Source organism: Enterococcus saccharolyticus subsp. saccharolyticus (assembly GCF_029023825.1).
Taxonomy (GTDB): Bacteria; Bacillota; Bacilli; order Lactobacillales; family Enterococcaceae; genus Enterococcus_F; species Enterococcus_F saccharolyticus.
Window position 1 is genome coordinate 367,501 of sequence record NZ_CP118957.1, and the last position, 56,564, is coordinate 424,064.

General features: G+C 37.0%; 67 protein-coding genes, 1 pseudogene, 2 riboswitches and 2 other annotated features (2 of these 72 only partly in view). Of the genes and pseudogenes, 48 read left to right on the plus strand and 20 right to left on the minus strand.

Annotation, left to right across the window (positions count from 1 at the left end; translation table 11 throughout):
* The 7 genes from ruvA to PYW32_RS02005 all read left to right on the plus strand — a co-directional run.
* Positions 1-329 carry the 3' portion of a Holliday junction branch migration protein RuvA gene (gene ruvA / locus PYW32_RS01975; RefSeq protein WP_016176009.1) on the plus strand. The gene continues 277 nt to the left of window position 1, outside the view, so the window shows 329 of its 606 coding nt (coding positions 278-606); the start codon falls outside the window, past its left edge; the stop codon is at positions 327-329.
* Positions 330-339: 10 nt separating this feature from the next.
* On the plus strand, positions 340-1,338 hold the full coding sequence (gene ruvB / locus PYW32_RS01980; protein WP_016176008.1) for a Holliday junction branch migration DNA helicase RuvB: 999 nt from the start codon (positions 340-342) through the stop codon (positions 1,336-1,338).
* Between the two features lie 14 nt (positions 1,339-1,352).
* Entirely contained in the window at positions 1,353-1,922 is a 570-nt protein-coding gene (locus tag PYW32_RS01985; protein WP_016176007.1) for a TetR/AcrR family transcriptional regulator, read from the plus strand.
* Positions 1,923-1,926: 4 nt separating this feature from the next.
* A complete protein-coding gene (locus tag PYW32_RS01990) occupies positions 1,927-2,394 on the plus strand; it encodes a low molecular weight protein-tyrosine-phosphatase (protein ID WP_016176006.1) in 468 nt (155 codons plus the stop codon).
* A gap of 376 nt (positions 2,395-2,770) precedes the next feature.
* Positions 2,771-4,111, plus strand: a complete 1,341-nt coding sequence (nox, locus tag PYW32_RS01995; RefSeq protein ID WP_016176005.1) for a H2O-forming NADH oxidase — start codon at positions 2,771-2,773, stop codon at positions 4,109-4,111.
* 152 nt (positions 4,112-4,263) lie between these two features.
* The gene (locus PYW32_RS02000) at positions 4,264-5,049 is read left to right on the plus strand and encodes a carbon-nitrogen family hydrolase (protein WP_016176004.1); all 786 of its coding nucleotides are present in this window, start codon (positions 4,264-4,266) and stop codon (positions 5,047-5,049) included.
* An 11-nt stretch (positions 5,050-5,060) separates the two neighbouring features.
* Entirely contained in the window at positions 5,061-6,227 is a 1,167-nt protein-coding gene (locus tag PYW32_RS02005) for a pyridoxal phosphate-dependent aminotransferase (RefSeq protein ID WP_016176003.1), read from the plus strand.
* A 56-nt stretch (positions 6,228-6,283) separates the two neighbouring features.
* Here the strand turns inward: PYW32_RS02005 and PYW32_RS02010 are convergent, their stop codons facing one another.
* On the minus strand, positions 6,284-7,069 hold the full coding sequence (locus PYW32_RS02010; RefSeq protein WP_016176002.1) for a nucleotidyltransferase domain-containing protein: 786 nt from the start codon (positions 7,067-7,069) through the stop codon (positions 6,284-6,286).
* Between the two features lie 97 nt (positions 7,070-7,166).
* Positions 7,167-7,293, plus strand: a sequence feature (ribosomal protein L20 leader region).
* 40 nt (positions 7,294-7,333) lie between these two features.
* Here PYW32_RS02010 and infC point away from each other — a divergent pair.
* The 3 genes from infC to rplT are packed head-to-tail and all read left to right on the plus strand — an operon-like array spanning position 7,334 to position 8,493.
* Entirely contained in the window at positions 7,334-7,855 is a 522-nt protein-coding gene (infC, locus tag PYW32_RS02015; RefSeq protein ID WP_016176001.1) for a translation initiation factor IF-3, read from the plus strand.
* 37 nt (positions 7,856-7,892) lie between these two features.
* Positions 7,893-8,093: a 50S ribosomal protein L35 gene (gene rpmI / locus PYW32_RS02020; RefSeq protein ID WP_016176000.1), complete on the plus strand. Its 201-nt coding sequence runs from the start codon at positions 7,893-7,895 to the stop codon at positions 8,091-8,093.
* Positions 8,094-8,133: 40 nt separating this feature from the next.
* Positions 8,134-8,493, plus strand: coding sequence for a 50S ribosomal protein L20 (gene rplT, locus PYW32_RS02025; RefSeq protein ID WP_016175999.1), 360 nt, complete (start codon positions 8,134-8,136; stop codon positions 8,491-8,493).
* Between the two features lie 114 nt (positions 8,494-8,607).
* Here rplT and PYW32_RS02030 read toward each other — a convergent pair whose 3' ends face one another.
* On the minus strand, positions 8,608-8,775 hold the full coding sequence (locus PYW32_RS02030) for a hypothetical protein (RefSeq protein ID WP_016175998.1): 168 nt from the start codon (positions 8,773-8,775) through the stop codon (positions 8,608-8,610).
* A gap of 162 nt (positions 8,776-8,937) precedes the next feature.
* On the opposite strand from PYW32_RS02030, the gene PYW32_RS02035 reads away from it, so the two are divergent.
* Together PYW32_RS02035 and PYW32_RS02040 are read left to right on the plus strand one after the other, a co-directional pair.
* Entirely contained in the window at positions 8,938-9,552 is a 615-nt protein-coding gene (locus PYW32_RS02035; protein WP_016175997.1) for a DJ-1/PfpI family protein, read from the plus strand.
* A gap of 43 nt (positions 9,553-9,595) precedes the next feature.
* Positions 9,596-9,886 (plus strand): hypothetical protein, encoded by a 291-nt coding sequence (locus PYW32_RS02040; protein WP_016175996.1) that lies wholly within the window; start codon positions 9,596-9,598, stop codon positions 9,884-9,886.
* Here the strand turns inward: PYW32_RS02040 and PYW32_RS02045 are convergent.
* The 5 genes from PYW32_RS02045 to PYW32_RS02065 form a co-directional block, all read right to left on the minus strand.
* Positions 9,843-10,415 carry a threonine/serine exporter family protein gene (locus tag PYW32_RS02045; RefSeq protein ID WP_016175995.1) on the minus strand — a complete coding sequence of 191 codons (573 nt, stop codon included), beginning with the start codon at positions 10,413-10,415 and terminating at the stop codon, positions 9,843-9,845. The two genes, PYW32_RS02040 and PYW32_RS02045, sit on opposite strands and share 44 nt — an antisense overlap.
* Before the next feature lie 189 nt (positions 10,416-10,604).
* Positions 10,605-11,078, minus strand: coding sequence for an IS200/IS605 family transposase (tnpA, locus tag PYW32_RS02050; protein ID WP_016174131.1), 474 nt, complete (start codon positions 11,076-11,078; stop codon positions 10,605-10,607).
* A 227-nt stretch (positions 11,079-11,305) separates the two neighbouring features.
* Positions 11,306-12,361: an FUSC family protein gene (locus PYW32_RS02055; RefSeq protein ID WP_016175994.1), complete on the minus strand. Its 1,056-nt coding sequence runs from the start codon at positions 12,359-12,361 to the stop codon at positions 11,306-11,308.
* 125 nt (positions 12,362-12,486) lie between these two features.
* Entirely contained in the window at positions 12,487-12,651 is a 165-nt protein-coding gene (locus PYW32_RS02060) for a hypothetical protein (protein WP_016175993.1), read from the minus strand.
* 108 nt (positions 12,652-12,759) lie between these two features.
* On the minus strand, positions 12,760-13,203 hold the full coding sequence (locus tag PYW32_RS02065; RefSeq protein ID WP_016175992.1) for an acyl-CoA thioesterase: 444 nt from the start codon (positions 13,201-13,203) through the stop codon (positions 12,760-12,762).
* Positions 13,204-13,340: 137 nt separating this feature from the next.
* Between PYW32_RS02065 and PYW32_RS02070 the strand changes: the two genes are divergently transcribed.
* The 14 genes from PYW32_RS02070 to PYW32_RS02135 all read left to right on the plus strand — a co-directional run bounded on the left by PYW32_RS02070 (position 13,341) and on the right by PYW32_RS02135 (position 26,315).
* On the plus strand, positions 13,341-13,592 hold the full coding sequence (locus PYW32_RS02070) for a hypothetical protein (protein WP_016175991.1): 252 nt from the start codon (positions 13,341-13,343) through the stop codon (positions 13,590-13,592).
* An 82-nt stretch (positions 13,593-13,674) separates the two neighbouring features.
* Positions 13,675-13,879 (plus strand) — a binding site (T-box leader).
* An 81-nt stretch (positions 13,880-13,960) separates the two neighbouring features.
* The gene (gene hisS, locus PYW32_RS02075; RefSeq protein ID WP_016175990.1) at positions 13,961-15,253 is read left to right on the plus strand and encodes a histidine--tRNA ligase; all 1,293 of its coding nucleotides are present in this window, start codon (positions 13,961-13,963) and stop codon (positions 15,251-15,253) included.
* A gap of 4 nt (positions 15,254-15,257) precedes the next feature.
* Positions 15,258-17,030: an aspartate--tRNA ligase gene (gene aspS / locus PYW32_RS02080; protein ID WP_016175989.1), complete on the plus strand. Its 1,773-nt coding sequence runs from the start codon at positions 15,258-15,260 to the stop codon at positions 17,028-17,030.
* Between the two features lie 121 nt (positions 17,031-17,151).
* Positions 17,152-18,027 carry a YitT family protein gene (locus tag PYW32_RS02085; protein ID WP_016175988.1) on the plus strand — a complete coding sequence of 292 codons (876 nt, stop codon included), beginning with the start codon at positions 17,152-17,154 and terminating at the stop codon, positions 18,025-18,027.
* Positions 18,028-18,225: 198 nt separating this feature from the next.
* Positions 18,226-20,067, plus strand: a complete 1,842-nt coding sequence (locus tag PYW32_RS02090) for an acyltransferase family protein (RefSeq protein WP_016175987.1) — start codon at positions 18,226-18,228, stop codon at positions 20,065-20,067.
* A 67-nt stretch (positions 20,068-20,134) separates the two neighbouring features.
* A complete protein-coding gene (gene comGA, locus PYW32_RS02095) occupies positions 20,135-21,073 on the plus strand; it encodes a competence type IV pilus ATPase ComGA (protein WP_016175986.1) in 939 nt (312 codons plus the stop codon).
* A complete protein-coding gene (comGB, locus tag PYW32_RS02100) occupies positions 21,051-22,055 on the plus strand; it encodes a competence type IV pilus assembly protein ComGB (protein WP_016175985.1) in 1,005 nt (334 codons plus the stop codon). The genes comGA and comGB overlap by 23 nt, the downstream gene beginning before the upstream one ends.
* Positions 22,052-22,318 (plus strand): competence type IV pilus major pilin ComGC, encoded by a 267-nt coding sequence (gene comGC, locus PYW32_RS02105; protein WP_016175984.1) that lies wholly within the window; start codon positions 22,052-22,054, stop codon positions 22,316-22,318. Before comGB ends, comGC begins: the two co-directional genes overlap by 4 nt.
* Positions 22,319-22,322: 4 nt before the next feature.
* Positions 22,323-22,763, plus strand: a complete 441-nt coding sequence (gene comGD, locus PYW32_RS02110; protein ID WP_071859183.1) for a competence type IV pilus minor pilin ComGD — start codon at positions 22,323-22,325, stop codon at positions 22,761-22,763.
* A gap of 16 nt (positions 22,764-22,779) precedes the next feature.
* The gene (locus PYW32_RS02115; RefSeq protein WP_248636498.1) at positions 22,780-23,055 is read left to right on the plus strand and encodes a hypothetical protein; all 276 of its coding nucleotides are present in this window, start codon (positions 22,780-22,782) and stop codon (positions 23,053-23,055) included.
* Positions 23,045-23,476 carry a competence type IV pilus minor pilin ComGF gene (gene comGF, locus PYW32_RS02120; RefSeq protein WP_016175981.1) on the plus strand — a complete coding sequence of 144 codons (432 nt, stop codon included), beginning with the start codon at positions 23,045-23,047 and terminating at the stop codon, positions 23,474-23,476. Before PYW32_RS02115 ends, comGF begins: the two co-directional genes overlap by 11 nt.
* Positions 23,454-23,864 carry a competence type IV pilus minor pilin ComGG gene (comGG, locus tag PYW32_RS02125; protein ID WP_016175980.1) on the plus strand — a complete coding sequence of 137 codons (411 nt, stop codon included), beginning with the start codon at positions 23,454-23,456 and terminating at the stop codon, positions 23,862-23,864. The genes comGF and comGG overlap by 23 nt, the downstream gene beginning before the upstream one ends.
* Before the next feature lie 191 nt (positions 23,865-24,055).
* Complete coding sequence (locus tag PYW32_RS02130) at positions 24,056-25,066, plus strand: class I SAM-dependent methyltransferase (RefSeq protein WP_016175979.1); 1,011 nt, start codon at positions 24,056-24,058, stop codon at positions 25,064-25,066.
* 64 nt (positions 25,067-25,130) lie between these two features.
* Complete coding sequence (locus PYW32_RS02135) at positions 25,131-26,315, plus strand: acetate/propionate family kinase (protein ID WP_016175978.1); 1,185 nt, start codon at positions 25,131-25,133, stop codon at positions 26,313-26,315.
* Positions 26,316-26,382: 67 nt separating this feature from the next.
* Here PYW32_RS02135 and PYW32_RS02140 read toward each other — a convergent pair whose 3' ends face one another.
* Positions 26,383-26,910, minus strand: coding sequence for a PfkB family carbohydrate kinase (locus PYW32_RS02140; protein ID WP_016175977.1), 528 nt, complete (start codon positions 26,908-26,910; stop codon positions 26,383-26,385).
* Positions 26,870-27,343, minus strand: coding sequence for a PfkB family carbohydrate kinase (locus PYW32_RS02145; RefSeq protein WP_016175976.1), 474 nt, complete (start codon positions 27,341-27,343; stop codon positions 26,870-26,872). The genes PYW32_RS02140 and PYW32_RS02145 overlap by 41 nt, the downstream gene beginning before the upstream one ends.
* Positions 27,344-27,405: 62 nt before the next feature.
* Between PYW32_RS02145 and PYW32_RS02150 the strand changes: the two genes are divergently transcribed.
* The 4 genes from PYW32_RS02150 to PYW32_RS02165 all read left to right on the plus strand — a co-directional run bounded on the left by PYW32_RS02150 (position 27,406) and on the right by PYW32_RS02165 (position 29,093).
* The gene (locus tag PYW32_RS02150; RefSeq protein WP_275066192.1) at positions 27,406-27,534 is read left to right on the plus strand and encodes a hypothetical protein; all 129 of its coding nucleotides are present in this window, start codon (positions 27,406-27,408) and stop codon (positions 27,532-27,534) included.
* Positions 27,535-28,287: a class II aldolase/adducin family protein gene (locus PYW32_RS02155; RefSeq protein ID WP_016175975.1), complete on the plus strand. Its 753-nt coding sequence runs from the start codon at positions 27,535-27,537 to the stop codon at positions 28,285-28,287.
* Between the two features lie 114 nt (positions 28,288-28,401).
* Positions 28,402-28,917, plus strand: a complete 516-nt coding sequence (locus tag PYW32_RS02160; RefSeq protein WP_016175974.1) for an alcohol dehydrogenase catalytic domain-containing protein — start codon at positions 28,402-28,404, stop codon at positions 28,915-28,917.
* Complete coding sequence (locus PYW32_RS02165) at positions 28,917-29,093, plus strand: hypothetical protein (protein WP_016175973.1); 177 nt, start codon at positions 28,917-28,919, stop codon at positions 29,091-29,093. The genes PYW32_RS02160 and PYW32_RS02165 overlap by 1 nt, the downstream gene beginning before the upstream one ends.
* On the opposite strand, the gene PYW32_RS02170 is transcribed toward PYW32_RS02165, so the two are convergent.
* Entirely contained in the window at positions 29,031-29,498 is a 468-nt protein-coding gene (locus PYW32_RS02170) for a hypothetical protein (RefSeq protein ID WP_016175972.1), read from the minus strand. The genes PYW32_RS02165 and PYW32_RS02170 overlap by 63 nt on opposite strands.
* 63 nt (positions 29,499-29,561) lie before the next feature.
* Positions 29,562-30,395, minus strand: a complete 834-nt coding sequence (locus PYW32_RS02175; RefSeq protein WP_211210809.1) for an NAD(P)H-hydrate dehydratase — start codon at positions 30,393-30,395, stop codon at positions 29,562-29,564.
* A 122-nt stretch (positions 30,396-30,517) separates the two neighbouring features.
* Between PYW32_RS02175 and pepV the strand changes: the two genes are divergently transcribed.
* The gene (pepV, locus tag PYW32_RS02180; RefSeq protein ID WP_016175970.1) at positions 30,518-31,930 is read left to right on the plus strand and encodes a dipeptidase PepV; all 1,413 of its coding nucleotides are present in this window, start codon (positions 30,518-30,520) and stop codon (positions 31,928-31,930) included.
* Positions 31,931-31,968: 38 nt separating this feature from the next.
* Here the strand turns inward: pepV and PYW32_RS02185 are convergent, their stop codons facing one another.
* Complete coding sequence (locus tag PYW32_RS02185) at positions 31,969-32,349, minus strand: PH domain-containing protein (RefSeq protein ID WP_016175969.1); 381 nt, start codon at positions 32,347-32,349, stop codon at positions 31,969-31,971.
* Between the two features lie 22 nt (positions 32,350-32,371).
* Positions 32,372-32,710, minus strand: coding sequence for a hypothetical protein (locus tag PYW32_RS02190; RefSeq protein ID WP_016175968.1), 339 nt, complete (start codon positions 32,708-32,710; stop codon positions 32,372-32,374).
* Between the two features lie 129 nt (positions 32,711-32,839).
* Here PYW32_RS02190 and pepA point away from each other — a divergent pair, with 129 nt between their 5' ends.
* From pepA to ytpR, 4 genes are all read left to right on the plus strand, one after another.
* Positions 32,840-33,916: a glutamyl aminopeptidase gene (gene pepA / locus PYW32_RS02195; RefSeq protein WP_016175967.1), complete on the plus strand. Its 1,077-nt coding sequence runs from the start codon at positions 32,840-32,842 to the stop codon at positions 33,914-33,916.
* Positions 33,917-34,014: 98 nt separating this feature from the next.
* A complete protein-coding gene (locus tag PYW32_RS02200; RefSeq protein ID WP_016175966.1) occupies positions 34,015-34,326 on the plus strand; it encodes a thioredoxin family protein in 312 nt (103 codons plus the stop codon).
* A gap of 24 nt (positions 34,327-34,350) precedes the next feature.
* Positions 34,351-34,815, plus strand: a complete 465-nt coding sequence (locus tag PYW32_RS02205; RefSeq protein ID WP_016175965.1) for a universal stress protein — start codon at positions 34,351-34,353, stop codon at positions 34,813-34,815.
* 359 nt (positions 34,816-35,174) lie between these two features.
* The gene (ytpR, locus tag PYW32_RS02210; RefSeq protein WP_016175964.1) at positions 35,175-35,786 is read left to right on the plus strand and encodes a YtpR family tRNA-binding protein; all 612 of its coding nucleotides are present in this window, start codon (positions 35,175-35,177) and stop codon (positions 35,784-35,786) included.
* Positions 35,787-35,825: 39 nt separating this feature from the next.
* Here ytpR and PYW32_RS02215 read toward each other — a convergent pair whose 3' ends face one another.
* On the minus strand, positions 35,826-37,115 hold the full coding sequence (locus PYW32_RS02215; RefSeq protein WP_016175963.1) for a S1C family serine protease: 1,290 nt from the start codon (positions 37,113-37,115) through the stop codon (positions 35,826-35,828).
* A 237-nt stretch (positions 37,116-37,352) separates the two neighbouring features.
* On the opposite strand from PYW32_RS02215, the gene rlmH reads away from it, so the two are divergent.
* Positions 37,353-37,832 carry a 23S rRNA (pseudouridine(1915)-N(3))-methyltransferase RlmH gene (gene rlmH / locus PYW32_RS02220; protein ID WP_016175962.1) on the plus strand — a complete coding sequence of 160 codons (480 nt, stop codon included), beginning with the start codon at positions 37,353-37,355 and terminating at the stop codon, positions 37,830-37,832.
* 121 nt (positions 37,833-37,953) lie between these two features.
* Here the strand turns inward: rlmH and PYW32_RS02225 are convergent.
* The 3 genes and pseudogenes from PYW32_RS02225 to PYW32_RS02235 all read right to left on the minus strand — a co-directional run.
* Positions 37,954-38,181, minus strand: a pseudogene (locus tag PYW32_RS02225) (transposase); the annotation flags it as partial.
* A 113-nt stretch (positions 38,182-38,294) separates the two neighbouring features.
* Positions 38,295-39,203: a zinc ribbon domain-containing protein gene (locus tag PYW32_RS02230; protein ID WP_016175961.1), complete on the minus strand. Its 909-nt coding sequence runs from the start codon at positions 39,201-39,203 to the stop codon at positions 38,295-38,297.
* 81 nt (positions 39,204-39,284) lie between these two features.
* A complete protein-coding gene (locus PYW32_RS02235) occupies positions 39,285-40,982 on the minus strand; it encodes an ABC transporter substrate-binding protein (RefSeq protein ID WP_016175960.1) in 1,698 nt (565 codons plus the stop codon).
* Positions 40,983-41,088: 106 nt separating this feature from the next.
* Here PYW32_RS02235 and PYW32_RS02240 point away from each other — a divergent pair, with 106 nt between their 5' ends.
* The 12 genes from PYW32_RS02240 to msrA all read left to right on the plus strand — a co-directional run bounded on the left by PYW32_RS02240 (position 41,089) and on the right by msrA (position 54,227).
* On the plus strand, positions 41,089-42,294 hold the full coding sequence (locus PYW32_RS02240; RefSeq protein WP_016175959.1) for an MDR family MFS transporter: 1,206 nt from the start codon (positions 41,089-41,091) through the stop codon (positions 42,292-42,294).
* Positions 42,295-42,593: 299 nt separating this feature from the next.
* The gene (locus PYW32_RS02245) at positions 42,594-43,013 is read left to right on the plus strand and encodes a PTS sugar transporter subunit IIA (protein ID WP_016175958.1); all 420 of its coding nucleotides are present in this window, start codon (positions 42,594-42,596) and stop codon (positions 43,011-43,013) included.
* Between the two features lie 12 nt (positions 43,014-43,025).
* Positions 43,026-43,523: a PTS sugar transporter subunit IIB gene (locus PYW32_RS02250; protein WP_016175957.1), complete on the plus strand. Its 498-nt coding sequence runs from the start codon at positions 43,026-43,028 to the stop codon at positions 43,521-43,523.
* Between the two features lie 25 nt (positions 43,524-43,548).
* On the plus strand, positions 43,549-44,352 hold the full coding sequence (locus PYW32_RS02255) for a PTS mannose/fructose/sorbose/N-acetylgalactosamine transporter subunit IIC (RefSeq protein WP_016175956.1): 804 nt from the start codon (positions 43,549-43,551) through the stop codon (positions 44,350-44,352).
* Entirely contained in the window at positions 44,349-45,176 is an 828-nt protein-coding gene (locus tag PYW32_RS02260; RefSeq protein ID WP_016175955.1) for a PTS system mannose/fructose/sorbose family transporter subunit IID, read from the plus strand. Before PYW32_RS02255 ends, PYW32_RS02260 begins: the two co-directional genes overlap by 4 nt.
* A 70-nt stretch (positions 45,177-45,246) precedes the next feature.
* Complete coding sequence (locus PYW32_RS02265) at positions 45,247-47,757, plus strand: sigma 54-interacting transcriptional regulator (RefSeq protein WP_016175954.1); 2,511 nt, start codon at positions 45,247-45,249, stop codon at positions 47,755-47,757.
* A gap of 249 nt (positions 47,758-48,006) precedes the next feature.
* Positions 48,007-48,747 carry a tRNA pseudouridine(38-40) synthase TruA gene (gene truA, locus PYW32_RS02270; protein WP_016175953.1) on the plus strand — a complete coding sequence of 247 codons (741 nt, stop codon included), beginning with the start codon at positions 48,007-48,009 and terminating at the stop codon, positions 48,745-48,747.
* 431 nt (positions 48,748-49,178) lie between these two features.
* Positions 49,179-49,277, plus strand: a riboswitch (purine riboswitch).
* A 55-nt stretch (positions 49,278-49,332) separates the two neighbouring features.
* A complete protein-coding gene (gene add / locus PYW32_RS02275; protein WP_016175952.1) occupies positions 49,333-50,334 on the plus strand; it encodes an adenosine deaminase in 1,002 nt (333 codons plus the stop codon).
* Positions 50,335-50,377: 43 nt separating this feature from the next.
* Positions 50,378-50,480: riboswitch (SAM riboswitch) on the plus strand.
* A gap of 78 nt (positions 50,481-50,558) precedes the next feature.
* Complete coding sequence (gene mmuP, locus PYW32_RS02280) at positions 50,559-51,950, plus strand: S-methylmethionine permease (RefSeq protein ID WP_016175951.1); 1,392 nt, start codon at positions 50,559-50,561, stop codon at positions 51,948-51,950.
* Complete coding sequence (gene mmuM / locus PYW32_RS02285; protein ID WP_016175950.1) at positions 51,943-52,881, plus strand: homocysteine S-methyltransferase; 939 nt, start codon at positions 51,943-51,945, stop codon at positions 52,879-52,881. Before mmuP ends, mmuM begins: the two co-directional genes overlap by 8 nt.
* A gap of 164 nt (positions 52,882-53,045) precedes the next feature.
* Positions 53,046-53,420, plus strand: coding sequence for a DUF6630 family protein (locus tag PYW32_RS02290; protein WP_016175948.1), 375 nt, complete (start codon positions 53,046-53,048; stop codon positions 53,418-53,420).
* A 12-nt stretch (positions 53,421-53,432) separates the two neighbouring features.
* Positions 53,433-54,227, plus strand: a complete 795-nt coding sequence (msrA, locus tag PYW32_RS02295) for a peptide-methionine (S)-S-oxide reductase MsrA (protein WP_016175947.1) — start codon at positions 53,433-53,435, stop codon at positions 54,225-54,227.
* A 38-nt stretch (positions 54,228-54,265) separates the two neighbouring features.
* Here the strand turns inward: msrA and PYW32_RS02300 are convergent, their stop codons facing one another.
* The 3 genes from PYW32_RS02300 to PYW32_RS02310 form a co-directional block, all read right to left on the minus strand.
* Entirely contained in the window at positions 54,266-55,249 is a 984-nt protein-coding gene (locus PYW32_RS02300) for a LacI family DNA-binding transcriptional regulator (protein ID WP_016175946.1), read from the minus strand.
* Positions 55,250-55,361: 112 nt separating this feature from the next.
* Positions 55,362-56,234 (minus strand): fructokinase ScrK, encoded by an 873-nt coding sequence (scrK, locus tag PYW32_RS02305; protein ID WP_016175945.1) that lies wholly within the window; start codon positions 56,232-56,234, stop codon positions 55,362-55,364.
* 13 nt (positions 56,235-56,247) lie between these two features.
* Positions 56,248-56,564, minus strand: partial view of a glycoside hydrolase family 32 protein gene (locus PYW32_RS02310; protein ID WP_016175944.1) — the 3' end only. 1,099 nt of this gene lie beyond the right edge of the window; only the last 317 of its 1,416 coding nucleotides appear in the window; its start codon lies beyond the right edge, outside the window; its stop codon occupies positions 56,248-56,250.

Below are 56,564 nucleotides of genomic sequence, written 5' to 3' on the forward strand. Positions count from 1 at the left end.
ACCATGAAGGATTAATTGCGGCAATTGAATCGGGCGATATTACTTATTTGACTAAATTTCCAGGTGTGGGTAAAAAGACAGCACAACAATTAATTCTGGATTTAAAAGGAAAATTAGGTGAACTTGCGGGTGAGTTGACTGGAGAAGTACCGATGGAATTATTTACAACTTCGGAAAATCCTGCATTAGAAGAAGCAATAGCTGCTTTACAAGCGCTGGGATATAGTGAAAGAGAAACGAAAAAAGTCCATAAGCAATTACTTCAAGAACCAATTAAATCAACGGATGAATATTTGCGAGCTGGTTTAAAATTAATGATGAAAAAATAAGGAGAGGCATATGACTGATCGAATGATTTCGCCCAATACGAATCAAGAAGAAGAATTTCTTGAAAAAACATTACGTCCGCAGTATTTTGCGCAATACATTGGACAAGATAAGGTAAAACAAGAGTTAGCCATTTACATCCAAGCAGCTAAGCATCGTGAAGAATCATTAGACCATGTATTGTTATATGGTCCTCCAGGTTTAGGAAAAACAACAATGGCGATGGTTATTGCGAATGAAATGGGTGTAAACATTCGTACGACGAGTGGTCCTACAATTGAAAAACCAGGAGATTTAGTAGCAACATTAAATGAGTTAGAACCAGGAGACGTCTTATTTGTTGATGAGATTCATCGGTTGCCACGAGTGGCAGAAGAAATGCTTTATTCAGCAATGGAAGATTTTTATGTTGATATTATGGTTGGTCAAGGTACGACAGCGCATCCGGTTCATTTCCCCTTACCACCATTTACTTTAATTGGAGCAACGACACGGGCAGGAATGTTATCTGCGCCTTTACGAGATCGTTTTGGCATTATCTCCCATATGCAGTATTACGAGGAAAAAGATTTAAAAGAAATCGTCCAACGTTCGGCTGAGATTTTTCAAACGGAAATTGTGGAAGAAGGTGCAATTGAAATTGCTCTTCGTTCACGTGGCACACCGCGGATTGCGAACCGATTATTAAAACGTGTCCGCGACTTTGCGCAAGTTCAAGCTAATGGAGTTATTGATCGTAAAATTGCGGACAAAGCGTTGTCTTTATTACAAGTGGATAGTGCTGGTTTGGATTTGATTGACCAAAAGCTCATTAAAACGATGATTGAACTATATAACGGGGGACCAGTTGGGTTAAGTACACTATCGGTGAATATTGGAGAAGAGCGTGAAACAGTAGAAGATATGTATGAACCGTATTTAATTCAAAAAGGCTTTTTAAAACGAACACCACGAGGAAGGGTAGCCACTGCTTTAGCATATGAACATTTTGGTTACTCTTATCAAGCATAAAGGCGAGGAAAACAATGGCAGAAGGGAAAAAAACCAAAGCTGCGATTGCTGCAGCGTATATTCAATTATGTGAAGAAAAAGAATGGGCAAAAATTAGCGTGCAAGATATTGCAGCAAGTACCGGTATTAATCGTCAAACTTTTTATTATCATTTTCCAGATAAAAAAGCCCTCTTACATTGGGTTTATTTGAATGATGCGTTACGCTATCTTTCTTCTGACGAGGTTTCATTTGATAATTGGGAAGAACAAGTATTAAAAATGTTGAAAACCATGCAAGAAAAAAGTGTATTTTATCGTAATACGTTAATGGGTGACCGCGATGTTTTGATGAATGCATTCTTTCATATTGTTCAAGGTATTTTTAGTCAATTGTTCTTACAAGTAGATGAAGAAAAAGTCTTATCAGAACAAGATATTCAATTTTATAGTCGCTTTTTTTCTTTTGGCTGTAGCGGTATTTTAGAAGCATGGATTCGTGGGGATTTTCAAGAAACACCTTTAGAAATTTCAATGCAACTTTTACGCTTAGCCCAAGATATAGAAGTCTATTCGTATCGTATTTACCAAAGAAAAGAGGAATAAGCAGATGACAAAAGTTTTATTTGTATGTTTAGGCAACATTTGTCGTTCACCAATGGCTGAAGGGCTCATGCGACAGTATAGTGAAGAACATCAATTGGGATTGATTGTTGATTCTGCGGCAACGAGCCGTTGGGAAGTTGGTAATCCAGTTTATCCTGGAACCAAGCAAATTTTACAAAGAGAAAATATTGATTCCTCCCACATGTTTTCCCGTCAAATTAAACCTGAAGATTTTGAAATGTTTGATTGGATTATTGGCATGGATCATGAAAATGTTGAGGATTTATTGGCGATGGCACCTAAACAAGCACGCCATAAAGTACATTTATATTTAGAGGGTGTTCCGGGAAAAGAAAACCAAAAAGTACCTGATCCGTGGTACACAGGCAATTTTGACCAGACGTATCATCTTTTACAAGCCGGATTACCTTTGTGGGCTGAAAAGTTTAAAATGGAAACAAAAACTGATTGAAAAAGTCAGTTTTTTGTTTTTTACCCAATAAAATCGTTATTTTACGAAAATGAAATAATTTTATCACACTTTTTTCATACTTACTGAGTATAGTATAAGCATACCAACAAACAACCCTAACAAAACACTTTTTCATTTTTACTCCTTACCTACCAGTTCCCCGCTGGTAGGTTATTTTTTTGTTTTTGAAGGTTTTTTAAAAGATACTTATTTCACAAATAAAAAAGATAGAATTTTTTTTATAGTGATAATTCCCTGTTATAGCATGTTTTCATCAGAAAACTGTCATTTTTTTCGCTTGTGCAAAAAAAAGTGATAGTTTCTTACTTCACAATCTAGCTATAATAAGCTTGTAAATTAAAAGGAGGAACTATCAATGACAAAAACAGTAATTATTGGATCGAATCACGCAGGTATTGCCGCTGGAAATGTTTTATTAGATAAATACGAAGACCAAGAAGTTGTAATGATTGAACGTAACAGCAACTTCAGTTACCTAAGCTGTGGAACAGCTCTTTGGGTAGGTCGTCAAATCGATGAAGATGAAGTACCAGGCTTATTCTATACAAACCGTGAAGATTTCGAAGCAAAAGGCGCGAAAGTTTATTTAGAAACAGCTGTTGACAACATTGACTTTGAGAAAAAAGAAGTACATTGTGTGAAATCAGATGGTTCTGAATTTGTTGAATCATATGATAAATTAATTATTGCAACTGGTTCTAAACCAATCTCTCCAAAAGTACCTGGACGTGAGTTGAAAAACATCACATTCATGAAAAAATATGCTGAAGGCGAATTTATCGATGGCATCTTGGATTCAGATGAAATCCAAAACGTTGCTGTCATCGGTGCAGGTTATATTGGTGTTGAAATGGCTGAAGCTGTGAAACGTCGTGGGAAAAACGTATTGTTATTTGATGCGATGGATCGTTCTTTACCAAGCTACTATGACCGTGAATTTACAGATGCGATGGATAAAAATCTAGCAGACAATGGCGTGGAATTACACTTAGGTGAATTAGTTCAAGAATACAAAGGAACTGATAAAGTTGAAGCAGTTGTTACAGCAAATGGTGAATATCCAGTTGATTTAGTTGTCAATGCTATTGGTTTCTTGCCAAATAGCGAATTAGGCAAAGATCATTTGCACCTATACAAAAATGGCGCTTACTTGGTTAACCGTCATCAAAGAACAAATGATCCAGACGTGTATGCAGTTGGTGACTGTGCAACAGTTTACTCAAACGCCCTACAAGATACAACGTATATTGCTTTAGCAACAAATGCTGTTCGTACAGGGATGGTTGCAGGTGAAAACATCGGTGGCGCTGCAATTTCATCACCAGGTGTGCAAGGTTCAAACGGAATCTCAATCTTTGGTTACAACATGGTTTCAACTGGTTACTCTGTTGAAGCAGCAGAACGTCATGGCTTAGTCGTGAAATATACTGACTTTGAAGATACACAAAAACCAGGCTTCATGAAGAAAAACGATAAAGTTAAAATCCGTATCGTATACGAAGCAAACACTCGTCGTATTGTTGGTGCACAAATTGCTTCAACAACTTCAGAAATTTCAATGGCCATCCACTTGTTCTCATTAGCTATTGAGCGTGGAGTGAAAATTGATGAACTAGCGTTACTAGACTTGTTCTTCTTACCACACTTCAATCAACCATATAACTACATTAACAAAGCAGCATTAGCAGCAGAATAATGAGTGAAACGGCAATCGATGAGGATTGCCGTTTTTTTGTTTTTCATCGGTGATTGAAAAAAAGTATCTATAAAAAGATTGACTTCTGAAAATTCTGACGATATGATGACTCCATCTAAATTGATCGTAATAAGAGAAAGGTGTGCGTAGCGATGACAAAATTATCTTTGGTTTTACTGCAATTAGATGTGGTCTTTGGTGATCCAAAAGCCAATCGCCAAAATGTGAGTGAATGGTTTGCAAAAGCCAATTTACAACCAAATGAATTCGTCTTATTACCAGAATTATGGGATACAGGCTATGATTTAACGCGTTTGCCAGAAATTGCTGACCGAGAAGGGAAAACGGCTCAAGCATTTCTGGCAGGATTAGCCAAACAGTATCAAGTATTTATTTCAGGAGGGTCAATTGCACGACAAGTTGCGGATAAGGTTTTTAACACGACATATGTAGTTGCTCCAACTGGAGAAATTTTAACCCGTTATGACAAGGTTCATTTGTTTCGTCTAATGGAAGAAGAAAAATTCTTGCATGCGGGAAATCAACTAGCACAAACTAACATTGCTGATTTTTCTGTCGCACCATTTATTTGTTACGATTTACGTTTTCCAGAATGGTTCCGCAAAAGTGCGAATGAAGGAACTGATTTATTGGTACTTTCTGCTCAGTGGCCCACACCACGTATTGCGCATTGGGAAAAACTAGTTCAAGCACGTGCAATTGAGAATCAGTGCTTTGTAGCAGCAGTGAATCGTGTGGGGGCAGATCCGAACAATCAATTTGGTGGTCATTCATTAGTCGTTGATCCTTTAGGAAATAGTTTATTACAATTGGATGATTCAGAGACGATTGGACGTGTGACGATTAGTCAAGATGCGGTAGTGAAGACACGTGGACAAATACCAGTCTTTGAGGATCGTCGTACAGAATTATATTGAGGGGGAAGCGAATGATACAAACATCAAGAAGGTTGCAAGAATTACCAACACAATTTTTTGCTAATTTAGTGCGACAAGTCAATCAAAAAATAGCAGAAGGTAAAGATGTGATTAATCTAGGGCAAGGAAATCCTGACCAACCAACGCCACCAGGAATTATTCAGACGTTACAACAAGCGGCTGAAAAACCAGCCAATCATAAATATTCACAGTTTCGTGGCAATCATTTTTTTAAACAAGCCGCTGCCGATTTTTATTTGGAGCATTATGGTGTGACTCTTGATCCGGAAACTGAAATTGCGGTCATGGGTGGTTCAAAAATTGGCTTAGTGGAATTACCACTAGCTTTATTAAATCCGGAAGATAGTATTTTATTACCTGATCCAGGGTATCCAGATTATTTATCAGGTGTGGTTTTAGCCCAAGTTCAACAAGAATTTTTACCTTTATTGCCTGAAAATGGGTATTTGCCTGATTACAGTAAATTGAGTCAAGAAGTCTTGGAAAAAGCGAAACTACTCTTTTTAAATTATCCCAATAATCCAACTGGCGCCCAAGCAACGGCTGACTTTTTTGACGAAACAGTGGCTTTTGCGAAAAATCATGAGATTGCGGTCGTGCATGATTTTGCTTATGGTGCTTTAGGAACGGAGCAAGAAGCACCGATTAGCTTTTTGCAAAGTGCAGGGGCGAAAGAAGTCGGTGTTGAGTTATATACGTTGTCTAAAACCTATAACATGGCGGGGTGGCGCGTAGCTTTTGCGGCAGGCAATGCTGAAATTATTGAAGCGATTAATGTCATTCAAGATCACTTGTTTGTCGGTTTATTTCCAGCTTTGCAAGAAGCCGGTGCCTATGCTTTAACCAACAATGAAAATGTTGAGGCATTAGTAGCGCTCTATAATCGTCGACGGAACGTATTTGTTAAAGCTGCGGCGGCAATTGGTTGGCAGGCGTATCCTTCAACAGGTGCTTTTTACACATGGATGCCTGTACCGAAAGGCTATACGAGTGTTTCATTTGCGAATTTTCTTTTAGAAGAAGTCGCTGTGGCCGTAGCACCGGGAAGTGGTTTCGGTGACGGTGGCGAAGGGTATGTTCGCATTGGTCTATTAGTAGAAGAAGCACGCTTAGAAGAAGCAATCAAACGAATTGCCACGTTGCAATTAATTTTTTAACTAAAATCTTTCTCAAAAAGAAATCCTCTTATGATGTTGTCATAAGGGGATTTTTTTTATTTGATGAGAGAAACAACTTGCTGATAGTGAGCGAAATCAAGAGTTAGCGATGGCTGTGCGGTTAGATTTAAGAGCGTGATCTGTACCTGTTCATCTATTTGGTGAATGAACTTGCTTTCTGCTGATAACAAGTCTTGTATAATATGTTGTTGTGCAGTCGTTAATTTTGTACGAGGACCTTCGTATTTACTCCAATCCCCTAAGCTATTTGGTGGATATCCTTTTTCCATATACCAAAAAGAAATTAAGCAATGAATAGTCATCAGACGACAAGTTGTAGCATATATTGTTTCTTGGCGTTGCAAACGACGATAATATTCGTGCAAATTGGCATAATATTTTGTTAAAAAGAAATCCAGTTCAGTTTGTGTGGGTAGGTAGGATTGTTGGTGTGAGGCAACTTTTAGTTCGTGTAACTGATGCTGTTCCTCTTTTAAAATCCAAATGTTTGCAAACCACGGACTAGGTTGTAATTCTTCTGGATAATAGACAAAGACATCCAATTTAATGAAAGAAGCAAAATGAACCACTGCATAAAAAGACGTTTGTGTTTCAATAAATAAAATTGGTGCTACTTTTTTAAGAAACATCTTCAAAAATTGTTCTTTGTCTACTGTTGGTGCGAGAACGATTCGAAAATCAATATCAGAATAGGCATCTGGATTTCCGGCAGCGAGTGAACCACCAAGGAAAAGCCCTTGGACAGATGTTTGTTTTTCAGCTAAAGTTTGGACACGATCGAGTAACTGATTACGAGCTTCGATGAGTGATTTTTCGTTCATATAAAAGCAACTCCTTTTTAAATGATTGTACCACAGAAAAAAATGTTGTTTATTCATTGACAGTCTATGGGAAATTTGATATGATATAAAAGTTGAGAAATGAAAGCAGAAGCACCCGCTTCTCGCCTGAGTGAATAAATTGCTGGGCAGAATAGGATTCCGACTAATTGATTAGCTGGGGTACGCGCGGGTTCTTGTAGAAGAACTCGTTTTTTTATTGCCATAATGGTAATTCTTTCTTTCTCTCAAATAACTTGGAGGTGAATGACCATAGCTAAAGATATGATGGTAAATGACGGCATTCGTGCAAGAGAACTACGCTTGATTGATCAAAACGGTGAACAATTAGGAGTTAAATCTAAAGCAGAAGCATTAAGTATTGCTGAGAGAGCAAATCTAGATGTAGTATTAGTGGCTCCAAATGCGAAACCACCAGTTGCGCGAATTATGGACTACGGTAAATATCGTTTTGAACAACAGAAAAAAGAACGTGAAGCCCGTAAGAAGCAAAAAGTAATTAATATTAAAGAAGTGCGCTTAAGTCCAACGATCGACGTAAATGATTTCAATACTAAATTGCGTAATGCACGAAAATTCTTAGAAAAAGGCGATAAAGTGAAAGCTTCTATCCGTTTCAAAGGACGTGCCATTACCCATAAAGAGATTGGTCAAAGAGTTCTAGATCGTTTAGCAGAAGAAACTACTGATATTGCAACAGTAGAACAAAAAGCGAAAATGGATGGACGAAGCATGTTCTTAGTGCTTGCACCTAAAAACGAAAAATAAAACTGATTAACGAAAGATTTTGAGGAGGAAATTAGTTATGCCAAAACAAAAAACTCACCGCGGATTAGCAAAACGTGTTAAACGTACTGGCGGAGGCGGATTAAAACGCGCTCGTGCTTTTACTAGCCATAGATTCCACGGAAAAACTAAAAAACAACGTCGTCAATTACGTAAAGCACGTATGGTATCAAGTGGCGATTTCAAACGTATCCGTCAACAATTAGCAAGAATGAAATAAACCAATTACTAGATTTGATATATATTAGGAGGAATTAAACATGGCACGTGTTAAAGGTGGAACAGTAGCTCGTAAACGTCGTAAAAAAGTGCTTAAATTAGCAAAAGGATATTACGGTTCAAAACATACTTTATTTAAAACAGCTCAAGAACAAGTAATGAAATCATATAGTTATGCATATCGCGATCGTCGTCAGAAAAAACGCGACTTCCGCAAATTATGGATTGCACGTATCAACGCTGCAGCTCGTATGAATGGCTTAAGCTATTCTAAATTAATGCACGGTTTGAAAGTTGCTGAAATCGACATCAACCGCAAAATGTTAGCTGATTTAGCTGTAAACGATGCTTCTGCATTTACTGCATTAGCTGACCAAGCTAAATCTGCATTAGCTAAATAATAACAGTGTCCTCACTATTTTAATAGTGGGGATTTTTTTAGCAAAAAAATAAAAAGAAAAACAGGTTCATTTCAAAAAAATTCTGCTTTTCTGTTATGACAAATGAATCTCACTTCATTTTTTTAGTCCAAACCAATACGTAACTAGCCCCAAGCTTAAAGCAATAAGTGCACATAGTAATAAAGGAAAATAATAAAAATACATAAAATATTTTCCAATAAATAAAAGTAAAAAGAAGATTAACGCTAGTGAGACATACATTGTTGCTGAAATTATCCACATAAAAAATCCTCCTTAGATTGATAGCTTTTCTTCATTATAAATGAAAACTAGCATTGTAAACGTTTATTACCCAAACGTCGTAAATCCATCCCTGAACGTCAAAAATAATCATTATTGAAAGGCTTTCTTCTGTGATACAATAGCGATAATAGGAGGTCACACATGCAAAAAGTAAATTTTTTGGTTTTTGATAATTTTGAAACTCTTGATTTATTTGGCGTTGTTGAGATTTTTGGTCGCTTAAAAGAAACCTATGAATTAACATTTGTTTCTTTGAAAGGTGGAGTGGTTACAAGTAGTCAACAAACACCGATTGTTACTGAACCAATTTCGACACTTGATCCTTCTGGTATTTTGGTTGTTCCGGGAGGTTTGGGAACGAGAAAATTAGTTTTGGATATGCAATGGTTGGCGCATTTAAAAGAATTAAGCGTGCAAGCAGCATACGTGTTAACGATTTGCACAGGTTCGGCTTTGTTGGCTAAAACAGGATTGATTGATGGAAAGCAAGCAACCAGCAATAAACGGGCATTTGATTGGGTTATGTCGACCAATCAAGCCGTTAAATGGCAACGAAAAGCACGTTGGGTTGTTGCTGACAAGTATTATACTTCTTCTGGCGTCTCGGCTGGAATGGATATGGCATTAGGCTTTATTGCCGATCAACATGGCAAAGCCTGTGCTCAAAAAATTGCTTATGATATCGAATATGTTTGGAACGATTGTCCAGACGAAGACTTTTTTGTTGGAAATAAGGAGGAAAACGATGAAAAATAATTAAAATTTTGTTGCAGAAAAATATCAAAATCAGGCGGAATATGTGCCTGTTGCTGAAAACATTTATCAATTTGGAAATGAATATGTAACAAGTTTTTCATTTGAACCTGAACCTGAGCTTGGAGAAGAAAAAGTAGGCAGTTTATATGGACCGTATGTCATTGAAGATTTATTGGATACCTATAGCTCATATGTTTCGGATTTTTACGATACATTAAATAAAAAGAATGAACAAGAATGTTACTTTGAAGTGGCTGGTGATTTAGAAGAAGTCCAACAATCGAGAGAAATTATTGGCAAACACGTGTATCATCAAACGATTGAAGAAAAATGAGAAAACTACTTGTTACATAGGCAATGATTTGTGATAATTTCAATTTGGGAACGATAAATAAACTATAGCTAGCTAAAATCATTCCTAAAATCAAAGCGCCACAGGCATCAGCTAATGTCCCGCTGAAAATATAACAAAAACTTGCACTACCAAACATATACACTACAAATTTTAAAGGCACACTGCTGAACGATTCTTGTTGGATGATGGTTAGTTGTTTTCTTGCTTCGGTCGGTCCGATTTTTCCTTCTGTAATATGGCGCGACAAGGTATTGATGGCATCAATTCGTCCCAATGAAATGGGTGAAATCGGGGTGTCACGTACTTTTGCATGAACGTTTTTGGCATTCGGATGTGAGGTTAAGAAAATGCCATGAATCGAGACATAACTATCAAAATTTTCTAGCCCAAACGCTTGCGCAATATGGGTGATGGTTGATTCTACCCGTTTGACTTCTGCTCCGTTTTTTAATAACGTTTCACCAATATCGTAGACGAGATCAAAACGTTCTTGCTGATCCACTTTCATTCAGTCCTCTCATAAGTTTTCAAGATATTCTACTATCAGATGAAAAAAAAGCAAAAATCAAAACCTCCAGTGTGAACTGGAGGTTTGTTCTTCGGCTGAAAGCCTCTTTTACCGGCCATAGCCTAAAAGGCTTCCTGAACGGTTTCCCACTTGCACCACTTTTACTCACTGATCCTTAAAGAATCTCTTTCACTTCTTCTTGTTTTTTTGTCCTGTAAACGGATCATACTCTTCAAACAATGTTAGCTGATCTGCTACATAATCTTCTTGTACTTGATTCCGAATGTATTCTTCGATCTGCTTCTTATTTCTTCCTACTGTATCCACGTAATACCCTCTACACCAAAATTTTCGGTTCCCATACCGATACTTCAAATTCGCATGTCTGTCAAAAATCATTAAGCTACTCTTGCCTTTTAAATAGCCTACAAAACCTGATACACTATATTTTGGTGGGATACTTACGAGTAAGTGGATATGATCTTTGCACGCATTTGCTTCGATGATCTCCACTCCTTTTCTTTCACATAATGTTCGGATGATCTCACCTATACTTTTCTTATACTTTCCATAAATCACTTGTCGTCTATATTTTGGTGCAAAAACAATGTGGTACTTACATTTCCATGTCGTGTGTGATAAACTTTCATTAGCCTTTTTCATAATAGGCACCTCCTAAATTGATGGATGTGGTGGTCGGGAAACCAATTTCATCTTATCATTTTTGGGAGGCTTTTTTAATACCTCGCTGGAAGCTCTTTGGAACCCCCGGCTTAGCCAGGGGTTTTCAATACACATAAATAAAAGGAGCTGTACTATCAGCTCCTTGCAGAATAATCTAACGAAACACTGATGCCTCCTGTGTTGTTTCGATCGTTAGGTGTTAGTTGCTAATCGTTTTCTTTGTCTAATGTTTCATGTAAATGGAAGGCTTTATTATAAAACTCTAAACCAATCGTCATAATCCAAGCAGCAAATAGTCCCAATAAGCTACCTAACACAATCCCAACAAAACGATCTTGCAAAAGCGAAGTCACATATTGATGTTTAATTAAAGCTGCTAACATCAGAGACATTGGCGTGATAAAAAAGTTTGCTAAGGCGTAATTAGAACGAATCGAACATTCAACAATCACATATAACGCCGTAATGGTTAATAATGTTTGGATTGTAGTTAAGGGAAGACTAAGTAATAAAGCAGCAATGCCAATACCAATTGTTGTGCCAAAAATTCGTTGAATATTGCGATGCAACATAGCACGTAAATTATCGCCTTGCAAGATAGCGGCGGTCGAAACAACTAACCAATACGGATTGTTTAGTTGTAATCCTTGGCTTAGATAGACAGCAAAAAATAACATTCCAGAATAAAAAATACCATCTAAAAATACGGCCGGATCGTTGGCTAATCGTTGGGATAATGCCACTTTTGGTATAGGTGTCGCCGGTGTCTTTTCTGTCAGGTTAACGATGGTGGCGATGAGTAAAGAAAGAACGATCCCCATCAAAAAGTACAGAGAAGCCGACGGTAAAATGGCCAAAGGTAATTTCATACTAGCACCCATAGCAGCAACCATTACACCAAAAAAGACGCCGGGTTTGGTAATATTATAGAGTCGGAAAAAGACTCGTCCAATAAATGCGATGAAGCCGACCACTAGTGGCGCTAACCAGCCAATATGTGTTGACAATGCGCCAAGAAGGTAACTGGCAAAAATGTATAGCCCGACTGCACTTAGTCGGAGTAGTAATGTTTTTAGTGGTAAATTTTGATAATAAAAAAACACAAAAATCCCAAATGAACCGAAACTAGCAATCGCCATATTATTTAAAAAATAACTGGTAAATAATATGATGAACATACATAGTCCCGAACCAAATAGTTGCATGGGATTAATTTTAGGCTTATTTAAATGAAAGATTTCTTTTAAAAATGGTGTACCCATCTCATCACTCCTTTGATATAAGAATAGCATGTCGGAAGAGAAGCATAAACCTGACATGCTTGTGATAGTTTTATCTATGTAAAAAAGCCAAGAAAAAAGCCTGAGTAACTTTTCAATAAAAGAACTCAGACTTGGGTTTTTTCTAATCTTTTCACACGACCGCCAATTTTATCGGCTAATGCTTCAGATTGCTTTCTATCGTTGAAAATCAACAACTTCTCTAGGGATTTTTCTCTGGTACGTTGACCATCTTTAGAAATATATCCGTGAAAAACTTTGATTGCGTACATCGAATCACTCCTTTCAATTAATCTACTGTTAATTATACGAAGGAGAGAATAAAAATCAAAGAGAACGCGTTCATTTTAATAAAATTCCAATAATTGTTAAGAAACTCACTATTTTTCGTGAATTTTATTTTGTAATTGGGCATAATCTGCGAAGATTTTATGAAATTCTGGAACAGCTTTTTTTAAATGAACCAGACGTTGGGTTTCTTTATTTAAAAAACAATGCTTGCTCGTTCCAGTCGTCAATAAGTGTTCCTTTACATCACGGATTTCATAACGAAAATCAAGTCGGGTACCGGTATATTTTTCGACCAATACACCGATTCTAATAGTGTCTCCATAGTGAATCATTTCCTTGTATTGACAGCTTACTTCTAGTACTGGAACGATAATTCCCGCTTCTTCAATGGCCTGATAAGGTAAGTGTAAAAAGCTTAAAATATCGACACGAGCTTCTTCAAACCAACGAATGTAATTGGAATGGTGAATAATGCTCATTTGATCCGTTTCGTAGTAATGGGGTTGTCGAATATAACCTGAATATAAGGTCAAAAAAAACGCCTTCTTTCTATTAGTTTCTATTCATTAGTGTACGGTGAGAAAGCAGAAGGTGCAAGAATCTTTTTTGAACAAAGTTAATTGAGAAACGTTCTCAATCGATGTGTGCTCAATAAAAAGGAGCGATGTTTATGCGTTGGTTAGTCAAACACCGAATGACTTTGTATCGTTATGTGATGGTTTTATATGTTGTTGCTCTAAATAGTTTGTTTTACACTTCAGGCAATTTGTGGATTATGATGATTGCAACGATTGGCAATATTTTGGCTGTTTTAGCGATTTTAGGTTTTTCTTTCCATGAAAAGGTACGTAAAATTGAGCGTGAAGAAAGATGTCAACAACGCAAAGAACACCGTGAAATCAGAAAACAAACATCAGAATAGAATAGTGCAAGTTTTCTGAAAATATTGTTTCTAAAATCTTGACTTTTCACGAGCTTTCCTGTACCTTATAGCTAATATCGGAAAAAAGCCAGTGAAAGAACGAGTACGCAGCAAATGGCACTTTAAAGAGAGAACTACCTTGGCTGAAAGTAGTTTAGGACATGCGGCAGAAAGACAGTCTGGAGGCGAGTGCGTGCAAAGCCACTCCGCGAGCGAGCGTTATTCGCATTGAGGAAAGCATGAAGCTTTCAAATTTAGGTGGTACCGCGAGATTATTCGCCCTTGTGTATAAAACAAGGGCGATTTTTTATTTTTTGCACAGCAACAGTCTGCAACGGTTAGTTTTCAGTAATTAGGGAGGAAGAGAAATGAGTTATCAACGTCCAAAAGGCACGAATGATATTTTGCCAGGAGAATCGGAAAAATGGCAATTTGTTGAAGAAACAGCGCGCTTATTATTTAAAGATTACCAATATAGCGAAATTCGTACACCGATGTTTGAACACTATGAAGTGATTGCCCGCAGTGTTGGCGATACGACAGATATTGTTTCAAAAGAAATGTATGATTTTTATGATAAAGGGGAACGTCATGTGACCCTACGTCCAGAAGGAACAGCTCCAATCGTTCGTTCATACGTTGAAAATAAATTATTTGGTCCAGAACATGCCAAACCATATAAAGTCTATTACACAGGTCCGATGTTCCGTTACGAGCGTCCGCAAAAAGGTCGCTTGCGTCAATTTCATCAAATTGGTGTCGAAGCATTTGGTTCTGAAAATCCAGCGACAGATGTGGAAACAATGGTTATGGCGATGGAATTTTTCAAACAATTAGGAATTGAAGAAATTCGCTTAGTCATCAATTCATTGGGGGATAAAGAGACCCGCCAAAATTATCGTCAAGCTTTGATTGATTATTTAGAACCACATGAAGCCGAATTAAGTGAAGATTCAAAACGTCGCTTACACGAAAATCCATTACGTGTATTGGATAGTAAAGACAAACGTGACAAACAATTTGTCGCAGATGCACCTTCTATTTTAGATTATTTAAGCGAATCGGCGAAAAAACATTTTGAAGAAGTAGTGAAAATGTTAGACGCTTTAAACGTCCCATACGAAATTGATACCAATATGGTTCGTGGATTGGATTATTATACGCATACCATCTTTGAAATTATGAGTGACGCCAAAGGAATGGGTGCGCAATCAACAATTTGTGCCGGTGGTCGTTACAATCAACTTGTCGAAGACCTTGGCGGACCAGAAACACCAGGTTTTGGTTTTGCAATGGGAATTGAACGTATCTTACTTGTCTTAGATGCTGAGGGAGTGGTTCTTCCAGAATTTAATCAAGTAGATGCCTATGTTGTAAACTTAGGTGAAACAACAAATATTGAAGCATTAAAAGTAGTTCAAGCGATTCGTAATGCAGGGTTTTCTGCTGACCGTGATGTGATGAACCGAAAAGCAAAAGCACAATTCAAAACGGCTGATAAAGAGAATGCTACCTTAGTGTTCACTCTTGGCGAAGATGAATTAGCAGCAGGAATGATTAATGTCAAAGCAATGGCGACACGTGAAGAAAAACGAGTATCTTTAGCTGATGTCTATGAATCATTCGCAACAATTTATGATGAAATGACTAAAGGAGAGTAAACAAATGGCAAAACGCACAGTTTATTGTGGCCGTGTCTCAAAAGAGCAATTAGGTCAAAAAGTAACATTAAAAGGTTGGGTACAAAAACGTCGTGACTTAGGTGGCGTTATCTTCATTGATTTGCGTGATCGTGAAGGGGTTGTCCAAGTTGTATTTAACCCAGAATTATCAAAAGAAGCATGGGAAATTGCAGATACTTGCCGTAGTGAATACGTTATTGAAGTAACTGGTGAAGTGATTGCACGTACACCAGAAGCAATCAATCCGAAAATGGTTACAGGTGAATATGAAGTCATGATTGATGAAATCACGATTTTAAGTAAATCAAAAACACCACCATTCCCAATTGAAGAAGACGCGAATGTCGGCGATGAAGTTCGTATGAAATACCGTTACTTGTATTTACGTCGTCCAAATATGACAAAAAATCTAATGACACGTACCAAAATTACACAATCGATTCGTCGTTTCTTAGACGACAACGATTTCTTAGATATTGAAACACCGTATTTAGCAAAATCAACACCAGAAGGAGCACGTGACTATTTGGTTCCATCTCGTGTGCACCCAGGACACTTTTATGCATTGCCACAATCACCACAAATCTTTAAACAGTTATTAATGAATGCTGGTTTTGACCGTTATTATCAAATCGTTCGTTGTTTCCGTGACGAAGATTTACGTGGCGACCGTCAACCAGAATTTACTCAAATTGATATTGAGACATCTTTCTTAACAGCAGACGAAATTCAAGATTACACAGAGCAAATGATTGCGAAAGTGATGAAAGAAGTGAAAGGGATTGATGTGACATTACCATTCCCTCGTATGAGCTGGGATGAAGCGATGAATCGCTATGGTAGTGACAAACCAGATACACGCTTTGATATGGAATTGATTGATTTATCTGAAACAGTGAAAGATATTGATTTCAAAGTATTCCAAATGGCATTACAAAACGGTGGGGTAGTAAAAGCGTTAAATGCGAAAGGTGCAGCAGCGAAATATTCACGTAAAGACATGGATAATCTAGGTCAATACGCAGGACAATTTGGCGCGAAAGGTTTGGCTTGGTTGAAAGTTGAAGAAGACGGTTTGAAAGGACCAATCGCTAAATTCCTAACAGACGCAACCGATGCGATTGTTGCCGCAACAAATGCAGAAGTCGGCGATTTATTAATGTTTGGTGCAGACAGTTTTGAAATTGTTGCCGCAACATTAGGAGCAGTTCGTACGCGCTTAGGAAAAGAATTAGATTTAATTGATGAGTCCGCGTTCAATTTCTTATGGGTGATTGATTGGCCACAATTTGAATACGATGCAGAAGCAGGACGTTATGTTTCAGCGCACCATCCGTTCACATTACCAAAAGCGAGTGATGTGGAATTATTAGCAACAGATCCAGCGAAAGTTCATGCTGAAGCATACGATATTGTCTTAAACGGCTATGAACTAGGTGGGGGATCATTACGTATTCATACACGTGATGTACAAGAGCAAATGTTCGAAACACTTGGTTTTTCACGTCGCGAAATGCAAGAGCAATTTGGTTTCTTATTAGACGCACTTGATTACGGTTTTCCTCCACATGGTGGTATCGCATTAGGGTTAGACCGTCTAGCAATGTTGTTGGCTGGTGAAGAAAATATTCGTGAAGTGATCGCGTTCCCTAAAAACGGAAAAGCAGTTGATCCAATGTCTGCCGCACCAAGCATAGTTTCACCATTACAATTATTTGAATTAAATATTGATGTTACTTCTGTAGAAGAAGACTAATAGCTAAGAACCTGAAAAAAGTTTAATGAATTAACTTTTTTCAGGTTTTTTCATTTCTTTTTAGGCAAAAACTGCCTATAATAGAGAAGAACGTATCTAAATATAAAAGTGAGGAACCATCATGAATCGCCTATTTAAATTTCTTCCGCATCCTGATTATGCGATGAAATTTTCTTTTTCTGTTGTGTATGCTATTTTAGCTTCTGTAGCAGTCAATTTTTTTTATGAACCAGGAAAAATTTATTCAAGTGGAATTACTGGGATAGCCCAAATTATTTCGACGTTATCGGAAGCTTGGTTTGATGTTTATTTGCCTGTTTCGTTAGCATTATTGTTATTAAATGTTCCTCTATTTTTAGTAGGATGGTTTAAAATCGGTCATAAATTCACTATCTTTACGGGGATTACCGTATTGCTGACATCCCTCTTTATGCAAATTATGCCGACTGAAGTATTAACTACCGATCCGATTATCTGTGCCATTTTTGGTGGAGCAGTAATGGGCGCTGGGATAGGCTATGCGTTAAAAAATGGATTGTCTTCAGGTGGATTGGATTTTGTGAGTATTGCCATTCGTAAGAAAACAGGAAAAACAATTGGCTCGATTTCGATTATTTTTAATTTCTTTATCTTGCTAGCAGCAGGAATGTTGTTTGGTTGGCAATATGCGTTATACAGTGCGCTGGCCATTTTTGTCAGTGGTAAAGTGACAGATGCTGTGTTTACCAAACAGAAAAAAATGCAAGTGACAATTATTACGCAACATCCAGACCAAGTAATTCATGCGATTCAAAATAGTTTACGTCGAGGGATTACGATTATTCATGAAGCAGAAGGTGCGTTTCGTCATGACAAACAAACTGTTTTATTAACTGTGGTGACGCGTTTTGAATTGCCAATTTTACGTCAAGCGATGCGTGAAGCTGATGAGAAAGCATTTGTGAGTATTGCGGATAATGTGCAAATTCTTGGTCGTTTTTATGAGGAAGAACTATAAACGCTTACAAACAGTATTTGATCAATTATCAGATGCTGTTTTTATATGGGATTGTTAGCGTAAATTTGAACGTACGCAATTTTTTTTACGAGAGAAATAAAATGGAAAAAATTTCTTTTTTTTACGTTTTCTCTCGTGATTTTTTGTCGTTTCTATGGCATGATGAAAGGGAGAGAAATGAATAGAGAAGGTAAACGCATGGAGAAAAAACGAATCAAAAAGAGTCGCTATATCACCGGGTTTGACGGTATTCGAAGTTTAGCTGTAATCGGTGTTATATTTTATCATCTAATCCCTACTAGTATGCAGGGCGGATATTTAGGTGTACCAGTATTTTTTGTTATTTCAGGATATTTGATTACCGATTTATTGCGTCAAGAATGGCAACAAAATGGTAAAATCCAAATAAAAGATTTTTACATCCGGCGAATAAAACGGTTGTATCCAGCAATGCTCGTTCTTTTAATTCTATCCTCTGCGTATATTACGCTCTTTCAGAGGAATTTATTAAATAATTTAAGAGGCATTGTAACGAGTAGTTTACTCTATGTGAATAACTGGTGGCAAATCAATCATGGCATGTCTTATTTTGATCGCTTTGGTGGCGAGTCGCCATTCACTCATTTGTGGTCATTAGCCTTAGAAGGACAACATTATTTGGTTTGGCCCATCATCTTTGTATTATTAATGAAATTTGTTAAACGTAAAAATAAAATATTTGCCATTATTTCGATTGGGGCATTGTTATCAGCAATTTGGATGGGGATTTTATATAGCCCTGATGTCGATCCAACACGTGTTTATTATGGTACAGACACCCGCATTTTTTCTGTTTGGATTGGGAGTGCAATGGCGTTTATCTGGCCAAGTATGCAGTTGAAAAGTCAAATTCCTGCACAAGCTAAGCGCGTCTTAAATGCTTCTGGGATGCTCTCCTTGCTCGTTTTGATTGTTTCATTTATTTATCTAAGTGCACAACAAACGTTTGTCTATTATGGAGGGATGTATTTAATCAGTATTGTTTCAGCTGTTTTAGTAGCTGTCACAGCACATCCAGGAGCAAGTTTAAATCGTTTGATGACTAATCGTCTCTTCACATATATTGGTAAACGTAGTTACGGCATTTATCTTTATCAATTTCCAGTGATGATTTTTTATGAAGCAAAAGTAAAAAATATCGCGGATCATAGTTGGATGCATGTCTTGATTGAATTGTTCTTGATTTTATTTATGAGTGAATTATCTTATCAATTAGTGGAAAAACCAATGCGCTATTTCAATTTCCGTAAATTATGCATTAAAGTCAAAGAATGGTTGGCCTTACCACTAAAAAATGCGCGAAAAATTACAGGAATCGTTTGTGCGTTGGTGACTGTAATTGCCTTAGTTGGTATTACCACTGCACCAAGCAATCAAGTAGATGCAGCTCAAGAAAAATTCCAAAAAGATATTGCGAAAAATAAAGAAGCTGCCGAGCAGACAAAAAATCAACAAGATAAAGTAGAATTAGGTGAGAATGCCGAAGAAATTATGGCAACGTATGGCGTGACCAAAGAACAATTGCAAACAGCTTATAATACGGAAATTACCGCATTTGGTGATTCAGTTATGTTAGGCGCAACAATTGATTTGAAACAAGTTTTCCCACAAGCTGTTGTTGATGCTGACGTGGGACGTCAATTGTATCAAGCTGCTGAAATGTTAAAAAGCTTACGTGAGCAAGGCTTGCTAAAAGATAAAGTGATTTTAGCACTAGGAACAAATGGAACAGCCACCGAAGCTCAATTTGATGGGATTATGCAAACGATTGGTGAACGTCAAGTGTATCTAGTGAATGTCCATGTACCAACCCAACGTTGGCAAAATGAAGTCAACGATTTGTTTAATCGAATGGCTGAAAAATACGACAATATCACATTGATCGACTGGTATGGTGAAAGTGTGAATCATGAAGAATGGTTCCGTGAAGACTCGGTGCATCCAGATGAAAATGGATTGACCGCTTATGTCTCATTAATCGCAAAAGCAGTCTTGAATTAAAAAAACACTCTTAGACAAAAAAGTCTAAGGGTGTTTTTTCGTATGTTAACAATGAAGGAGGGCTGAAATGGATATTCAAGTATTATCAGATGAATTAATTGCTTATGGAATGGCACATCACATGCAAGATTTATATATTTATTCATTGGGTGAGAGTGGAGACATTTTATTTCGACAAAGCACTACAACAGAACACTATCGTCACTTACCACTTGCAACTATTCAGCAATTAATTGCTCGTTTTAAATATTTAGGCGAAATGGATGTCGGTGAGAAAAGGAAAGCGCAACTTGGAGCGATTACCTACCAGTTAGATGACGTACAACAACGATTACGTTTATCTTCAGTTGGAGATTATCGAGGGCAAGAAAGTATGGTTATTCGTTTTTTACACAGTACACAAAGACAGATGAACTATTTTTTTCCCGAAGATTTAGCAGTCATTCAAGAACAAATCCAACAAAAAGTGGGTCTGTATCTCTTTAGTGGCCCTACAGGTTCAGGGAAAACAACCTTGATGTATGAACTAGCAAAACGATGTACCGGACAAGTGATTACGATTGAAGATCCTGTTGAAATTGAAGAAGCAGCTTTTTTGCAATTACAAACCAATGAAAAGATTGGTCAAACCTACGACCAATTAATTAAATTGGCCTTACGTCATCGGCCCGATTTATTGATTATTGGCGAGATCAGAGATCAAGTGACCGCCTTTGCGGCTATTCGAGCAGCACTAACCGGTCACACCGTTTTAGCAACAGTACACGCCAAAGGATTACAAGAAACGAAAAGCCGGTTGCTTGATTTAGTTGGCACAGATACAGAATTAAAACATTGTCTCAATGGTGTGTTATACCAACAATTATTCACCCATACAGCAGATGAAACAAAAGCTTTACTAGGATATGAATTCTTTTTTGAAAAATACTGCAAAGAAAGTTTTCGCAAGCGTTATGAGCAATTAAAACGACAGGGGATCATTCATGAAAAAAGAAATTTTTCGTAAGCAATTTTTAGAGTTATTGGTTGCCTTATTGGAAAATGGTTTTTCCTTACAAGAAAGTTTATCCGTGATGGAAAGAAGTGGGCAATTTCCCAAAGTAGCACTGCATCAGTTTATGACAGGATTAATACAAGGAAATTCTTTTTCCCAATGTTTTTTACAAGTGGGTTTTTCTAAACAGCAAGCACTACAAATTCAACTAGCTGAGACACATGGCGATTTAAATCATACCTTACGTCTCATGTTGCAACATATCCGATTATTTGAAAAACAACAAAAAGAATTACGCAAAGTAGCAACCTATCCGATTTTGTTATTGACGTTTGTGGTGTCTTTATTAATTGGTATGCGTTTATTTTTATTGCCACCTTTATTGGAATCAGGAATGATTGATCCCCAGCATTTAGGGATGTTGTTTCTGAAATATAGCCCATTTATTTTGATGGGTATCGTCCTTATAGGATGTTTGGTTAGTTTCGTGATTACTTGGCATTTTAAGCAACGGAGTATTCTAGAAAAAGCCCGCTTTCTTGCTAAGATACCTTTCTTTGGTACGTTGTATCAATTGTATCAAACAAGTTATTTTGCTTTAGAATGGGGGCGATTATTTAGACAAGGGATGGAAGCACATCAAATTTTAGCGTATATGATGGCAATTGAACAAGAAACCTTGTTAACTGCTGTCGCCAAAGAAGTCCATGAAGGATTAGCCTTGGGTCAAAGCTTAGCGACGCAATTAGAGCGTTATCCATTTTTAACAAAAGAATTTCCGTTAATTATCTATCAAGGCGAAGTAAAGGGGAAACTCGGAGAAGAATTGTTTATTTATAGTCAGCTACTTTTAAATAAATTTATTGTTCAAATAGAGAAATATATGCAATGGATTCAACCATTGGTGTTTTTGTTTGTCGCGATGTTAATTTTAGCTATTTATATGGCGATGTTTTTACCAATTTATGGAAATATAGGAGGAATGATGGAATGAAAAAGAAGATTTATGAAGGTTTTACTTTAATCGAAATGATGATTGTTTTGCTTATCGTAAGCATTTTAGTAATGCTATTTATTCCCAATTTAATGCATGGACGAGAAACGGTCAAAAAGCAAGGGGATTCAGCAGTCGTTAAATCTGTAGAGACACAGATTGATTTATTTGAATTAGAAAATAATCGCAAAATGACTGAAGAAGATATGACACGTGAAATTCCTGCTGAACAATTAAAAATTTATCGAGCAGCAAAACCGTAAGACGATGAAAAAACAGGAAGGATTTACGTTGATGGAATCACTATTAGTATTATTCATTGTCTCGATTGTGATTGCTTTACCGACAATTTTGGTCAAAGAAACGACAAAAACAGTAGAAACACTTTATTTTTTTGATCGATTAGAAAAAAGTATTTTAACGTGCCAACAAGTCGCGATTATTTCCAATAAAAGTGCGGATATTTTACAGCCCGATTTGACGCAATTGGCGTTTCAATTAACAACGGGGGACTGGTTGGAACCTCTGACAGTCCCAGATACATTAAGCGCCAGTAAACTAAGTAAAAAAATTTCATTTTCAGGAGGAACCGGCAATGTGGGACAGCAAAGACAAATTCAGTTTATATGGCAAGAAAAAAAGCAAAAAGTTGCCTATGTTTTTCGTTTTGGAAAAGGTCACTACAACAAAGTTATTACCCCACTTTAAACAAGGTTTTATTTTATTGGAATCATTGGTCGCATTGAGTGTTTTAGCTATTGGTATTTTTTATTATCAAGAATGTCAATTGCAATTGGTGACAAAAAGTCAACAAGCCTATCGAGATGTAGCAATGTTACGTACGTTATACGAAGAAGTGGCAGAATACCGACAAAAGCCTGCTAATACACCCTATATTGTCCAACAAAATGAGCAAACGATTTTGATTACGACACAGACATACCATCAAGCAACGATTACTGAAAAAAATCGTTCATGGAGTATTTATCGTGAATTATAAAGGGTTTACGCTTATTGAATGTTTGGTTGCGCTAGCTCTATTCAGTCTGTGTTTAGGGTTACTTCCACCAATGATGGTGCAAAGTGGCAAGATGAATCAATTGGTTTTTGGTCGTCATGAACAAGAATGGCATGTCTTTTTATTGCAACTTGAAAATAAATTATCAGAAGGTGAATTTGTACGGATAAAAAGCAATAAACTTATTTTTAATAAACCACGAAGCGTGGAAAATAAAGTGTATGAATGTCGTATTGAATACAATGCGAACAATCAAGAAATTGTTATCCGCGATGATGGAGGCTATGAGCCTATTCTGACTTCAGTTGCACGCGTCAATTTTACCGAACAGGCGTATAGTGTTACGTTTGAAATAACTTTTATTAATGGAGAAAAGCGATATGGCAAATGGGCGATTTCTTAACTATCAAGGAGGAATTTTAATTACTGCAATTTTTACGATTGGTTTACTTAGCACATTCTTATTTTTTTTAATTGGAAACTATCGAAATGCCGTTGAATTTTCCACACGTACACGTCGTTATTATGAAATGCGGATTATGACTGAATTATTTTTAAAAGATTATTCAGAAATAACTCACGGAACTACCAGTGGTAGCGCACACTACAATACTGGCGATATCCAATATATTATGCAAGACAATCAGCTAATTGTCACAGCATTTGCAGGGAAATATAAGCAAGTTTATCGTGAAACACTCAAGAACAATACAGAAAATACTTCTATTGATACAGAATTGAATCGAAAAAATGAGAAAAATGGGAATAAAGAAATAACAGATGAGAATTAAAAATAGTACAGATGGTGGGAAGTGCTTGCGATGAAAGCCTTTCCTACCTCTGTGGAGATTGTTAGAAAAAACACATATACATAAGGAAATAAAGGATTCCAAGCGGAAGCGGTTGATTATTTACCTTAAATCGGATAAAATTAAACAGGTATAATAGTTGTTATAGTTTAGAGCTTGAAATGAGGTGCACCATGTTTCCAGAAAAAATTGAAGAAAGCTTCCATTTGCATCTTGAAGCCATTCAATTGTTGCAAACTGCATTGGAGTCCTCGTATTTGGATGCCTATGTAGAACATGTGGAAAATATCGTTGATCAATACCAAGTACGTGTGATTGATGGGGTTCCAGATGCAAAAACTGCTGAAAAAGTAAATGAAATCTATCGTAAATTACAAACAATTTCGTTAGAACAAGAAGAAATTCGTAAACTTTCCCAGTTGTTGCTACTTAAAGGGGCGCAAACAGAACCCTTACAGCCAAACCATCAATTGACACCTGATAGTATTGGCTTTTTATTTGTTTTCTTAATTGAACAATTAACGAAAAAAGATCATCCAATAACTGTTCTTGATTTATCGGTAGGAATGGGGAATTTATTATTAACAGTTATCAGTAATTTGGCAATTGCCAATTATCATGTTGCTGGTATCGGTGTGGATAATGATGAAACGTTATTAGGTATTGCAGCCGCAAATAGTCAATGGTTGCAAGTAGATACCCAATTATTCCACCAAGATGGTTTACAAAGTTTATTAGTTGATCCGGTTGATATTGCTATAGGTGATTTACCAGTTGGCTATTATCCGATTGATGAAAAAGCACAAGAATTTGTCACTGGCTCAGAAGATGGCCATACTTTTGCACATCATTTATTGATGGAACAAAGTATGAATTATGTGAAAGATGGCGGTTTTGGTTTGTTTTTAGTTCCTTCAAACTTCTTAGAGACCGAGCAAAGCAGTTATTTAAAAAAATGGTTAGGCGATACAGTTTATTTACAAGGCATTATTCAATTGCCAGATGAATTGTTTAAAAATGAAGTTTCTCGTAAGAGCATTCTGATTTTACAACGCAAAGGCACAGAGATTCAACAAGTACCTGAAGTGCTATTAGCAAAATTAACCTCATTGAAAGATCCAAAACATGTCACAGCGTTCTTTCAAGAGTTCATTACTTGGAAAAAAAGTAGTGGTTTGAATTAGTGTATGAGCCTCAAAAAGCATTTTTTGAGGATTTAAAATAATTAAGAATGAGGGAGAAAATAAGATGTCTAAAACAATTGCAATTAATGCAGGAAGTTCAAGTCTAAAATGGCAATTATATCAAATGCCAGAAGAAACAGTAATCGCGAAAGGTATCGTAGAACGTATTGGTTTAAACGATTCAATCTTCACAATCAAATATGGAGAAGATCAAAAATTTGAACAAATTATTGATATCCCAGACCATGAAGTAGCTGTTAAAATGTTATTAGATCAGTTAATCGAACTAAGCATTTTAGGTTCTTACGATGAAATTACTGGTGTTGGTCACCGCGTTGTTCAAGGTGGTAGTTACTTTGATAAATCAGTGGTTATTGATGAAGATGTTATAGCAAAAATTGAAGAATTAGCTGATTTTGCACCATTACACAACCCAGCAAACATTATGGGAATTAAAGCATTCCAAAATCTATTACCAAACATTGTGAGTGTAGCTGTATTTGATACTGCTTTCCATTCAACAATGCCAAAAGTAAACTACTTATATAGCTTACCAAAAGAATTCTATGAAGAATATGGCGTACGTAAATATGGCGCACATGGAACAAGTCATCAATACGTGGCACACCGCGCAGCAGATATGTTAGGTCGCCCAATTGAAGAGCTAAAAATCATCACTTGTCATTTAGGTAATGGCGCATCTATCACAGCAGTTGATGGTGGTAAATCAGTAGATACATCAATGGGCTTCACACCTTTAGCTGGTGTAACGATGGGTACTCGTTCTGGTGATTTAGATCCAGCGATTTTACCATTCTTAATGGATAAATTGAATATTGATATTAAAGAAATGATTAACATTTTAAACAAAAAATCTGGTTTACAAGGTTTAACTGGTATTTCAAGCGATATGCGTGATTTAGAAGCAAACACGGACAAAGAAGAAGTAACGACTGCGTTAGATATCTTTGCTGACCGTATCCGTAAATACATTGGTTCTTACGTAACAGTAATGAACGGTGTAGATGCCATTGTCTTCACAGCTGGTATCGGTGAAAACGACGCCAACGCTCGTGCTAATATCATTAACGGTATGACTTGGTTTGGTTGTGAATTAGATCCAGAGAAAAACGCAACACGCGGAAAAGAACTAGACATCTCAACACCAGAATCAAAAGTAAAAGTACTATTGATTCCAACAGATGAAGAATTAGTTATCGCTCGCGATGTAGAAGCATTACGTGGCTAAGAAATGAACTAAAAATAACCAATTAATGAGGCTCTTATAATAAGAGTGACCATTAATTGGTTATTTTTTATGCAATCGTTAGTTTTTGGACATGAATTTGTTGAATAAATTTTTCAACATCGGCTTTATTGATAAAACCGACTTCGCCATGTTGTGCATTCGACATACCACATGCCATAGAATATTTGAACGTATCTTCTAAAGAAAAATTATTTTCAACGGCATGTGCGAAGCCACCAACCGACGCATCACCAGACCCTGTAGTATTAACAATATCAATTGAGGGGATGGTAATGTCGTAAAAATCATCTCCAACTTTACACAAAGCTCCTTCATCACCACAGGAAATCATAATATAGTCAATTCTTTGAAAATAGGGATGAGCTAACTCTTTTTGAGCTTGTTCTTTGGTCTCAATTTCTTTATGCAGAATTTCTCCTAACTCATGGACATTCGGTTTGATGAAACTTGGTTTATAGTCTTTGTTTTTTAAAAGAGACAGTAACTGGTGACCTGATACATCCATGAATACGGGGATGTTTTCATCAATTTGTTCACGAATATACGTAAGCATTTCTAAAATAGATTTGTTCATTTTTAGAATTAATTGAACCAGAAATACAAATAACTTTCAGATTTTCTTGCTGATAAATATTTTTTAATTTAGCTAACAAGTGGTAAACTTCCTCATCTGAAATTTCAGGACCGCTTTCTACAATTTCGGTGTGTGTATGGTTATCATGCATAATCGTGATGGCATTTCTTGTTTCCCCAGAAGTATCTAGCATATCTAGGGTAAATAAATTTTCAGCTTGTAAGTATCGTTCAACCAATTCACCGACATCCCCTGCTAAAAAGCCTGTTAAGCGTACGTCCGATCCCGATAAAGCAGCAGTACGTCCGGTATTAATCTCCTTACCGCCAATTGATTTTGTGGGAGAGTCAAAGCGATTCATTCGTCCTAATTTAAAATGCTCGATAAAATAGGCCAAATCAATTGATGGATTCATCGTAACCGTAACAATCATTTCTTTTCCTCCTTAAGAATCTCGGTATACGTACTATAATATTCCAAGTGATTATCTGAAATATGATTTTATTTAAAGAATACGATGAAAAACGTCGAAAACAACTAGCAGAATCTCGCGTGGTTCAAGAAGCGGTACAAGAGACCTTACAATCAAAAAAATTGTTTAGAAAAACAAAGGAGGACATATAAATGTCTGATGGACGTATGATGTTTGAACGAGAACGAGAAGATATGGCAAAAATTGTAAAGCTGATTTTTTCTAGAAAATTAACCAATGTTGCTGGAGGAAACTTTTCTTTTAAAGCAACAGATAAAGATGGAAAAGACTACATTATTATGACACCAACGATGATGTCTGAAGCGTATTTGGGCGAGTTGAGTGCTGCACAAATTTTAGTTGTTGAACCTCATACTCGAAAAGTAGTTAGTGGTATTGGGAAATTAACACGAGAAATTAATATGCATGAGGCAATGTACGATACTAATCCTGAAATTAAAGCTGTTTTACATGCACATGCTCCTAATGCGATGTTTTGGGCAACAACTGAACTCCCTATGCCCAATCTAACTGAAGCTACACAAAAAGTTGCAGCAGTACCCGTACTAGATTTTGCGCCAAACTGTTCAGAAGAGTTAGCAAGTATCACGAGTACGTATATTAAAGAAAATAATTTAACAGTACCACACATGTTATTGTTGGATAGTCATGGGGTATTAATTAATGCGACTGGAGAAACAGGAGTGATGGCCATCCATAAAGCTTTATCTATTTTAGATACAGTTGAATGGAATGCTGAAATTGCATACAAACAAGCTATTTTTCAAGCGTTAGGCATTACAGATGGTTTTTATTCTAAAGGAGAAAAAATTGGTGATTTGGATGAACTTAAATCAGGAAAAGCAATTTACAATAAGGCTAAAATTGCCGCAGGTGGAGATTAAAAAAGAGAGTACCCTCTCTTTTTTTTATTTTCTAGTGAAGTATATCCAAACACTCACTATTTTGCTAAACGATACCTAACAAATGAAAACGAAAACATTTGAGGTGGAAAGAAAATGGTAAAAATGAAAGTAGCAGTGATGGATGGGATTGGCAAAACGAGTTTTGTCGAACGAGAAATTCCCAAACCGAAGAAAGATGAAGCGTTAGTGAAACTAGAATATGTGGGTGTTTGTGGGTCTGATTTACATTATTATGAGACGGGTGCTATTGGCAATTATGTGGTGGAACCACCTTTTGTTTTGGGACACGATCCTGGCGGGGTGGTCGTTGAAGTGGGTGCGGATGTGACACATCTTGCAGTCGGAGATAAAGTTGCTTTAGAACCGGGGAAAACGTTTGGGAAATGTGACTTTTGTCGGACTGGACGCTATAATTTGTGTCCTGATGTGGTCTTTTTTGCGACACCGCCAATTGATGGTGTCTTCCAAGAATATGTTGCTCATGAAGCAAACTTATGTTTTAAATTGCCTGAGAATGTCGATACAATGTCAGGTGCGTTGATTGAACCGTTGGCAGTTGGTTTCCATGCTCATTTCAAGGAGAAGCAAAAATTGGGCAACGAGCAGTAGTGACTGGATCGGGTGCGATTGGTTTAGTGACATTATTAGCGTTGAAATCGTTGGGATTAAATGAGATTTATGTCGTTGATATCATGGATAACCGCTTAGCTAAAGCCAAAGAATTAGATGTAACGGCAGTGATTAATGGGAAACAAGTTATTGTAATAGGTTTCGGCAATTGGTGAACGCCAATCGAAAATCATGGTTTCACCTGTTTCATTGGTAAAATTGTACCGGTCGAAATAAAACGCATCCGGCGTTTCTTCGCCAACAAAAGTGAGGGTAACTTTACCAAAATAGGGGCTTTTCAATAGTTGTTGTACTTGTTGTAATGTTCGCTCACTTGATTGAATACGGATATTCATTTGATCAATTTCACGATTTTTCATTTCAAGCATGGAGAAAGTATCCAAATTATCTAGGACACTATCAAAGTTGAGACTTATGTCCTTGCTCATTTCTCGTAAGGAGTTGAGACCTTCTTCTTTGGTATTTTGAACGAGTGACTGTAGCGCTTGTTCTGTTTGTAGCAGTTGATGATAAACTTGTGACAAATAATTCTTTTCTTTTTGCAATTCAGTGTTGACCATACACATTCTCCTTTTGTCAAAAAGTTAACAGAACAAGAATTATAGGTGATGTCTGCTTATTTTTCAAGCATTTGCGAAATAATTCATCCAAAATGGCAGTGCAGCACTGATTTCAGTTGGCAAAACAACATAGCGGTTTTTGGCGAGTTGGTCACCAATATAACTATGAAGATAGACAGCAGCTTGAATGGTCGCCAATTCTTTGGGAAATTGGGCTAAAAAACCAGCAAGTATGCCTGCTAAAGTATCGCCCATTCCACCAGTGGCCATCCCAGGGTTGCCTAAAGGATTTTGATAGATACCTGTGTGGTGGTAAATTTCTGTACGGTGACTTTTTAACACTACGGTTGCTTGTAACTGTTGTTGCGCCTGCTGATTTGTCTGTTGATTTTGTTGGTTCATTGGAAGGTTGCTCAAGCGTTGCCATTCCATTTGATGGGGCGTGAATACGGTTTGTTCTGGTACGGTCAAGGTAAACGTGGTATTTGCCAATAATGTAATTGCCGAACCATCAATGACAAGCCATTGTTTGGATTGATGTGCCAAAACAAAAGCCAGCAATTCTTGGCTGTGTTTTTCTAAACCTAAACCGGGTCCAATCAAACAGACATCTGCTGTTGCAAAAACGTCATCGATTTGTTGCTCGTCATACCAATCGACGACCATTACTTCTGGCAGGCGCGCATGTAAGGCAGTGTGGTTTACCGAGTCTGTAATCACGGTAACTAAACCAGCACCAGCGCGGACACAAGCTTCGGCACTCATGATAATTGCTCCGCCATATTGCGCATTGCCCCCAATTAAAACGACCCGCCCAAATGTGCCTTTATGAGAAATTTCGGGACGAGGTTGAATGATGTTGAGACATTTTTCAGTTAGTTGTTTCATAAACGTCAGTCCTTTTTTTAGCGTTACTTTATTATAACTTTTTTCTAAAAAAGAATCTTACGCAAAACTTTTTCACTTTCGATGTTAGAAGTGGTATCATGGAACACGAGATAGAAATTGGAGGGAATCAAATGACAATTGATTGGCAAAAAGAAGTCGATGCACGAAAAGATGATTTGTTGCAAGATTTAATCGACTTATTAAAAGTAAAAAGTGAACGCGAGGACGATAAAGTAACGTCGGATGCACCGTTTGGCCCTGGACCTCGTGATGCACTATTACACATGTTAGCATATGGCGAACGTGATGGTTTTGTCGTGAAAAATGTGGATAACTACGCTGGACATATTGAATATGGTGAAGGCGATGAAACATTGGGCATTTTTGGTCATATGGACGTTGTACCAGCTGGCGATGGTTGGGATACTGATCCATATAATCCAGTTGTGAAGGATAATAAGATTTATGCACGTGGTTCATCAGATGATAAAGGACCAAGTATTGCGGCTTATTATGGCATGAAAATTATTAAAGAATTAGGTTTACCGTTATCAAAAAAAATCCGTTTTGTCGTTGGCTCTGATGAAGAAAGTGGCTGGGCAGATATGGATTATTACTTCGAACATGAAGAAAAACCAGACTTTGGTTTCTCACCAGATGCAGAATTCCCAATTATTAATGGTGAAAAAGGCAATGTTTCAATTGCTGTACATTTACCAAATGGGAATGAAGGCGAGTATACGTTAGAAAGCTTTGTTTCTGGTTTGCGTGCCAACATGGTGCCAGGTACAGCACAAGCAGTAGTGACTGCTCCTGATGCAGATAAAGTAGCAGAATTAACAACAGCTTTTGCCACTTATTTGGAAGCAAATCCAGTGAACGGGACGAGTAGCGTGGATGGCTTAACAGTAACGTTCGATTTAATTGGAAAAGGCGCACACGGTGCAAGCCCGCAAATTGGTATCAATGCTGCCACATTTTTAGCTGTTTTCTTAAACGACTATGCGTTTGCTGGTGGTGCAAAAAACTTTATCCAAGTGGTTGCTCAATACCTTCATGAAGATGTCTACGGCGAAAAACTACACACTGCTTATGAAGATGAAAAAATGGGTAAATTAACTATGAATGCTGGCTTGTTTGAGTTTGCAAAAGACAAAGACCAAGCATTTATTAACTTGAATTTCCGTTATCCTCAAGGGACAACCTTGGAAGCGATTGAAGCTGGTTTACAAGAAACAATCGGTACACTTGGTGCGACGTTCTCGACAGAACCACATCATATGACACCGCATTATGTTCCTCAAGATGATCCATTGGTGAAAACATTATTGGCAGTTTATGAAGAGCATACTGGTGAAAAAGGCTTTGAACAAATTATCGGTGGTGGAACGTATGGACGTTTGTTAAAACGCGGTGTAGCGTATGGCGCAATGTTCCCAGGTTACACAGATACGATGCATCAAGCCAACGAATTTATGTCATTAGATGACTTATTCCGTGCAGCAGTAATCTATGCTGATGCCATTTATCGTTTAGCTAAATAAACAAAAAGCCGATGTGACCACTCACATCGGCTTTTTCATTAGCTTAATACAGCTGCGGCTAACGCTTTTTGAATTTGTGTAATATTTTTATCTTTTCTAAACTGTAATAATTCCGCAGGTTCGACACCACTGGAAATCCAAATTTTTAGTTCTGCATCTAAATCGAAATGCCCTGATGTTTCAACGCTGAAACGTGAAATACTTTTATAAGGAATTGATTTATAGGTCACTTTTTTCCCAGTAATCCCTTGTTTGTCGACAATAATCAAACGATAGTCAGTAAAGACGACTAAGTCACGCACTAATTTAAATGCTAAGTCAACATGTTCATCGGGAATTAGCACATCGGCTAATTGTTTGGTGATTTCTTTATGATTCGCTTCAGTGGCATTGCCCATTAATCCATCAAATAAACCCATCATACATTCCTCTTTTCTTTTATTAGATTGAACGTGTAATATCTAAAACAGTTCCGGTTTTCGTATCAGCTAAAAATTCATAGATAGCTAATTCGCCATCTTCCATGCGAGTGATTCCACCGCTATACGCATTGGAATGAACGGCAAACTTACGTAGCGGTTGTTTTTCAAAATTAATCCATGAACCTTCGATAGGGCCTTCTGTTAGAAAGGCACGTTTGACTTGATCTAAAACATCGTCAGCAGATAATTCTTTACGATTTTTGACCCAGATAGTAGCAGCAATGCCGCTTGCCAATCCAATTGTTGCACCAATTGCTAAACCACTTTTAAAATAATTAAACGGTTGATGTGTTGTCATAACATGACCTCTTTTCTTAAACTCTAATCTAATTACTGTTTATTTTACCATATTATCTGATTTGCGTTATACTGAATAGGTAGTTTTATTAATAAAGGGGGCTCGGTTTGACAATTGTCAAACAAAAAAATGCAAGAAAAAACATTTCAACGAATTAAAGAGTTAACAGAAATGCAAGGTACAAGCGGTTTTGAACACGATGTTCGTGCATACATGCGTAAAGAAATGACGCCACTTGTGGATGAAGTACAACAAGATGGTTTAGGTGGCATTTTTGGGATTCGTCATCATGAAAATGCAAATGCACCACGAGTAATGGTGGCGGCACATATGGATGAAGTTGGTTTTATGATTACGCAAATTACTGATCGTGGGTTGTTTAAAGTGACATCATTAGGTGGATGGAATCCGTATGTTGTTTCGGCGCAACGTTTTACATTGAAAACAGCTAAAGGCGATTATCCTTGTATTTCTTCTTCAATACCGCCACATTTGTTACGCGGAACAGCGGGACAAAAGTCATTGGAAGTGGGAGATATTTTATTTGATGCTGGTTTTGAATCCAAAGAAGAAGCTGCCACTTATGGTGTCCGTTTAGGCGATACGATTGTGCCACAAGTGGAAACAATTAAAACAGCTAACGGCAAGAATATTATTTCAAAAGCTTGGGACAATCGTTATGGTTGTACGGTTGTTTTAGAAGCATTGGAAGCATTAAAAGAAGAACAATTAGGTCATACATTAATTGCTGGTGCCAATGTCCAAGAAGAAGTTGGTTTACGTGGGTCCAAACCTTCTGTCACCAAATTCAAACCGGATTTATTTTTTGCAGTCGATTGCTCTGCTGCGGATGATACAGTGACGAAAAATGGGACTTTTGGCCATTTAGGTGAAGGTACGCTGATGCGTATTTTTGATCCTGGTTTAATTATGTTGCCTCGTTTGAAAGAATACTTATTGGATACAGCAGAAACACATCATATCCCGTATCAATATTTTGTTTCAAAAGGCGGCACAGATGCAGGTGCTGCGCATACTGCAAATGAAGGCATTCCAAGTACAGTGATTGGTGTGGTTGGACGCTACATTCATACCCACCAAACGATGTTTAGCATTGCCGATTATGAAGCAGCACGTGAGATGTTGATTCAAACGTTACGCGGATTAGACGAAAGTACAATCAACACAATTATTGAAGGTAAATAAATTCAAAAAGCTATCTAAATGAAACTAGTTTGGATAGCTTTTTTTCGTGTGGCAAAAGGAGTATACTAAAATTAGCAAATAAGAAAGTAGGCGGTTGCGTGATTATTCCTAAAAATTTAGAAGAACTTGCAGGATATGTAGAGAATGGAAAAAATGTCTTTTTCTTTACAGCAGATTGGTGTGGCGATTGTCGTTTTATCAAACCGACGATGCCAGAAATTGAAGCGGATTTTCCAGAGTATCAATTTATTGAAGTCGATCGTGACGAATATATGGATGTAGCTTCGGAATGGAATATCTTTGGCATTCCTAGTTTTGTAGTGATTCAAGATGGCAAAGAATTAGGTAGATTAGTGAATAAAGATCGTAAAACCAAAGAAGAAATCGAAACATTTCTTCGTAATCTTTAAATAAAAATTGGAAGGGTGAGCACAATGGAACAAAACTATCAAACAGTTTTAGTCGGTATCGATGGTTCAGAACAAGCAAAAGAAGCCTTTGAAAAAGCGGTGGAAGTTGCCCGTAGAAATAATGGGAAAGTAATTGTCGCAGCGGTTATTGAGCCACAATTACCAACGACAATGGGCTATACACCATTAAGCGATTCTATTTTAGACAAAGAAGAAGACGAAGCGAAAGAAATGATTCAAGAAGCCAAAGAATATGCTGCTTCTGTTTCCTTTAACAATGTAGAGGGCGTTGTGGCTTTTGGTTCAGCAAAAACAGCTTTAGCTCGTGAGTTACCTAAAAAATATCAGGTTGATTTAGTCATGGTTGGACAATCAGGTTTGAATGCAGTGGAACGTTTCATGACTGGAAGTGTTGCTAGCTATATCATTCGTGAAGCGCCATGTGACGTTTTAGTTGTGACACCAACCCATAAAGAAAAGGCTGATTAATCAGCCTTTTTGTTTGTTCTATAAATGAAAAATCGTCTGCCAACGCTCAATTAACGTGTGAGGAACCAAAATAGGAGAATAACCGCAACAATACCGCGAACAACAATGTCTATGGACAAGAAACCAAATAAATTTTGCCAGAATGAACCTTTGTTTTTCATGATAATCCTTTTCTTTTAAATTACAAAGAAAACGCTTTCTTTGTAATTTTATTTATAGCATTTTTTGTGTTCTTGTACTCCGTCTAGAGAATGATTTTGAAAAGAACGCTTTTTTACTAAAAAAAATGCCATGAATAGTGTTTCTGAACGTAAAATTTGTTAAGATAGTTGTCGAAATGAATTTTAGGAGGAAACAATGTGATTTTTGCTTACAATCCCAAATATGTTAGTGATACATTATTAGTGATAACAGAAAATGATAACGGGTTAGAACAAACGGTTGAACGTAAAGGAAACGTGGCTCGTATTCAAACAGAAGATGGTCGTGTAGTTGGTTGGAATTTCTTTGCGATTTCAGATGTGATGACAATTGAGGGGACTGGTCAAGTCACTCTTTCTGATGAACAAGTCGCGCAATTAAATGAATTAATGCGTGACGCTGGTTTTACAGAAGAATTAACACCCGATCATGAACCAAAATTTGTCGTAGGTTTTGTGAAAACGTGTGAACCACATGAAGACAGCGATCATTTGTCTGTTACTGAAATTGAAGTAGACAATGGCGCAACGTTACAAATTGTTTGTGGTGCACCAAATATTCGTAAAGGGTTAAAAGTTGTTGTAGCGAAACCAGGGGCAATGATGCCTGATGGAATGATGATTTGGCCAGGCGAATTACGTGGTGTCGCAAGTTATGGCATGATTTGCTCCGCGAAAGAATTACAATTACCAAATGCTCCAATGAAACGTGGTATTTTGGAATTAGGCAGCGATGCTGTGATTGGCGAAGCATTTCAAGTAGGAAAATAAAAAATAGCGACTCGTTGTCATCAACGAGTCGCTATTTTTTTAGTTTTGTGGTTGAATACTTTGTGTTTGATTTTGGTTATTGATGATAGATTGGTCAACGGATAACTCAACTTTGACTGTTTGTTCTTTGTCTTCACGATAGAACGTTACGTCAATAGTATCACCCACAGATTTGCTATATAGAGCAGAGCGTAATTCAGTGCCGCTACTAATTTCTTTTCCATCAATTTTGGTAATCACGTCATATTGTTGGATACCAGCTTTTTCTGCAGGAGTAGCACTACCAACAGAAGAAACGACGACACCGTTGACGACAGAAGATGGTACTTTTAGAATTTGTTCTTGTTGTTGCGTTGAAATACTACTCAAATCAACCATTGAAATACCTAAAGCTGGGCGAGTGACTTCACCTTTTGTTTCTAGTTGTTCAATGATATTTGTTACATCATTACTTGGAATCGCAAAGCCCATTCCTTCAACACTGACACCGGAACCAGAAGAGCTAGCAATTTTACTTGAGTTAATACCGATAACTTGTCCAGCAACGTTAATTAATGGACCACCGGAGTTCCCTGGATTAATCGCCGCATCGGTTTGGATGGCATTAATACTAATGACTTGTCCAGATTCGTTAGTGTTAGTTACCAAACGATTTAGTGAAGAGATAATCCCTTGTGTAACAGAGTTAGCATAATCAGAACCTAAAGGAGAACCAATCGCGATTGCTGGTTCGCCAACTTTTAATGAATCTGAATCACCAAATGTTGCTACAGTATCAACTTTATCAGAAGCGATTTTTAAGACTGCTAAATCTGTATACGCATCAGACCCAATTAATTCAGCTTTCACCTTAGTACCATCCGTTAAGACAACTTCTAGTCCTTGTTGTCCGTCAACCACGTGGTTATTGGTTACGACATACGCATCTTTCCCATCTTTTTTGTAAATTACACCGCTACCTTCACCGACTGGTTGTAGGTCAGAACTACTTTCTTCTTGTGTTTCAAAAGGATTTAACCATTGACTTTGTGAAGAGCTTGCTTGTAAATTAATGATAGATACCACTGAATTTTGGACTTTTTCAACAGCGGAAGTAATATCGCTATTCACATTGACTTTGACGTTGCTTACTTGGGCATCGCTCGTAGAATCTTTGGTACTTTCGCTAGTAAGTGGTTCATTAGCAGAAGCTGCTTCGTTTGCACCAGTGGCGTAATAAAAACCACCGACACTTAGCATCCCGCCTAAAACGCCTCCTAGTAAACCAATACCAAATTTTTTTAAGACACCATTACTTGTTCTGCGTGGTGTGACATTTTTTTTAGCCATGAGTATGTACCTCCTATTTAGTTTTCTTATAATTATTATAATATTAATTTCTGAATATAGTCTACTGCTAGACTTTGAACAAAATATGAAAAAGATACGCACAAAAATCTCTAAAATCATGAAAAATAGTTGTGACCAGTGTTTTTTAATAACCTGTGGATAAATCTGTGCAAACTGTGGATAACTTTATGGGGAAACATGTATAATAGAAGAATCAGGACTAAAGGGAGAATCACCATGAATATTAAAATTATCACTGTCGGGAAACTAAAAGAAAAATACCTCGTGCAAGGAATTAATGAATACGTGAAACGTCTAGGTGCTTATGCCAAACTTCAATTAATTGAAGTTCCCGATGAGAAAGCACCGGAGAATTTAAGTGAAGCAGAAATGTTACAAGTAAAAGAAAAAGAAGGGCAACGGATTTTAGCTAAGATTAAAGACCAAGAATATGTCTATGCATTGGCGATTGAAGGTAAAAATCCTAGCAGTGAAGAGTTTGCCAAACAGATTGATCAACTAGGCATTCAAGGAAAAAGCCAAGTTGTTTTTGTCATTGGTGGATCGTTAGGTTTAAGCGAAGACGTCATGAAACGTAGTAACGTGCAAATCTCATTTGGCAAAATGACGTATCCTCATCAATTAATGAAATTGATTTTAGTGGAACAAATTTATCGCGCATTTCGAATTAATACGGGCGGTCCGTATCATAAGTAAGGATAAATTTAGAAATAAACTGCAAAAAAAACTATCAATGTTTAAAATTAATCATTGATAGCTTAAACAGATAGCGTCAATAATTTTGTGTAAATAAATCGTTCTTCTGCAAAATAATTAGTTACTCAGTAAACATTGAAACTAATGTATCGGTTACTTGTTGGAAACCTTTATGGCTTCTGTTTAGAAATTTTTGATTGTATGTATCAAAAATGCTGACTAGAAAGCGTTCTAGTGATTCTTCATTTTGAAACTGCTCTTTTTTGCGGCTGTACTTTTTAATTTGCTTATTGAAAGACTCGATTAGATTGGTTGAGTAAATGGTTCTACGAATACTGGGCGAAAACTCGAGAGTGTAAAGACAAAGAATTATACGAACAAGGATAGTTATCTGTGAATGAAAAAACTACACTGTCTGACTGAATCAACATAGTGTAGTTTTTAAACGAAATCGATTCATGATTAATACGTAATCCAAACTTCATTCATCCCAGAATTTTTGGTGATACCATCTGTTAAAGCAAGTCGAGAGGAATACGAAAGATACCCATAGAAGACCTGTGTCCCACCTTGATTATCCCATTGAACCGTAATTCTAACATTTGACGTGATTTCTTTTTTTGAAGGTAAATCAATTGGATACAACTCGTCGGTGTTATAGCTTAGGGCACTTTCAGAGGCAGCTTCAATAGTTGCTGTCCCGAAATATTGCGTTCCATCATAATTGCTTTGAGTTACACTACCGTTTGCGGAAATCGTTAAACGACTTTGTTTTTGTGATTGTTGAGAGTAATAAAACATATACGTGTTTGCCCATTTCGCTAAATCACCAGTAAAACCTGAGCTGGCATTTGCAGACGATGGATTATTTTGGGTAGTTGTTTTCTTGTTTTCTGCTTGAATATTTTCATTATTAGAGGCTGATAATTTTTCAACGGCTTCTTTAATGGACGAAAATTCTAGCTTTGCTAGCGCACTCACTGGAATCGAAGCGAGTTTGAGTTCAGAATCTTTGTATTTTCCATCAACATTTAGCTTTTTTGCTTCAGCAATTATTTCGTCGTATTGACTTAATTCGTCATTGGAGCTAGTAGCTGTTGTCGAAGCAGGACTTGTCGAAGTGATTGTTGAATGATTGGTCGCTATTTCAGGTGTTTTGGTTTGAAACAGATTAAATAATAAAAATAGTCCAATCGCAATGACAGCTATCAATAAAACAACAATTACGACAAAGGATGTATTCTTCCGCTGGGTGTTACTAGTAGTTACTCGTGACATAGTAGTTGTGTCGGTTAATCGTTCTCCACATGCATGGCAAAATTGTGCATTTGTATCATTTTCAGCGTGGCAATTCTGACAAATTTTCAACATAAACTCCCCCAATACTGATTTAATTGTTACTACTATCCTATCACAAACGCTCGATTTATTGATGTTAATAAAGTAAATAAGTTATTTCTTCTTAGTGGGGATTTCCCAGACATTTTTAAAATCGTAATACCCAGCAACATTCATCGGATTATTATGAAGCATCGTATGAACGAGATTTTGTTTATGTGGGTGGATGATATAAATCAGAAAATAATTATCAATCAACCAACGATCAATTTCTTGATAGAGTGTCCATCTTTTTTCTGTATCTTGTTCAAATTTGAAATGCGTCACTTTTTCTTGTAAGTGATTTTGATTTTCTGTAGATAAAAAACGTTGCAACAATAGTGTCCCATTCGTACAAAAATCAAGGAAAGACAGTTCGTCATCGGACATCGGAATATCACCAATCATCACCATATCCATGTTTTTTTCCATACTCGACGTGAAAAATTCCTTATTAAATGTAAATGGGATTCGTTTAAAGGAAATGCCAATTTTTTCTGCTCTTTTTTGGAGCCATTCCGATTGATGAATAGCTTTTTGGAACATCGGGAGATAACCTAGATGAAGTGTTTCTCCATTGTAAGTTGATTTCTTTAAGGCTGCTTTCGCTTTAGTCAGTGATTTATGAAGGAGAGCAGATTCTTTAGGAAAATAACGACTAGCAGGACTCCCCAAGTCTGCTCCTAAGTCTTTTAGTAGTTGTTGATTATCCAATAAATGATAGAGTGCTTCACGAAAATGCAAATCATTAACCACCGTGTCGCGTTTTTGATTAAAGATGAGAAATTCAACACCAATATTATTGGTTTGGACTTGTTCGTAATCAGTTAGTTTAGAAGAATCCGTAAAATCAATGAAAAATTCAATTTCATCAATCAAAGCGCGGAAGCCATAATAGTGATCGAATGCTTTTAAAGAAACTGTCGTCGTACCATAATGATTCAATTTAAATGGACCGCATGAAATGAATTTCTTTTCATCAAAAGGAATATCCTCAGGTAAAATGATGCAACTATGGTTTGCTAACAAATGACCAAAAAATGGTTCAGAATGTTCAAGATGAAAGACAATTTCGTAGTCAGAAATCAATTCGATTTGTTGAATATTCTTCAATTGGGTAAAAGTGTTGGCACCTTTTTGCATACAGCGCGTGATAGTATAAGCTACGTCTTGACTAGTTAAGGTTTTACCATGATGAAATTTCACGCCTTTTCGGAGGAAAAATCGCCAAGTACATGCATTGTTTTCAATCGACCAGTGATGGGCGATTGCGGGAGCAAGTTTCCTTTCATTGATTGTGACTAATGTATCGCCCAATTGTTTTAAAATAAACGATTCGCGATAAACAGCTGCTTTAATTGGATCAATGGTGGTTAAAGGACGATGGATAATGACTGGTAATTTGATTTCAGCACTGGCATTTTCTTGCAGACCAAATAGAGATTGGATTTTTTCATAGTAACGATCAAAAAAGTGAGTAGGAAAGCCGAAATCTAGTAAATTTAATATACCTGAAATATCATTCGTTGCTAGTAGTTGTTGCAGTATTTGGTCTAAATCATCTTTTAAAGAGTGAGTAAATACGATTTTTGAGGGATTCCCACGTCCTTTTCCGGGGATGTAGTGAAGAGATCCTTGCTCTTGCAACATATTTAAACGACGTTTTGTCTGTTTTGGGGTACATAACCATTGGTCACTTAGTTGCTGCAATTTAAAGTAATGGGGTTCGTCTGCTTGGAATAGGGCACGTAATTGAAAATAAATCGGATTCATCAGACACCTCCTAATGCCTAAAAGGGGACATTTTTATTTATATTGTCCATTTTTCATTCTATTTTTCTCTTTTATAATAGCTGATACGAGAGAGGAAGTGAAGCAGATGTTTCAATCATTGCATCCGAATATTCAATTACGTATTGTGATTCAGTTTCTAAGTAAAGTTGTTAGTTCGATGATTTTTCCGTTTATTGCCATTTATTACACAGAAAAATTCGGAGCAAGTATTGCGGGCGTTTTGGTATTGGTCAATGTCATTGTCAGTTTCTTGGCGGGAATTTATGGCGGGCATTTAACAGACGTCTTTGGACGAAAAAAATTAATGGTGATTGGAGAAAGTATTAAATTAGTTGCCCAAGTGGGGATGGTAATTGTCAATTCTCCTTGGTTACAATCGCCAATCAGCATGTATGTTTTGATTTTAGTCACCTCTATTACGAGTGGATTAATTGCACCGGCAAGTGAAGCGATGTTGGTGGATGTTAGTACGGAAGAAAATCGGAGTTTTATGTATTCAATGACGTATTGGACGACGAATGTATCACTACTTATTGGAATGACTATTGGTGGTTGGTTATTTCAATCCCATTTAATGGAATTATTACTTGCGTTAGTTTTATTGAGTATAGTGACGTGGTTTATTACTTGGCGTTTTATTTCTGAAACCTATCAACCGACAGAGAAAAAAACACAAATTGGCTTGAGGGATGTTTTAAGAAAATATCGAGAGGTTGCTCAAGATCGTCGTTTCTTATTGTTTACCATTGGTGGTATTTTGATTTTGGGTATTGAATTCCAACGAACAAATGTCATTTCTGTACATATGGCAAATGAATTTGTTGCGACGAATTTTTTTGGTACAGCAATGGATGGTGTGAAAGCATTGAGTCTGATGACAGCGATTAATACATTAATGGTTATTTTCTTTTCTGTTCCTGTAGGACAATGGTTGAATCGTTTTACTTCAACAGGAATTTTATATGTAGGCTTCTTATTATTTGGAGCAGGTTATGCACTAAACGCAGTTGCTGTACACTTGCCCCTTATCATTGGTGCCACGATTCTTTTAACCATTGGAGAACTCATTTACACACCTAAACGCCAAGCTATTATGGCTCAAATGATGGATTACGAAAAAAGAGGAAGTTATTTAGCGTTTAATGGAATCATTTTTCAACTAGGGAAGGTCGTTGCCGCTATGACGTTAATGTTTTCTCATTTAGTATCAACAATGGTCGTTGGTTTATCTATTTTTGGCTTAGCCATTGCTGGTAGCTTCTTTACGTATGTAGCCTTGCGAAAAGAATGAAGAAGTGGTTGTAAGCTAAAGTAAAATAAGACAAAACTATCCGAACACTAAAGATTGAGTCGCGCAAATGCTCGTGAGTTTGCCACTATCTTTAGTGTTCGGATAGTTTATTGTTAAACGGACTTAGGTTAAAGTTTCTAATCGTTGTATTTGTTTTTCCACGTGAGCTGTTCAGTCTGTTTAATAAAAAAAGAAGTGTTTAAACAGATAAAGAGCGTTGTAAAGCTTGTTAAACCAACTAAAAATAGAGCTAAGAAATTGGCACGAAATTTGCTTTTATAAAAGTAGGAGGTGAACGTATGAAAAGAAAATATTTGTTAGCAAGTCACGGAAGATTAGCGGAAGGGTTCCAAAGTTCCTTAACTATTCTAGCGGATAAAGGAAATGATTTTCAAGTCATCAATGCTTATATGACAGACGAGGACTATACTCCAGAAATCATTGCGTTTATTCATTCTATAAATGAAGAAGAACAAGCAGTTATTTTTACAGATTTATTTGGCGGTAGTGTGAATCAAAAAATAGTGACAGAAGTTATGAAGGATAAAAAAGAAAATATATTTGTCATTTCGAATGCCAATTTAGCCATTATTTTATCAATTCTGTTTGCAGGAGATGAGAAATTAACACATGAAGGTATTCAAGCATATATTGCAGACAGTCAAGTCACTTTAGTACCAACAACATTTATTCAAGAGGAAGAAGAATCTTTTTTTTAGGAGGAAATAGATATGATTACACAAATTAGAGTGGATGACCGTTTAATTCACGGACAAGTAGCGGTTGTATGGACCAAAGAATTGAATGCACCATTATTAGTCGTAGCAAATGATGAAGCAGCAAAAAATGAAATGATGCAAATGACATTGAAAATGGCTGTGCCAAATGGAATGAAATTATTGATTCGTTCGGTAGATGACGCCATTAATGTATTTAATGACCCACGCGGGAAAGACCATCGCATTTTTGTGATTGTTAATTCGGTCTCTGATGCAACAAAAATTGCACAAAGTGTCCAAGATATTGAAACGGTAAATGTAGCAAATGCCGGAAGATTTGATAAATCTGATCCAAAAGACAAAACGATGCTTTTTCATAGCGTGCAATTAAATCCACAAGAATTACAATCTGCTCGTGATTTATCCGAACTCACACATGTGAAAAGCTACAATCAAGTCTTACCTAGCAATCCACAATTAGATTTGAAAAAAGCGCTAGATAATTTATAGCATCACATAATAAGGAGGAAAAGGTATGTTAATGCATGCAACAATGGCAGCGTTAAGTGTATTTATCTGCTTTGCAGGTAACTATTTAACTGGACAAAGTATGATGGAACGTCCATTGGTAGTTGGCTTAGTGACGGGACTATTAATGGGAGATATTAAAGTAGGAATTTTGATGGGGGCTTCTTTAGAGGCTGTCTTTATGGGAAATGTCAATATTGGAGGAGTTATTGCGGCAGAACCGGTAACAGCAACTACATTGGCGACGACTTTTGCGATTATCTCAAATATTAATCAAGAAGCAGCAATGACACTGGCAATTCCAATTGGGATGTTAGCGGCGTTTGTCGTTATGTTTTTGAAAAATGTTTTTATGAATATTTTTGCACCAATTTTGGATAAAGCTGCGCGGGAAAACAATCAAGGAATGATTGTGACGCTTCATTGGGGCACCTGGGTGATTTATTATTTAATTATTGCGTCAATTTCTTTCTTTGGAATTGTTGCAGGAAGCGGTCCAGTAAACACTTTGGTCGAAAATATTCCCCAAGCATTGATGAATGGTTTGAGTGCAGCGGGTGGTTTATTACCAGCAGTAGGTTTTGCGATGTTAATGAAATTACTCTGGGATAATAAGTTAGCTGTTTTTTACTTATTAGGCTTTATTTTAACAGCCTATGTGCAATTGCCGGCAGTGGCTGTAGCTGGCGTAGGGATTGTCATTGCAGTGATGATTTCACAACGTGATTTTGAATTAGCACATCTACCTGCTTCACATAAAGCGAGTGGGACAATGAGTCAAGAAGAGGAAGAGGAGGACTTTTTCGCATGAAATTAAAAGAAGGCTTAACGAATGAAGACAAAAAAATGATGCGTTCAGTATTCTGGCGCTCATGGACGATGAACATTAGTCGTACTGGAGCAACGCAATATCATGCAGTTGGTGTAATGTATACACTAATGCCAGTTATTAATCGTTTTTATAAAACGAAAGAAGAAAAAGCTGATGCGCTAGTTCGTCATACGACATGGTTCAATGCTACGATGCATATTAATAATTTTATCATGGGATTAGTAGCTGCTATGGAACGTCAAAATAGTGAAGAAGAATCGTTTGATGATAGTTCCATTACTGCGGTAAAGGCTTCATTGATGGGACCTTTGTCTGGAATTGGGGATGCCTTTTTCTGGGGAATTTTACGAGTAATTGCAGCTGGAATTGGTATTTCAATTGCTAGTACCGGTTCAGCAATGGGGGCTATTGTTTTTCTAGCTCTTTATAATATTCCGGCGTTTATCATCCACTATTATGCTTTATATTCTGGATATTCGGTAGGAGAAACGTTTATTCAACGAATGTATCAAAGTGGCGGTATGCAAATTTTGACAAAAGCTTCTAGTTTATTAGGATTAATGATGATGGGAAGTATGACAGCTTCAAATGTTAAGTTTAAAACGATTTTAGAAGTAGGGGTAAAAGGTAGCGAAGAAGTTATGATGATCCAAGATTATTTAGATCAACTTTTTGTTGGTTTGGTTCCCTTGATTGTCACATTACTTGCTTTTTGGTTACTTCGAAAAAAAGTTAATGTTAATGTAGTTATGTTTGGTATTATGTTCTTAGGAATTATTTTAGGCTTATTAGGAGTCTGTTAATTCAGTGACGTGAGAGATTTCTCTCACGTCTATTGTGTTATTATTTAAAGTTGAAAGAGGTGGTATTCTTATGCGTGAAGAGACGTATCATAAGCTAATGAATATTTTTACTGAATCTACGGAAGGATTAACCACTGTTGCAGTTGCTGAAAAAATTGGTTTAAGTCGTTCTGTAACAAGTTTATATTTGAATCAATTATTACAAGATGGAGAAATTATTCAGACAGGCAATAAACCTGTCTATTGGCAAAAAGCAGGTGTTTATGAAGGTGTAGATGTATTTTCTCAATTTATTGGTAGCCAAGGCAGTATGCAACAAGAAATTGAGAAATGCAAAGCGGCAATTTTATACCCACCCTTAGGATTGCCAGTATTGTTACATGGAAATAGCGGTGTAGGCAAAAGCTTTTTAGCACGTTTGATTTACGATTATTTAAAAGAACGACAAGTAGCAAGTGCCAAGAACTTTTTCGTACTTAATTGTGCTGACTATGCCAACAATCCAGAGTTGCTTTCGTCCATGCTTTTTGGGCATCGCAAAGGTGCTTTTACAGGTGCAAACGAAGAGCGAAAAGGCCTATTGGCACAAGCAAATGGCGGTGTATTGTTTTTAGATGAAGTTCATCGACTTTCTCACGAAAATCAAGAGAAGTTGTTTCAATTTATGGATACTGGGAAATTTCGACCAGTCGGTGAAGATGAAATGACAGAAAGCGCAAATGTTCGCTTATTATTTGCGACAACCGAGATCCCAGAAAATGTATTATTGCCTACGTTTTACCGTCGCATTTCAGTGGTTATTGAATTACTTTCGTTTCATCAACGACCAATTTATGAACGTGCAGCATTATTACGTCATTTGTTTTGGCGTGAAACCAAGCGAATTGGTCGTGCGATTAAAGTAAGTCATGTGGTTTTTAATGAATTGATTGAAAAAGAATTTTCTGGGAATATTGGTAGTTTAGTCAATGAAGTACAGATGTATTGTGCAAATGCTTTAAGAAAACAAGAAAAAGAAATCATTATTGGGGACATCACGGATGAATTGATTGAAATCTGTCAGGAAAACAATGAATTATATGTGCAACAAGAATACCAACAAAAGATTGTCACTAAGTTAGAAACGCTGTTAGCCAATGAACAAAATTTGCTCGCATTAAGAGAAAAAATTCAACAATTAGATCAAGCATATTTGTTAGATAATTGGCAGATGATGAACCATGTACTCCCAGCAGAGATTTATCGCGTTGTGCAACATAATAATAAACAAATGTTAGATAATGAAGCTCTAACATCAGAAGCACTACAAAGTGTGGTGCGAATCGTACACTTGGTCAGTGAATATGGAAAAATTCCAAATGTAATACCACTTTATCAACTACTGAAGCAACAATATCCACGCACTACATTACTTTGCGGTTATTTAACTGAAGGAATCTCTAATGAACTGAAAGCAATTACTCAAAGCTTATTAGCAGTTATGTTATTGGAGCAAGTATCAGAGGAAATCCGTTACCAAGCATTATTAGTCGCTCATGGCAATGCTACGGCAAGTAGTATTCAAGGTGTCGCTAACAAATTATGTGGGGAGTATGTTTTTGATGCTATTAATATGCCACTAACCTCTTCAGTCCATGATGTGATTCATCAAGTGAAATTATGGTTATCTGAAAGAGACACTTCAGAAGGGGTGATTATGCTTGTTGATATGGGTTCATTAACCCAGCTTTATAAAAGCTTGAAACCTCAAATTTTAGGAGAATTATTGGTTGTTAATAACTTAACGACATCTTATGCTCTTGAAATTGGCCAGCAATTAGTTGTTAATTATCCATTCTATGAGATTGCTAAAATTACTGAAAAGGAATTTAAAACGGAAGTTCAATATTTTGAAGGATTTGCTGTCGAAAAAAATATTTTAATTTCAAGTCTCTCGGGTCGTGATGTGTCGAAAAAAATTCGAGCTATCTGTGACAAATATTTTTATACAGATATAAAAAAAATTGTGCTTAATTTTAATGATTTAATGAATACATTAAATCGAGCCCAAGAAGAAGAGAACTATTTAAAAGAGACGTCTTTAATTGTGACGACAACTTATTTAGATAAAGAAACCGAAGTGCCAAATTTAAATTTATTAGATGTAGTTGATGAGGATGCAGAGGAACACTTAAATCATGTCTTGAAAAATTTAATGCATCCAAACAATATTCCGAATTTTATTCAAGAATCCATTCATTTTTTCTCAAAAGAAGGGCTATCTGAGAAGTTGGAATTTTTAAATCCGGATGTGATTATTCGCCAAGTAGAAGATGTGACCGAAAAAAGTGAGAAACGCTTTGATTTAAAATTAAGCGCCAAGATGAAATTTAATCTAACCATGCATCTTGCTTTAATGATTGAACGAACAATTTTAGGAGGAGCGGATTATCCGTTACCAGAGAAAATTGAGACGTTAAAGATTGCTAAAAAGCCATTTTATCAAAATATGAAAAGTATTTTATATACTTTAGAGAAATTCTATCGGATTGAAATTTCTGATTGGGAGTTATATGTTTTGTATGAAATTCTTACTAGTTAATGCTTTCTAATCTTTGATATACTCTCTAAAAGTGTAATTTGTTGATAAATCAGCAAATTACTATGTACTTAATGGAGACAGAAGTTACAATCGATGCAAATTTTGTTGGCTATCAAACGATTCAAGTGAACTCTGAATTAAAGACTATTCATTTGCTTTGGTAAAAAGTATTGGACAGGATGTCTATTTTGTGAGAATGTAGTAGTATTTCTGATAAAATAAATGACAATAAGGAGTAAAACAATCACTATGAGAAATATAAAATTAACCATCGAATATGATGGCAAACGTTATCTTGGCTGGCAACGACTTGGGGATTCAGATAAGACAATTCAAGGGAAAATTGAAGCAATTATTACCCAAATGACCGGTGAAAAAATTGAGATTATTGGTTCTGGAAGAACAGATGCAGGTACACATGCTAGAGGGCAAGTTGCCAATTTTAAAACCAATACAACGCTAAGTCGTGAAGAAATTCTAGACTTTATGAATCGTTATTTACCGCAAGATATTGTGGTTAAAAAAGTCGAAGAAATGCCGGAACGCTTCCATGCACGTTACAATTGTATTGGCAAACAATATAGTTACTATATTTGGAATAATCCAATTCCTTCTGCGTTTGAGCGCCATCGTAGTTTCCATGTACCCCAAGAACTAGATATTGACAAAATGAATCTAGCTTGTGAGAAATTATTGGGAAAACATGACTTTATGGGATTTTCGGCATTGAAAAAGACGAAGAAATCTACAGTTCGCACGATTGAGGAACTTTCTATTCAACGTGAAGGCAGTCTATTACATGTTACTTTTGTTGGCGACGGTTTCTTGCATAAAATGGTGCGAATTATTACCGGAACCTTAGTCGAAATTGGTGCTGGTAAAATGGAAATTGACGAAATTGATGCTATTTTTGAAAGTAAAGTACGTCAACATGCCGGAGAAACAGTTCCAGCCCAAGGATTATTTTTGGATGAAGTATTTTATAAATAAGAAAAAGCCTACTGTTCGCAGTAGGTTTTTTTAGTTAGTGTGATGAAACGGTTTCATTTTTGGCAAGATTCTTTTATTATTATAGAAAGAAGGAGGGTAGAAATTTACAAAAATCGACCGATTATATATAAATAAGGGCAATAAAAAAATATGTTTGTAGCAGAAAAAGACCACAAAGGAGTGGAAAAAGTGAATCGTGTGACAAAATATGGGGCAATTTTGATGTTAGGGGTATCCTTGTTGGGAATTTAGTTAAGTTTTCATCCAGCAATTGTTAGTAAAGGAAAATCAACATTATTTAGTATCTGTTTGTTACTTATTGCTTTTGCGCTTTATCTGATAGTTAACGGAAAGAAACTAAATGATCGAGATGACGTGTAAGGAATAACCATGATGATTGACAAGTTCGTCGATTTTTATTATTCTAGTAAAAATTAATCAAGAATAATTTTCGTATAACTCCAATAATATGGTTTGGAGGTCTCTACCAGGAACCGAAATTCCTGCTTACGAAGAAGATGCATGTGGTGTATTTTCTTCGTAAGCAGGAATTTTTTTATTGAGTAATACGTGAGGAGGATATCGATGTATTCACTACCAAAAATTGAGTTACATTGCCATTTAGATGGCAGTCTACGCGTGGAAACAGTGCGAGACATTGCACGTAAAGAAGGAATTGAACTGCCTACGTATCAAGTAGCCGAACTAAAAAAAATGTTGGTTGCACCGTTTGAATGTACGTCATTAGTAGAATATTTACAACGTTTTGCTTTACCAAATGCAGTGATGCAAACCAAAGAAAGTTTGCAACGAATCACGTTTGAATTATTTGAAGACGCTGCGAAAGAGAATGTAAAATATTTAGAGGTTCGTTTTGGTCCATTATTACATGTCTTAAAAGGCTTAACGTTGACAGAGGTCATCCAAAGCGTGATTGATGGGATGCGCCAAGCAGAAGCTCGTTATGAAATAAAAGGCAATATTATTTTGTCTTGCTTACGTTCGATGTCAGTGGACAGTGTATTTGACGTGGTGGAAGCTGGCAAAAACTTTTTGGGAAAAGGTGTCGTGGCAATTGATTTATGCGCGATTGAAGAAGTAGGGTTTTGTGAACGTTTTGTCGCACCGATTGCTTTAGCGAAAGAATATGGGTATCGAGTAACCATTCATGCTGGGGAGACAGGTAGTGGGAAAAACGTTTCTGATGCAATCGAATTATTGGGAGCAGAACGGATTGGTCATGGCGTATTTATCAAAGATGATCCATTTGCTTATCAACTGGTGAAAGAACGTCAAATCGTTTTAGAGATGTGTCCAACAAGTAATGTTCAGACCAAAGCTGTCCAAAATTACCAAGAACATCCTATTTATCAGTTTTACCAAGATGGAATTCCGGTCACTATTAGTACGGATAATCGCACCGTTTCAGATACGACAATGACCAACGAAATGGTCTGCGTGCAACAAGCTTTGATGATGGACGAACCAATGTATCAAGCGATTTACCAGACTAGCGTCGTTGCTGCTTTTGCAAGTGATGAAGTCAAAGCATGGTGTTTGGCGCAATATCCTAAAAAAGGCAATTGACAAACGACCGATTGATTGGTACTGTTAGTAAAAATTAAATTCATTCTTATCCAGAGAGGCGGAGGGAACTGGCCCAACGAAACCTCAGCAACAGGTCCTAAAGATACTGTGCTACTTCCAGTGGGTGGTTCCCAGATAGATGAGAGCAACAGATTGTTTATCCAGTACACTCATTTTTGAGTGTACTTTTTGTTTTTTCTGGATAGAAAAAAGGAGAAATGTTGATGGAAAATCAAGGAGAAAATAATTTTCAAAGAAAAATGCAAACGCGACATCTGATTATGTTGTCGTTAGGTGGGGTTATTGGTACAGGTCTCTTTTTGAGTTCGGGTTATACAATTCAGCAGGCAGGACCATTTGGCACGATTGTGTCGTATTTGATTGGTGCATTGGTTGTGTACTTAGTCATGTTATGCTTAGGCGAATTAACTGTTCATATGCCTGAAACAGGTGCGTTTCATCATTTTGCAACAGAATATATTGGTCCTGGAACCGGCTATACAGTTGCTTGGTTATATTGGTTAACATGGACGGTAGCGTTAGGTTCCGAATTTACTGCGGCAGGTATGTTAATGCAGCGATGGTTCCCATCAATTAATGTGTGGGTTTGGAGTGCGTTTTTTGCGATTTTAATTTTTGTATTGAATGTGTTGACTGTGCGTTTATTCGCAGAAACGGAATTTTGGTTTTCATCCATCAAAGTAGTCGCTATTTTGTTGTTTATTGTTTTAGGTGGATTGGCGATGGTAGGTGTGATTCCGATGCAACACGCAGATACGGCACCTTTGTTGACAAACTTTTTTGAAGCGGGCTTATTTCCAAATGGTGTTTTTGCAGTGATTACGACAATGTTAGCAGTTAATTTTGCTTTTTCAGGGACCGAGCTTATTGGGATTGCGGCAGGTGAAACGGAAAATCCTCAAAAAACTGTTCCCAAAGCGATTCATATGACATTATGGCGTTTAATTATTTTCTTTATCGGGACTATTTTTATTTTATCTGCGTTATTACCAATGGATGAGGCGGGTGTGTTAGAGAGTCCGTTTGTCGCAGTGTTTGACCGAATTGGTTTGCCATATGCCGCAGACATTATGAATTTTGTGATTCTAACGGCAATTTTATCAGCAGCGAATTCTGGTTTATATGCTTCATCCAGAATGTTGTGGTCATTAGCAAATAAACAAACCATTTCACCGATGTTTGCTAAAATTAATAAGCATGGTGTACCTATTAATGGGGTTATTTTCAGTATGTTAGGCGGTTTACTGGCCTTGTTTTCGAGTATTATTGCACCAGATACGGTATATATTGCTTTGGTGTCTATTTCAGGCATGGCCGTGGTAGTTGTATGGATGAGTATTAGTGCGTCACAATTTTTCTTCCGTCGTCGCTTTTTAAAAGAAGGTCATTCTGTTGATGAGTTACTCTACCGTACGCCACTTTATCCAGTTGTACCGATTGTATCCTTTTTATTATGTTTGGCTGCTTGCATTGGGATAGCCTTTGATCCGACTCAACGGATTGCGTTGTTCTGTGGGATTCCTTTTATTGCTTTTTGTTATGCAAGTTATTATGTGACCCAAGGGTTAAAGAAACGAGGGAGAAAAAATGGCTAATACTCAGCCAATTGCTACGATTTTGAATCAGCAAAAAATTGTTCTATTAGACGGTGCGTTAGCGACAGAATTAGAAACACATGGTTGTGTACTAAATGATGCGTTGTGGTCAGCACGTGTTTTATTGGAAAATCCAGAGCTTATTTATCAGGTGCATTATGATTATTTTAAAGCCGGTGCAGATGTGGCGACGACTGCGAGCTATCAAGCAACTGTCGCAGGATTTATAAATCGAGGGATGACAGAAAAAGAAGCCATCGATTTGATTAAGCAAACAGTGATATTAGCCAAACAAGCACGCGATGACTTTTGGCAAGTGAACGAGAGTCAGCGTCCCAAACCGTTTGTCGCAGCTTCTATTGGACCTTATGGCGCATTTTTAGCCGATGGTTCAGAATATGTGGGAAATTATGGGGTGTCTGATGAACAGTTAGTAGATTTTCACCGTCAGCGGATGCAAGTGTTAGTTGAAGCTGGTGCAGATATGTTTGCTTTTGAGACGATTCCTTCCTTCCAAGAAGCACGAGTGTTGAGTGAATTAGTCAAAGAATTTCCAACAATGACGGCGTGGTTATCCTTTTCTATTAAAAACGCAACAGAAATTAGTGATGGAACGTCTTTAACAAAATGTGCGATGGCTTTTGAAGCAAACGAACAAATCAGTGCGATTGGTGTCAATTGTGCACCGACTACTTCGGTTACCCAAGCAATCCAAGTATTGCATGGTGTGACGCAAAAGCCCATCATTGTTTATCCGAATTCTGGTGAAACCTACCATCCAGAAACCAAAACCTGGGATGGGTGTGAAACTGGTGAATCCTTTGATCAATTATCCGTAGAATGGGTACGCGCAGGTGCAAAAATTATTGGTGGTTGCTGTCGCACAACACCGCAAGATATTCTGGCTCTTGCGAACAAATGGCGTAATTAATCGCTTCACGTTATAATCGAAAAAAGGAGGTTATCGCAATGACGAATTTAATTGAGATAACAAAAATTTTGACAGAGAATGATGCAGAAGCAGTGGGAAATATCACACTTTTAGTGGAACAACCAGAAAAATTTGTCTAGCAATATCCAGAGTGAATCGAAAATATGGAATTGTCACCAGATGATGAAGCAGATATTTTAACTGCCTATTGGTTGACAGGTTATGACACAGTAGCTGATTTTGGGGCATATATTGATTGGAAAGAATGGTCAGAAGAAATTATTGCTCAATTAGCACCCGGTGTACGTAAAAAAGGGTATTCCATCGATTTAAATGCAGTGCCGATAATTGAGGACGAAACCACCGATGTTTTTTTAGAACGATTAAAAAATTATCTCAAACAACATGACTATACCTTAGCGTTTTGGGATATTGGTGGCGATAGCTATCATTTGTATATTACTCCTAAAACATCGTTTGCACACTTGGAAGCTTTAGGCAAAGAAAGTTTTATCTCATTTTTTAACACGTATGAATGAAGGTGTTGAACGTTGCGTACAGAAGAAATTCTTCCAGAAATTTATAATTTGATTCTGGCAAAAGGAACACGTGAAGGGGAAAGAACGCAACTAATGCTTGCGAAAGATGCCCTAGAACAAGCGGAAAATCCGTACGAAGCAATGGAAAAGTTGAAAGTGGCATTTCGTCCACTTGCTTTACGCCATAACTTGACACCGGATGTCATGGATTTCTATTTGAAAATGACGGGCGAATCAGTGGATACAGCGTTGTATGATTTCACCAAGCATAAAAGTGAAGCGGCGTTTCAAGAACGTACTATTTTTGCCGGCGGTTGTTTTTGGTGTATGGTTGAACCTTTTGAAGCAAAAAAGGGCATTGTTTCTGTATTATCGGGTTATACGGGCGGACAAATAGCCGATCCAACGTATGACCAAGTGAGCAGTGGTTTAACAGGACATGTCGAAGCCGTCGAAATTATTTTTGATACGCGCGTCATTAGTTACCGTGAGCTGGTTGACTTGTATTGGCAAATCACTGATCCAACTGATGCGTTGGGACAATTTCAAGACCGAGGGAGTCAGTATCGTCCGATTATTTTTGTTCAAACAAACCAACAACAACTAGCCGAACAAACCAAACACGAAGAAGCAATCAAATACAAACAACCGATCGTCACTGAAATTCGCCCAGCAACAGTTTTTTATCCAGCTGAAAATTACCATCAAGCATTTTATAAAAAGCAACCCAAACGTTACAAAGCAATGAAACGAGCAAGACAACAATTGCTGACCTATCAAACTTGGAAACGTAGGTTGGGATTGTGAAAAAAACAAGCGAATCTCCATAAGAGACGTCGCTTGTTTTATTTTTGACTCGTCGTTCCTTCCCATAAAGAAATGGGCAAAATATATTCAGTGTCGGTGGCTTCTTTTTTGAGACGTTGTTTTAACACTTGAATGGCAGTGGTGGCTATGTCATCAATTGGTTGAATGATGGTGGTTAAATTTGGCAAAATACTGCGGGTAATCGTGGTCCCATCATAGCCAATAACGAGCAAGTCTTCTGGAACACGTCGTTTTAATTCTTGGGCAACTTGTAAAATCAATGCGGCATCAACATCATTGGAAGCAAAAATGGCTTCGACATCCGGATAAGTTTCAAAGAGCTCATGGAACAACCGCTTTTTTTCATCGTAAGGGATGTTAAAATCCAACGTAAAAGTGATAGGATCTAATTGATTGGCACGCATAGTTTCTTCATAGGCGATACGTCGGCGTTTTGCCGGTGTTTCTAAATTAATCGGTCCATTTGTATGGACGATTTTTTTTGCGCCCATGTTAATTAAACGAGTGGTTGCTAAGACACCACCAGCGTAATTATCTGATTCAATGACTGGAATATCTTCATTCATTATCCGATCAATAGCAACAATTGGTAAATTGGCATATTTGTACTCTTTAATGCCTTGGTTATGTGTCCCCACAATTAAGCCATCCACTTGTTCTGAAAGCAATTGATTTAAGTAATCTGTCTCTTTTTCAGGATCATTCATTGAATTTCCGATAAGGACTTTAAATCCTTCTTGATACAATTTTTTTTCGAGAGCTTCAATCAGTTCGCCAAAGAAAGGATTGGCAACGGTTGGAAAAAGCAAGCCAATGATATTGGTTTGTTTTTTATATAGCTGTCTTGCAACAACATTGGGTTGATAATTTAATTGCTCCATCGCAGCATGGACTTTGTCGATTGTTTCTTGACTTAAATAGCCTCGCTTGTTTAAGACACGAGAAACAGTTGTTTTGGATACTTTTGCTAATTTCGCAACATCTTCTAATTTAGGTTTCATAGGCGAATCCTTTCTATGTCGATTTACTCAATATATCTATTGTAATGGATATTGTGCTAAAGCGATAGCAAAATAGAAACTTCATGACTTTTGCCATGAAGTTTCTATTTGCTTATTCTTGTGTTTGCCGTAAGCCTAATGCAAAGTTTCCTAATGTTGCAGAACCATTGTTTTGGATTAACGGTTGTGTAATAAATTGCTCTAATGGCGGTAATTCTACGTAGTCATGAAACATCTCGGTCACATATTGACGAACTTGACTTAAAAGGGTCTCATTAATGACACTACCACCAAATACAATTTTATCTGGACGAGTAATAAGCGTTGCTTGAATAACAGCTTGCGCCAGGTAATACGCTAAAATATCCCATACCGGATCAGTTAAAGGCACAGTTTCACCTTTTTTGCCTAAACGTGCTTCAAAAGTTGGTCCTGCTACAAGCCCTTCTAAACAATCCCCATGGAACGGGCAAATACCTTTGAAATCTAAATCATGTTCGTGGCGTTTGACAAAAGTATGGCCCATTTCTGGATGACCGCTGCCGCCAAGCAAATGCCCATCAATGACGGCACCACCACCGACACCAGTCCCTACGGTATAGTAGACCAGTGAATGGATTTTTTCATTGCTTAAGGTAGACATGATGTATTCACCATAAGCAGATCCATTTACATCTGTTGTCCAAGAAGTTGGGACATCAAAAGCTGCACGAATTTGTCCTAGTACATCCGTATTAGCCCAACCTTGTTTAGGTGTACTGGTAATGTAACCATATTTCGGTGAACTTTTACGAATTTCGATGGGACCAAATGAAGCAATTCCTAGTGCATCTAAATCAAATTGTTTAAAATATGCAATTGTTTTTTGAATGGTTTCTTCCGGCGTTGTCGTTGGAATGGTACATTGATCTTGGATGCGATAGTCCTCATCACCAACTGCACAAACAAATTTCGTTCCACCGGCTTCAATACTTCCGATTAACATCGCTTATTCCCCCTTATGGATATGTGACAGCATCAGCTTTTAATTGATACACAGTACTTTCTACGCTTGTTTCATTAGCAGTTGTAAGATAAACAGCTGGCTTACTTTCTGAATAGTAGCGTTCTGTAAAGACGGTTTCGCCATCATTAATGAAGATTTCCACTGAACTAGTATCGATAAATAAATGATATTTAAGCGTATCATTCGCTTGAATGGTTCCATAGCGTGCTTCATCAGTATCGTTGCGACGTAAAACAAATTTATTTGTCTCTGCTGTATAAACAAGCGATAAAATGTCTTGCTCTTGCGCATCTTTGAACGTTAACGTAG

Coding starts and splice junctions, on each gene's coding strand:
- ruvB (WP_016176008.1), top strand. CDS start 340: ATGACTGATCGAATGATTTCGCCCAATACGAATCAAGAAGAAGAATTT.
- PYW32_RS01985 (WP_016176007.1), top strand. CDS start 1,353: ATGGCAGAAGGGAAAAAAACCAAAGCTGCGATTGCTGCAGCGTATATT.
- PYW32_RS01990 (WP_016176006.1), top strand. CDS start 1,927: ATGACAAAAGTTTTATTTGTATGTTTAGGCAACATTTGTCGTTCACCA.
- nox (WP_016176005.1), top strand. CDS start 2,771: ATGACAAAAACAGTAATTATTGGATCGAATCACGCAGGTATTGCCGCT.
- PYW32_RS02000 (WP_016176004.1), top strand. CDS start 4,264: ATGACAAAATTATCTTTGGTTTTACTGCAATTAGATGTGGTCTTTGGT.
- PYW32_RS02005 (WP_016176003.1), top strand. CDS start 5,061: ATGATACAAACATCAAGAAGGTTGCAAGAATTACCAACACAATTTTTT.
- PYW32_RS02010 (WP_016176002.1), bottom strand. CDS start 7,069: ATGAACGAAAAATCACTCATCGAAGCTCGTAATCAGTTACTCGATCGT.
- infC (WP_016176001.1), top strand. CDS start 7,334: ATGACCATAGCTAAAGATATGATGGTAAATGACGGCATTCGTGCAAGA.
- rpmI (WP_016176000.1), top strand. CDS start 7,893: ATGCCAAAACAAAAAACTCACCGCGGATTAGCAAAACGTGTTAAACGT.
- rplT (WP_016175999.1), top strand. CDS start 8,134: ATGGCACGTGTTAAAGGTGGAACAGTAGCTCGTAAACGTCGTAAAAAA.
- PYW32_RS02030 (WP_016175998.1), bottom strand. CDS start 8,775: ATGTGGATAATTTCAGCAACAATGTATGTCTCACTAGCGTTAATCTTC.
- PYW32_RS02035 (WP_016175997.1), top strand. CDS start 8,938: ATGCAAAAAGTAAATTTTTTGGTTTTTGATAATTTTGAAACTCTTGAT.
- PYW32_RS02045 (WP_016175995.1), bottom strand. CDS start 10,415: ATGAAAGTGGATCAGCAAGAACGTTTTGATCTCGTCTACGATATTGGT.
- tnpA (WP_016174131.1), bottom strand. CDS start 11,078: ATGAAAAAGGCTAATGAAAGTTTATCACACACGACATGGAAATGTAAG.
- PYW32_RS02055 (WP_016175994.1), bottom strand. CDS start 12,361: ATGGGTACACCATTTTTAAAAGAAATCTTTCATTTAAATAAGCCTAAA.
- PYW32_RS02060 (WP_016175993.1), bottom strand. CDS start 12,651: ATGTACGCAATCAAAGTTTTTCACGGATATATTTCTAAAGATGGTCAA.
- PYW32_RS02070 (WP_016175991.1), top strand. CDS start 13,341: ATGCGTTGGTTAGTCAAACACCGAATGACTTTGTATCGTTATGTGATG.
- hisS (WP_016175990.1), top strand. CDS start 13,961: ATGAGTTATCAACGTCCAAAAGGCACGAATGATATTTTGCCAGGAGAA.
- aspS (WP_016175989.1), top strand. CDS start 15,258: ATGGCAAAACGCACAGTTTATTGTGGCCGTGTCTCAAAAGAGCAATTA.
- PYW32_RS02085 (WP_016175988.1), top strand. CDS start 17,152: ATGAATCGCCTATTTAAATTTCTTCCGCATCCTGATTATGCGATGAAA.
- PYW32_RS02090 (WP_016175987.1), top strand. CDS start 18,226: ATGGAGAAAAAACGAATCAAAAAGAGTCGCTATATCACCGGGTTTGAC.
- comGA (WP_016175986.1), top strand. CDS start 20,135: ATGGATATTCAAGTATTATCAGATGAATTAATTGCTTATGGAATGGCA.
- comGB (WP_016175985.1), top strand. CDS start 21,051: ATGAAAAAAGAAATTTTTCGTAAGCAATTTTTAGAGTTATTGGTTGCC.
- comGC (WP_016175984.1), top strand. CDS start 22,052: ATGAAAAAGAAGATTTATGAAGGTTTTACTTTAATCGAAATGATGATT.
- comGD (WP_071859183.1), top strand. CDS start 22,323: ATGAAAAAACAGGAAGGATTTACGTTGATGGAATCACTATTAGTATTA.
- comGG (WP_016175980.1), top strand. CDS start 23,454: ATGGCAAATGGGCGATTTCTTAACTATCAAGGAGGAATTTTAATTACT.
- PYW32_RS02130 (WP_016175979.1), top strand. CDS start 24,056: ATGTTTCCAGAAAAAATTGAAGAAAGCTTCCATTTGCATCTTGAAGCC.
- PYW32_RS02135 (WP_016175978.1), top strand. CDS start 25,131: ATGTCTAAAACAATTGCAATTAATGCAGGAAGTTCAAGTCTAAAATGG.
- PYW32_RS02140 (WP_016175977.1), bottom strand. CDS start 26,910: ATGAACAAATCTATTTTAGAAATGCTTACGTATATTCGTGAACAAATT.
- PYW32_RS02145 (WP_016175976.1), bottom strand. CDS start 27,343: ATGATTGTTACGGTTACGATGAATCCATCAATTGATTTGGCCTATTTT.
- PYW32_RS02150 (WP_275066192.1), top strand. CDS start 27,406: ATGATTTTATTTAAAGAATACGATGAAAAACGTCGAAAACAACTAGCA.
- PYW32_RS02155 (WP_016175975.1), top strand. CDS start 27,535: ATGTCTGATGGACGTATGATGTTTGAACGAGAACGAGAAGATATGGCA.
- PYW32_RS02160 (WP_016175974.1), top strand. CDS start 28,402: ATGGTAAAAATGAAAGTAGCAGTGATGGATGGGATTGGCAAAACGAGT.
- PYW32_RS02170 (WP_016175972.1), bottom strand. CDS start 29,498: ATGGTCAACACTGAATTGCAAAAAGAAAAGAATTATTTGTCACAAGTT.
- pepV (WP_016175970.1), top strand. CDS start 30,518: ATGACAATTGATTGGCAAAAAGAAGTCGATGCACGAAAAGATGATTTG.
- PYW32_RS02185 (WP_016175969.1), bottom strand. CDS start 32,349: ATGGGTTTATTTGATGGATTAATGGGCAATGCCACTGAAGCGAATCAT.
- PYW32_RS02190 (WP_016175968.1), bottom strand. CDS start 32,710: ATGACAACACATCAACCGTTTAATTATTTTAAAAGTGGTTTAGCAATT.
- pepA (WP_016175967.1), top strand. CDS start 32,840: ATGCAAGAAAAAACATTTCAACGAATTAAAGAGTTAACAGAAATGCAA.
- PYW32_RS02205 (WP_016175965.1), top strand. CDS start 34,351: ATGGAACAAAACTATCAAACAGTTTTAGTCGGTATCGATGGTTCAGAA.
- PYW32_RS02215 (WP_016175963.1), bottom strand. CDS start 37,115: ATGGCTAAAAAAAATGTCACACCACGCAGAACAAGTAATGGTGTCTTA.
- rlmH (WP_016175962.1), top strand. CDS start 37,353: ATGAATATTAAAATTATCACTGTCGGGAAACTAAAAGAAAAATACCTC.
- PYW32_RS02230 (WP_016175961.1), bottom strand. CDS start 39,203: ATGTTGAAAATTTGTCAGAATTGCCACGCTGAAAATGATACAAATGCA.
- PYW32_RS02235 (WP_016175960.1), bottom strand. CDS start 40,982: ATGAATCCGATTTATTTTCAATTACGTGCCCTATTCCAAGCAGACGAA.
- PYW32_RS02240 (WP_016175959.1), top strand. CDS start 41,089: ATGTTTCAATCATTGCATCCGAATATTCAATTACGTATTGTGATTCAG.
- PYW32_RS02245 (WP_016175958.1), top strand. CDS start 42,594: ATGAAAAGAAAATATTTGTTAGCAAGTCACGGAAGATTAGCGGAAGGG.
- PYW32_RS02250 (WP_016175957.1), top strand. CDS start 43,026: ATGATTACACAAATTAGAGTGGATGACCGTTTAATTCACGGACAAGTA.
- PYW32_RS02255 (WP_016175956.1), top strand. CDS start 43,549: ATGTTAATGCATGCAACAATGGCAGCGTTAAGTGTATTTATCTGCTTT.
- PYW32_RS02260 (WP_016175955.1), top strand. CDS start 44,349: ATGAAATTAAAAGAAGGCTTAACGAATGAAGACAAAAAAATGATGCGT.
- PYW32_RS02265 (WP_016175954.1), top strand. CDS start 45,247: ATGCGTGAAGAGACGTATCATAAGCTAATGAATATTTTTACTGAATCT.
- truA (WP_016175953.1), top strand. CDS start 48,007: ATGAGAAATATAAAATTAACCATCGAATATGATGGCAAACGTTATCTT.
- add (WP_016175952.1), top strand. CDS start 49,333: ATGTATTCACTACCAAAAATTGAGTTACATTGCCATTTAGATGGCAGT.
- mmuP (WP_016175951.1), top strand. CDS start 50,559: ATGGAAAATCAAGGAGAAAATAATTTTCAAAGAAAAATGCAAACGCGA.
- mmuM (WP_016175950.1), top strand. CDS start 51,943: ATGGCTAATACTCAGCCAATTGCTACGATTTTGAATCAGCAAAAAATT.
- PYW32_RS02290 (WP_016175948.1), top strand. CDS start 53,046: ATGGAATTGTCACCAGATGATGAAGCAGATATTTTAACTGCCTATTGG.
- PYW32_RS02300 (WP_016175946.1), bottom strand. CDS start 55,249: ATGAAACCTAAATTAGAAGATGTTGCGAAATTAGCAAAAGTATCCAAA.
- scrK (WP_016175945.1), bottom strand. CDS start 56,234: ATGTTAATCGGAAGTATTGAAGCCGGTGGAACGAAATTTGTTTGTGCA.